We start from the raw sequence: 57,671 nt of genomic DNA, 5'->3' as shown, positions 1-57,671 counted from the left end.
GACATCTCAGTTTTATCGCCAAAATGTCGTGTTAAAGTGAGCAATGCTGACAACACAGGCAAAGAAAACAACAAACTACACAACATCCCTGTGGCAATAATAACAGCCAAACCGCGATATATTTCTACACCAGTTCCAGGCAGTAAGGCCAGCGGCAACATACCAAATATACTGGTTAAAGAGCTCATCAATATCGCACGACTACGGCTTTTTACTGCTGATTCAATAGCGTTAAAGTGATCTGCATGCTCATTAAATTGAGTCCGATAAAATTCCACAAATAAGATAGCATTATTGATCACCAGCCCAATCAGTATAATAAAACCAAGCATCGTAATAATATCCATTGGTTGAAACACAAATAAATTAGTTAGCTGAAGTGACAAAGCACCACCAAAAATAGCAATAGGGAGAGAAAGCAGGCATAACACACCATATTTAACTGACTGAAACAATGCAATAACCAGTAGTAAAAGAAGTAATGTGGCAAATAAAAACTGACTCTGCATCTCGCCTAACAGCTGTTGCAAGCGACTTGCACTGCCGCGATAACTAAAGAACTCATTGTTGCTAAGTAAAGGGGTAATTTGGGGCCCTACTTGCTCTTTTAGCTGCGCAATAAAATCTTGTAATGCAACACCATCTGGAGTTGTCACTTTAACAGATAATGTACGATGACCATTTAGGCGAAACAATTCTTGAGCACTGACACTTAGTTGATAGTCAAGCATTGATCGTAATGGAACAGACCCTTTTTCCGGGTAGAAAAACGGCGCATCTAACAACTGATCAACACTTTGCCACTCATGCGCTTGTAAGAATAATGGTAACGTTTCATTACCATCAAAGTACTCTGTCACATATGAACCATAGTTCATCGCCGCAAGCTTAGTGGATAAGCCCTGTTGATTCTCTCCTAAGCTAAAAATACGCTCGTTAATAGGAGTGAATACATAAGTCGGATTTGCCAACTCTAATGGAATATTAGTTCTGACGCGTACATCAGGAAATGCCTCTCGTACGAGTGCTTTAACTTGCTTTCCCACGTCTTGTAGATGCTCAAAGTTTATACCACCAATATCAATCGATACTTCTCGGCTGTTAGATAAACTGGTCCTTAAAATAGACTCCACACCTGAATAAACCCTGAAAAGAGAGTCATTCATCGCCAGCTCGCTGCGTAGCCAGCTTTTGATCTCTGACGCTTTGGTATCTTCATTCGCTTTGACTAAAATAGTGGCACTTTTATCACTATCTGAATAGATCAAATAGTCATGGATATTGGGGGCTTCACCAGACGCGATATGCTGCTCTATGCGTGTAATAACAGGTTGAATAATTTCACTTTTCACAGCTTCATCATTGAGCGACTGGTTGAAACTAAAATAACCCCAAGCAATATTACCTTTTACTTGCGGTAACACTTCTGCATGCGGCATTGCCCATTTTAAACCAATCACAGGCACCACAAAAAGCAATACGGTGATGGTTAACGCTATTTTCTTATTTCGAAGCGAACGACTAATTAAGCGAGCTGACTTATCAATGATGGGGTGGTTACTGTCATTTAACGACGTGTTATTTAAAAAATACTTAAGCAACAGCGGGATCACACTCATAGATACCAATAATGAACTCACCAATGCAACAGAAATAGTTATCGCTAAATCATGAAATAACTGACCTTCAGCACTTTCCATCAGTGCAATTGGAATAAATACCACCACACTAGAGACCACGGATGTGATCAGTGCGCCTGATACTTTTCCTGCCCCCTCACGCACCGCATCAAGCGTTGACATGCCTTGCTCTTTACGTCGTACGATACTATCAACTATCACAATGGCTGCATCGAGTATCATACCTGTAGATAATGCGACTCCTGCAATCGAGATAATATTAAAACTGCGATCCAATAAAGATAAAACAATAAAAGTGCACAAGATTGATAGTGGCAGACTGGAGAAAATAATTAAGATAGTGGTTTTACTGCGTATAAACGCAAACAATACAATTGTTGCAAGCACGATGCCCAACAACAGGTTGCCTTTTAACATATCCATCGCATTAACGATATTTTTTGAATCGTCACTGCTGTTTTCAAGTATCATTCCCCTCGCACCCAATACATCTCGATTGAGGATCTGTAAATGGATATTAATTGACTCTATTAAACTGAGCGTGTTTGCATTACTGGCTGGGAAAATAGAGATATAAAACGCATTTTTACCATTCCAAAAGACGGGGTTAGAATCATTCACATAATCAAAGCTAACTTGAGCTAATTCACCTAAACGGATATCTCTTTGCGCCTTCTGTTTAACAACAATCTGGTATAAGTCATCAACTTCAACTCGGCCTTTAAAACGAACAGTGAACTCTCTCCCTCCTTGCTCAACCTGACCACCACTTGAATTCAGCGAGTTATTCAGCGCCTTTTTTATCTCTTCTAACGTTACCTCATACATAGCTAAACGATGAGGGTCAAAACGTACCGAAATTCTTTTTTCTGTTGGGTTTAACGCAACAGAAATACCTTTAACACCCTCGATACTCAGTAAGCTATTTTTTATCTGTTGCTCATAAATACGCGTAAAGTCATCTCTATCGAGCACGATCTCTTTGTTTTTTGGAGACAATAATAAGGTTGCAACAGAGCCTCTATTGTTAATGGCTAAATTTTGTATCTTTGGCTCAAGTGCGGTTTTGGGTAACGTCTTAATTTGATTCACCCGGTCAATCACATCAATATATGCCTGATTCATGTCTGTGCCAGATGCAAAACGTAACCGTGTTTTGCTTCTACCTAAGGAAATATCAGACTTGTACTCAATCACCCCATTTATTTTCGAGAGTAGCTCTTCCATAGGCTCAGTAATTTCACGCTCAACTTCTTCAGGAGACGCCTGTGGCCAACTATTGGTCACTACAATTTCATTTTTACTGATCTCAGGCAATAATTGCACAGGCAAATTAAGCGCAGATATGATACCTAGTACTAACAATACAATGGCGCAAGCCACAACATAATAGGGTCGATTAAGGCTAAAGGTTGTCATTTTACTGCTCCCGTACAACACGCTTTATAACACTGTCACCATCTCGCAAACTGCGCATTCCACGTGTTACAAGCTCATCACCCGGTGCGACTTCACCTGTCACAATGTACCTATCTTCTTTACTTGCCAGTACATTAATAAGTGTTTTCTCAACCGTATTATTAGTGCCAAGTTTAAATACATAAGCACCATTTTTTTCTGGTATAACTGCATCCAAAGGCACCGAGAAAGTACCTTTGCCAACCAAACTTGCCGTTAAACTAATTTGACTTCCCATCACCAATTTATTTGCCAGCGCGGTACTGGGTGTGATGTAAACTTGAATAGACTGGGTATCACTATTAGCCACTTCTAAAACACGCGCAACTTTTACCGTATAACGTCCCAGATGACTTTCAATATCAATTGGCATACCTGGAGCAAACTCAGAGTTGTATTCTATTGGCAGCTGGGCAATTAATTCGACACCATTAAAAGGAATTAATTTAACAATTTTAGTGCCCACACTGACATAATCACCTCGGTTGATATATCGTTCACTCACAACAGCATCAACATCAGTAACCATGACCGCTTTTTTAAGCTTTAAGTCTAAGTCTTGCAACGTTAGCTGAGCGCGTGCCAACGCACTTTTAGCCACTGATAATTCTTGTTGTAATGTTTCTAGCATTTCTTCAGAAATACTATTTGTTACCTTAAGTGCCTTACTACGATTAAGTTTTTTATTAAGATAGGCAATTTGGTCCTTGGCTTTACTCACCTCTACTTGGGCAAGCGCTCGCTCGATTTCAAGAAATTGAGTATCTAGCTTAGCAACAACATCACCCGCCTTAACTGTGGTACCGGGCTTCTTTACAGATTCGAGGTGTGCATTGATATAACCTGCTAAGGTAATTTCATCATAACTGGCTACCTTACCAAGCATTTTAAACTCAATCCCTCTGTCGTTAGATGTCACTGGCAACGTATCCACGATAGTTTCGGCCACCGCGGATTGTCCTAGTAACATAGCCAACATAATAACCACTACTCTTCTCATCGTTATTTCCTCCGGCTTATTACAGCACTGTAATTGCTATTTGCGCTCACTGGCATACGCTTGCATCATCTTCATTAACCCTTGTGGAGTCGCAAGCTCATTAAGCTGGGAACAGCAAGCCTGAAATTCTTGCAATCCCGATGTGAATAACTTATCGGGTGATAATGATTGACTTGGTTTACGCCACTCTTCGCCATAAAACATCGGCACATTGTTGAGTAAATAACCAAAGACATCTCGCCAATTTAGTAAGTTAACTTGCAAAACAAGGTGCATACTCTCATCAATATTTTCGGTTCTATGCCAGTAACCTCTAGGTAAAAACATCACTGAACCAGGCTCTAAATCAATCGTTTCAAATTCGCTTGGTTCTTCGATTGGCTGTTCAGGATTGGTTAATTGCATAGCCACTTCAGGTGGATAATCACTACCCGCTCGCCCCCCCTTTGTTGGCCACTTAACCGCCTCATTTGCTGCAACATGCCAACGCTTTTTGCCACTAACTTGCACAATAAAAATCTCTTGTGCATCCCAATGCCAAGGCAGTCCTGGACCCGCTTGTGATGCAAATGCATTTATCTGAGCCGTTCCTGGCACTAAACCAAACGTTTTATCTAATTCTTTACACCACTTTACAGACACATCATTTAGCAGCCTTCGAGCATAAATAGTGCAACCTTCGTGGTATAAATCGATGGCTTGCTGGGGTGTTATGCCGAACTGACTGGGTAAATTAGTACGCGTATAATCTGCACGTAAATCATTTTCACTACGAGCATTAACTAAACGCTCTATTGATGTAAAATCAGGGTCATTAATTAACTCAGTAAGCAACGCATTATTGCCATGTGTCACATTAAATTGCTCTGGCCACTTTTGAGTCATAAACTCAATATTTGATAGAGGGTAAAATAACGCATCTATTGGGCTGGCCAATGCGCTATCGGATTTTGTGCTCGCGTTCATATTGTCTCCAAATTTTTTATTTTCGCGGCTATTACTAGCCGCTCTTTTATATTCATTAACTGGCAGCAAGCAACGCTTCATCTTGGCGATAACGAGAAAAATCAGGATGCGCATCATCTGTCAGTAAGTGTGATACACCAGAATCAAACACCACTCGAGTATCGGCTTGAGCAAAATACTTATCATCATGCGACACAGCTACAACGGTTTTACCTTGCTCTTTAAGCCACGGTAATATTTGCTGATAAAAGACGGCTCTAAAATGTGGGTCTTGATCTGCGGCCCACTCGTCCAAGACAAATACATCACACTGCTCAACAATTGAGTTAATTAACGCTAAACGCTTTCTTTGGCCTTGTGATAAGTTGGTAGAGACAAAGCGGTTGTCTTTAACACTGACCTTGCTTTGCATCTCAAATTTTTCCAATAATGGGTCTATTTTATCTTTCCCCGCGACGCTGCCGTCATGGCGCAACACATCATTAAACAGGTAAAAATTGGCTAAAATTGGCGTGAATAAAGCCTGATAAGAGCCCATACTATTAATATCTAACTCTTTACCATCAATAATTACTTGTCCTGATGAGGCTTGTGTAAAACCAAGTAGCAACTTAATAAAGGTTGATTTTCCACTGCCATTACCACCGGTAATAAATAGCGTTTCACCCTTATTGATAGTGACGTTAATCGGCCCAAGTGAAAATGGCACTTCTGAACCCTTTTGAGGATATTCAAAGTGGATATCTTTGAACTCTATTTTTTGCCACTCTAACGTGGGTTGTTGATCAAATAGCTGCTCTGTTGGTTTTTCTTGCGCAATAGCAAAGCCAGATATTTTGTCTAAGGCTATTTTTGCTTTTGCAAACTGTTGCACTAAGTTCATCACTGCTGCAAATGGGCTGGCGCTGAAAGTAATGATCAACACATAACTGAGCAACACACCCGGTTTGTTTAAATATTGACTGGATGCGATAATAATCCCTAAGAGCATAAAAACCAGCATGCTGGTAAAGCCGCGATTGATGTCCCAGTTAAAGCGCACTTGTCGCTCTCTATCACACATTTGATCAATACTAGGTAACAACTCATTATTGTAATGATGCTTGCTGCGCTGTTTAGAAATACTCAGCTGAGAAAACCCTTCCAGCAGCCCTTTATAACTTTCCATCAAAGAGTCTTCACTTTGGCGTAGTAAACGTGATTTTGCTGATAAACGACGAATTAATGCACGCGAAATAAGCCCTGACACCACAATGCCACATGCTAATATGCCGAACATTTCAGGTGACAAATAGGCTAAATAACTCAGACATATCGTTAACAGTAACGCGTTATACATAAAAGTTGGCATTTCAGACAAAGCAGCTGAGATTGAATTAACGTCGTTAATCAAAACATTGTAGAGCTTTTCTGTACCTACATTTTCGTAGTCTGCATAACTGGTAGACATCACTCGCTTAATTAAGGTCATCCTGACAGAGCGCGTTGCTCTTGAACTAAGCCGTGATAAAAACGCAGCTGAGCACATAGACAAAGCAACAAAGCCAACTAAGGCCAATACGAAGGTATCAAGACGGAAACTAGCAGCGCCAGTCTCCCCCACTTTACCTATTGTCGCAAATAGCCACAGTGCAATAACCGCTGTCGCACCGCTAATAGCACATGCCATGGCAAGCAATAGTTTGTGCTGTTTAAAAAAATAGCTAAACATAAAACCTCTGTAATTATGCCTTTAAGCTCAAGGCTGAGTTGCTGGCGTTCACATCAGTGAGTTCACTCTGCTGCGACACTAAGTTATATATATATCCGGCAATACTTAACGCCCCCATGTCTTTGAGCATGGAAAAGTGATCACCCGTTGCTATACATGTATCGTACTTACCTTGTGTAATATCCGAGCTGTTTCTAGTGAACTCAAACACTCGCTCTTTATGTGCCTGTGCAATCACATGTAGTACATCACCTTGAATTGGCGTGTCATAACGGTATTCACTGAATAACCTTGATTGCTGATGATACAGCTCACTAAGTCGACTGGCCGTTTGTGGGTCTGCGTTGTTAGTAATTGCTCTAAGCAAAGCATTATCTTGAGATGCCTCACTTGCTGGTTGGTTAAACAGAGTATCAATCAGTACTAAGCTAACTTTGAATCCATGGCGCTCTAGCTCATGGCACATTTCTAATGCAACGGCACCACCGTATGAATGTCCCGCGATATAAACCGTTAAATCCTTTGGGTGATGCGTTAAAATTGCTTGGGCAAATTCGCATCCATTTTGTTTCACACTAGTATGTGCGAGGTTACTGTCCATCACTGCATGGTGATTGAACGCCATCACATTCAGTGCCCCTTCCAACGCATTAGAAATTGCATTAAAGCTCGTCGACAAGCCTAAAGTACCCGGCACACAGTACAATGTAGGCTGTTCGTTACCCACACTATGTAGTACGCTTAAACTGCCGTTTTGCTCCGGTTCGCTTCCCCTATCAATAAACGCTGCCAACGTTCGAATTGTCGGATAATTAAACAAGCATTTAACGTTCAGTGACTCTGTGGTTAGTTGTTGTTGGTTAATTTCATTCATTACCGTCAAACCTAATAAAGAATGTCCACCGATACTAAAAAAGTTTGCACTCACACTGAGTGAGTCATAAGGCACCACCAACTTATCACTCCATATGCGCGCTAACTTTTGCTCTAACAAACTACTAGGTGCAACGAACTCACCTTGCGATAAGCGAATATCTACCTTTGGCAAAGCGCGCTTATCTATTTTTCCATTACTGGTCAATGGCCAACGCTCAACTACGGCAAAACCACTCGGCACCATGTAATCAGGCAGATTTTGTGCAAGCTGCAACGGCAATGCTCTTACTAAACTACCCGCATCCGTGTTCGCATCAGCTGCTCGTACATAAGCAATCAGCTCTTGTGTAGCTTGGCGTTCATTGACTACGACTAACGCTGAGTCAACCTCAGGAATATCCATGATTCGCGCTTCAATTTCACCCAACTCTATGCGGTAACCTCTGACTTTAACTTGGTCATCACAGCGGCCAACGTATTCAATTCGTCCATCAGACAAATACCGAACGAGATCTCCCGTGCGATACATTAACGTGCCGATATCACTTACAAACGGATTAGCAATAAATCGCTGCTTGGTCAGCTCAGGTCGATTCAAATAACCGTTAGAAACTCCATCACCACTAATGTAAAGCTCACCAACAACTCCCATAGGAAGTACTCTAGCAGCCTCATCTAATATATATAGCTGTGAGTTCTTACAGGGGTGACCAATATGGCTAACCTGTTCATTAATCACACCATAACTGCTGTTAACAGTTGTTTCGGTTGGTCCATACGCATTGATCAATGCTTTCTGATGCTGCTCTTTATAAGCGTATAACTGTTCAAACACTTGTCCTTGTAACCAGTCACCACTGGAGATCAGGTGTACTGGGGGCAGTGCAGGGTGCATCACCAACTGGCTCAGAAACTGAGGGGTTGAATTCACAATAGAGACATCATGGCGTGCAACCAACTGCGCTATTTTATCTGGAGATTTCGCGTCACTGGAGCAAACAATCACAGTGCTAACACCTCGGCACAGCATTAATAAGCTTTTCGTAGCCGCATCAAATGCAAATGAAGGTAACCAAAGCCAGCTTTGAGGTATGCCACCACAATGAGATAACTGCTCAGTAAATGCACTATCAAAAGCCATCACCGCCCGGTGACACGTTAATACACCTTTTGGTTGGCCTGAAGTACCTGAAGTATAAATAACATAAGCTAAACTTTTTGCATTAAACGTGCTTTGAGTATGAGCAATATTATCAGTACTATATTGTGCAAAGTTCAGCTCAGATGGGTCATTCAAGCTAACAAGTTGCGCATCTAGGTTAACCAAATCGGGTTTTAATTGAGATTGCGTTAAAATTAATGATAACGAGGCATCTTGTGCAATAAATTGCAAACGCTGCTCAGGTAAACTTGGGTCTAACGGCACATAGGCTGCACCGGCTTTTAAAATGCCGAGCATGCCAACAACCATGTCTTCAGAGCGCTCAACACACAACCCAATCAAGGTATCTTCTACGCCTGCACCTTGCGCTTGCAAGTAATGGGCAACTTGATTAGCACGCTCATTAAGTGTCTGGTAACTCATTGCGAGTCCATCAACCCATAAAGCTGTTTGCGACGAATTGGCAGCAGTCTGCGCTTCAAATAAATGATGAATGCCTTTATTTACCATGTAATGACCTGCATTATCATTGAGCTCTGTCAGCTGATAATGCAGTTCCTGATCTGACAATATAGAGAGCGCAGTGAGATCACTTTGTGGCTTGTTTGTCATCTTGCTCAGCGCCACAAGTACGTTATCTAGGTGCCCTGATAATTGTGCAATATGTTCAGCAGTAAATAATCCCTCATCGAAGCTCCAATGAACTTGAACCCCTGACTCATCAAAACCAAGCTCGATATTTAAATCAAATTTAATTTGAGTGGTATCTCCCGATATGGCTTCCATTTGCACATTAGGTAGGCGAAAAGACTGCTCCTCTTGTTCACTGCTAATGCCAAACCCTGTAAAGGTGGTCAGCATGATTTGAAAAACTGGCGAATAGGCAGCACTACGTTGAACTTGTAGTTTCTCAACCAATTGATCGAACGGAATATCTTGGTTTGATTGTGCATCAAGATGCGTCAAACGCACATGAGCAAGATATTCTTCAAGTGTTTGATGTTCCGTTTTAACGCGCAATGCCAAAGTATTTGCGAAGTAACCAATCAAAGATTCCAACTCAGTTTGCATACGGTTTGCCACAGGAGTACCAACCACAATATCTGAACTATTACTATGTCGGCTGAGCACTAATGCAACGGCGCTATGTAGTAACATGAACGAGGTTAATTTATGTTCTTTTGCCAACTCATTAAGTGAATTGGCCACATCAGCATTTAAATAGCTAGAATACATATCACCACGTCTGGCGCGCTGTTCACTTCTTGGGTAATCCAACGACAAACCATGTACAGGTGGCAAATCTGCTAATTGCGTTTGCCAGTATTCAAGCTGTTTATCACTGCCACTTTCTTGCAACTCGCGACGCTGCCACTGTGCATAATCCGCATACTGTAATGTTAACGGTGTTAGGGGGCTTGACTGACCTTGAACGTAGGCATGATAGAGGGCGAAAAATTCCTTCTTCATAATTTGCATTGACCAACCATCCGCTGCGATATGATGCAAATTAAAGGCTAGAATGCCTTTATTTTCAGCTAAATTGATATAGCAGGCCTTTAACATTAGGTCTTTGCTTAAATCAAATGCCTTAGTCATAAACGCCTTCGTCAATTGAGATACCAAATAGTCCTGCTTTAGGTGTGGTACATCACTTAAATCAACCTGCTCAATCTCGAACTGAACCTGCTCTGTAGGTATAATTTTTTGTGTCGCAAAGTCATCATGATCAACATATACCGTTCTTAGCACTTCATGGCGCGCAATAATGGTTGCTAAAACATCCTGTACAGTTTGCAGGTTTAATTCGCCTTGAACTCGATAGGCACTAGGCATATTGTATTCAGGAGTTTTTCCTTGCAGTTTATTGATAAACCATAACCTTTGCTGTGAAAATGACACTGGTATCGCCGCGTTGCTTCTGTTCATTACGACCAATGGATTATATAAATGTAACTGCGTGCTAGAGGCCAGAGCTTTACTCATTTCTACAATGCTCGGGGCATCAAAAATAGTTTGTACTTTTAGCTCAAGCTCTAACTGAGCACGAATCTCCGAAGATAACCTAACAGCCAGTAATGAATGGCCCCCAAGCTCAAAAAAGTTATCTGTCATACAAATACTGCTAGGCTTTAAGTGTAATAACTCAGCAAAGATGCCCAGTAAGCTTTGCTCTAATTGAGTGGTAGGTAAAATAACCTCTTTGTTCGTGCTATACGTAGGTTCAGGCAATGATTTTTTGTCTACTTTACCATTTGGATTGATAGGCCAATGGTCAATGACCACCCAATGATTTGGCTGCATATAACTTGGTAATTTGTCTACCAGCTCAGCTTTAACAAAGGCTATAAGCTCATCCACTCCACCTAAGACCGAGTCTTTAAACTTAACGTAGGCAACAAGTTGCTTATGAGCACTGAGTGTTTTAACGAGTACCACCGATGAATCCACACGACTAAGCTCGGTAATTTCACTTTCTATTTCACCCGGCTCAATTCTAAAGCCACGAATTTTAACCTGATCATCGGCTCTACCAACGTATTGTAAATTACCCTGCTGATCGTATTTTACCAAGTCACCACTACGGTATAGGTGACTGCTAGTGCGTGCTAACTTACCCAAAAAAGGATTTTTGACAAACCGCTCGGCACTCATCTTTGGTAAATTTAAGTACCCTTTGGCTAACCCATCACCACCTACATAAAGCTCACCAACACAGCCTTTTGGTAATAACTCTTGGCTTGGGCCGAGAATAAATACCTGATCCCCACTGATGGCTGTGCCAATGGGAATATCGCCTGAACAGCCTTCTCTTGGCACTGGATAACACGTACTAAAAGTAGTGTTTTCTGTTGGACCATAGCCATTGATCACTTGCACTTGAGGGTGATTTTTTTGTGCTCTACTGACCGCTTCTGGTTGTAAAACATCACCACCAGCAAGCACATATTGTAAGGAAGGTAATAACGCGTCGTAACGGCTCCATTCGGTAAACAAACCCGAGGTTAGCCATAAGGCCGTCACTTGGTGGTCGTCAATCGCTTGATTTACATACTCAGGCTCAACTACTTTTTGGGGATAAAGTGCGCAGCACCCACCATTTAACAACGGTCCCCAGATCTCTAGTGTTGCAGCATCAAAGGATGTATTCGCCGCTTGCAAGAATACAGTGTGTTCATTCAAGGTCATAAAGTTAGGGTTTTTTACCAGCCTTATAACGCCGGAATGTGGTACTAATACCCCTTTGGGATTGCCAGTAGAGCCAGAGGTATAAATCAAATAGGCTAAATTTTCAGAACTATGCGCTCTGGTTAAGTGTAAGTTTTCGCAACTAAAATGAGACCACTCATTATCCAGTTGCAATGAGTTACCCACCTTCACCTGCGTCCCCGAAAAATTTTGTAAATCCTCAGGTAGCCCTTGCGCCGTGATAATGCATTGCAGCTGAGCATCCTTAATCATGTAATTCAATCGTTCACTAGGATAGTTCATGTCCAATGGCACATATACACCACCGGCTTTTAAAATCGCTAACATCGCAATCAAGGTTTGCGCCGAACGCGCTAGATGAATACCAATAAATGTGGGCTGAGAAGGTGATATAAACGTTGCTAAATAATGCGCCAAACGATTCGCGTGCTCATTCACTTGTGTATAAGTTAACTGTGTATCTTTGTGCACAATAGCAATATTGTCACCAAAACACGCAACCTGACGTTCAAAGCATGTATGGATTGTTAACGAGGCATCATAACTTACCGGGCTATTATTCAACTGAACGAGCAAGTGTGCCTCTTCTTGCCGTGACAGCATAGATAAATTAGATAATGGCGTAGCTGCTTCTACTGGTAACTCGGCCATCTCCTCTAGCAGCGACTCCACATGACGGTTAATTTGCTCTATGTGTGAGGCCTTGAACAAGCTCACATCATAGTTCCACTGCATACTTAGCCCCTGCTCACTAATGCTAAAATTAACCCCTAACTCAAACTTAGCTTGATCTAGCTCAGGTCGCATTGGCGTTAATGTCATATCACAGAGTGTGACTTTTTGCGCTTGCGGTGTCTGCGCTGCACGGTAATCGCCATCTGCGGATACCATAATTTGAAACAAAGGCGAATGACTACTACGTGAAATTTTAAGTCGCTCAACAAGTTGGTCAAAAGGTAAGTCTTGATTGGCCTGTGCTTGCAAGTGCACATCACGAATTCGATTAAAATACTCATTTAACGGCGCATCACTCACGTCACTTCGCAATACAATAGTATTAACAAAAAACCCAATTAATGGTTCTACTTCAGCACGTAAACGATTTGCGGTAGGCGTCCCTAAAACTATATCTGTACTCCCACTGTGCCTTGCTAACACTATATTTAAAGCACCATGTAAAAGCATAAATGGCGTAAGCTGATGGTGCTTGGCTAGCTTGAGTAGGCTCTTTGACACCTCACTTGAGAGCTCACCTGATACCCATGCGCCACGCCCCTTCCTGACATCTGGACGTGGAAAATCCAGCGGAATTGAGTGAACTGCAGGGGCATCAGCCAGTTGTTTTTGCCAATAATTTACTTGTTTTTCTAACACATTATCGGCCAGCTGAGCATTTTGCCATGCAGCATAATCATGATATTGAATACTCAGTGGTGGCAGCTCAACCTGCTGCTGTTGCACCAGAGCGTTATAATATAGGCAAAACTCTTTGGTCAAAATATCCATCGACCAGCCATCTGATGCAATGTGATGCATATTGAACAGCAAAACCCCTTCCTCTACTTGGGACTCTGTTGCGTGCTCAGTACAGATATAACTCCCTTTGATCATAAGCTCATTGCTTAAATCAAATGGCTGAGAAAACACTTTTTTCACCAATTGGGCCACTGCTTGCGCTTTATCGGCACTGATTAAGTGGCTCATATCATGACACTCTAATTTAAACTTTAGATCGGAGCGGAGGCACTGTAGAGGCTCTCCCTGAACCTCTTGATAAACAGTACGTAATACCAAATGACGGTCAATCACACGATTCATTGCTTGCTCTACATACGCAACGCTTACCACGCCTTCTGTCTGAAATGCGATGGGCATATTGTAATCACTGTTTTGAGCATCTAATTGGCTAACGAACCAAAGTCTTTTTTGCGCAAATGACAGCGGCACTTGGGCATAATCTACCATTGGCTTAATACGGCCAGCACTGGCTGATTTTTGTGCTAGCAGCGCCATTATTTGCGTTTTGTTATTGCGAATTAAGCTCCCAAGTTCTGGACTGATTGCACCGCTGGCTGAGCGAGATTTTAACTTGCCAGATTCGAGGTATAAGTAAATTTTATGACTCGCCAAGCGCTTAAGTATTTCTTTTGCATTCATGATCACCACTCCATCTCTTGAACTAACTCATCGTTATTTTTGAGTTCAGACAGATTGTTAAGTGATAAATCATCACTGATAAGCTTCGCCATAGCTTGTAATGAACCATGTTGAAGTAGCTCATTTAGCTGCAGTTCACAACCCAATTTGCTCTGAATTTGCGTTAACAAACGTGTCATCAATAAGGAGTGCCCACCTAAATCAAAGAAATTACTCGCCGGTGAGATTGACCCTGTATCTATTTCTAACAGCGCCCCCCATATATCAGCAAGCGATTGCTCCATCTCATTTTTTTCAATATCAGTAGCGCCATTTGCATTGATTGGCAAAGCGTCTGGCAGGGCCTTAGTATCAATTTTACCGTTTAGCGTCAGTGGCCATTGCTCAATATTGGCCCATAACGTTGGTACCATATATTCCGGCAATTTAGCTGCAAGCTTGACCTTAATATCAGTCAGTTGCACGTTGCTATCCCCTTTAACAAACGCCTGCAACTGATTGTTATTGTCTCGTTTTGCGACATTGATAAGAGCTGATTCAACACCATCAATGCTTTGCACACATTGTTGAATTTCTTGTGGCTCTACTCTGTAGCCTCGGATCTTCACTTGGTCATCGCTTCGTCCAGCAAAAATTAGTTCTCCATGCTCATTGATATAAGCAAAATCCCCCGTTTTAAAGGCGGGATAAGACACCCCGTCAACCTCAATATTTACAAATGCCTTGGCAGTTAAGTCGTCACGTTGCCAGTAACCTTTCGCAACAGAGGGCCCGTAGATATAAATTTCCCCCACAACATGACTAGGCACTGGATTACCAAACGCGTCGTATACCATCACCCCTGTATTATCCAAAGCCTTACCCAGCGGCACAGCTTGCTCCATGCAATCAAGCTGTGATACTTCTTTCGCTGTCGCAATGACTGTTGCTTCTGTAGGCCCATAGGTATTGAATAATTGCACTTCTTTATTCATATGTTGTTGCCAGCGCGCTAAGCGTTGCTCTGACATTTTTTCGCCACCGGTGATCAATAAACGTAAATTAGAATTTGGCGTATGCTCAAGTTGATCAACCAGTAAATGCCAAAATGCGGTGGGCAATGACGCGATAGTGATCTTCTGTGTAGCCATGAAGTGCCAAAACTTCTTATCCGCATCCATGATGTCATTGTCTCTAAAGATGAGGTTGGCGCCTTGGCTTAAGGCACAGAAAAACTCTTCAACAAAAATATCAAAGCCAAAAGTCGAGAACTGCAATACTCGGTCGGTATACGTCACACTATAAAGGGATTGCGCCGAGTCCAGGTATGCAGCAAGATTACCATGACTGACCATGACAGCTTTTGGTGTACCAGTAGAGCCCGACGTGTACATTAGGTAGGCTAAGTCTTGCTCTGACACACAGCATGACACGGATGTTGTCGGCGTCAGAGCTAACTCACTCTCCAAGGTATCCATAACTAGGCTGTTGATATTTTGTGCCAGTGCACTTGATTCAAATTGCGATTGCGTCAGCAGTATTGCTAAGCCAGCATCTTGCATTATCATTAGGTTGCGTTCTTGCGGTGCCTGAGGGTCAATAGGCACATAAGCCGCACCAGCTTTCATTACGGCTAAAATAGCCACAGCCATATCTAAAGAGCGTGATAGTAATAACCCCACTCTGTCGCCAACTTTAATATTTCGTTGTTGAATTAAGTAATGTGCTAACTGATTGGCTTTTTTCTCAAGCACTTCATAGCTAATATGCTCATCACCATCGGTTATCGCGTTCAGTTGTCCATAACTAAGTACCGCACGTTCAAACAAAGCTAAGAATACAGGTGTGTTAGGTTGTGTAATTTCCTCCCCTTGCAGCTGAGCTATTATAGCGTCATCTTGAGTACTCAAAATCGTAGCTAATTGCTGACAATCTTCAGCCATTGCTTGTAATGATAGTAATAAATACTGTTGGATCTGTTGCGCAAACATTGAGTTATAAAGGTCAGGGTTGAAGCTCACACCTAACTCGCAGACATTGTCTTGCAGACTTTTTACAATAAAGCCTACCGATAAAGGAAAGTCATCGATTTCTTGCGCTTTTCTATCTCGAGTGCCCTTTAAGTCTAGCTCCTGTGCTTCATCAACAATATTGAAGTTGTTGAATGTAAAACTCGTATCAAAAATGGTCTGATTATCTCGCCCTTGCATCATCTCTGATAGAGGGTAATGACGCTGCTGCCAAACACGCATCTCTTGTGCGTGAACATCCTTTATCAGTGATTGCCAACTTTGTTGCTCTATTTTCATTCGCAGAGGAAGTGTCGTTACATACAAACCCAATAAATAGCGGCTATCTAAATTGTCGGGGCGACCATGGCTAGTTAAACCAAAAGTAATATCTTGTTCATTTGCAAAGGTACTGAGCGTTTTACTATATGCAGCAAGAAACAGCGATTTAAGCGGCACATTCATGGTGGCTGCCAGCGCTTTAAGCTCAGCAAATAGTTTACTTGGGACCATAGTTTTAAGTGGTCCTCTGGCGCTTTCATGGTTAGGCCTAAGAGGTAACTGAGTTAATTTGCTATCTGCTAAATATGCGTCCCAAAACTGTTGGCTTTTTGGATTACTGAGCGCTTTTTGCTCCATATTAATAAACTGGCGATAGTAGCCTTCTGGCACCTCTATTTGATAGCTTTTACCCGCTAAAATTGCACTATATTCATTGGTAATTTGCGTCATGAAGCTGGCAACTGACCAACCATCTAATATGGCATGATGCTCAACCCAAATAAGCTCCCATTTGTTTTCATCAAGCTGCAAAATTTCACATCTAAAAAGTGGTGCCAGTGATAAATCAAAACGTTGTTGCTGTTGTTCCTTAAGCGCTTGCGCAATTGTCTGTTGTTGCTCATGTTCTGCCAAGTCACTAATATCACGCATCACAATAGGCACGTCAACGTTGTCGTAGACCAACTGTAATGGTTGCTCAAATTGCTCTAAGTCAAATGCGGTACGAAGTATATCGTGGCGAGCCATTACGCGTGCGAATGCTTCTTTCATCGCAACAAAATCAATACTTCCTTCAAATGTTTGATTCAATATATTATGGAAAACACTATTATCAACACTCGCTTGGTTGTGGTAAACCATACCATGTTGTAAACGAGACATCGGATAAGCTGTCACAACATTACTCGGTAGCTGTTCACGATCCGCTTCTGAGATCAGCTCAAATGGACCAACAAATTGCTCATTTTCTTGGTTTTTATGAGTCTTGGTCCGTTTAGCTAACGCTGCGACTGTAGGGGCTTCAAAAATATCCGCCACATCAAAATACAATCCATATTCAGCGGCGCTGGCAACAAGGTTAACCGTTTTTAACGAGTCGCCACCTAAGGCAAAAAAGTTATCCTCGATACCCACTTGCTCCAACTTAAACAAGTTAGCCAACACGCGGCACAACTTTGACTCCACCTCATTAGTCGGTGAAACAAACTGCTTTTGCCAATAATCATCGGGTTGTGGTACTGGCAACTGAGCGTGATCGATTTTGCCATTTATATTGGTTGGAAGTGCCAAGCAGCTAACAACTGCTGCGGGCACCATGTACTCTGGCAAAACATGCAATAAATGACTATGCAAAGTTTGCTTCCACTGAGATGAATGCCCTTCAGCCAATATCACATAACTCACTAATTGTTTGTCATCCGTGTTGCTTTTTAGCACCGTGATCACATCTGATATATCATCTAAGTCCGCTATTTTGCTGTTAATCTCACCGAGCTCAATGCGAAAGCCTCTGAGCTTTACTTGGTTATCAGCACGCCCAACATATTCCAGCTCCCCATTCGCTAACTGCTTAACTAGGTCACCACTACGATACAATTTCCCCTGTATCGTGCTAAAAGAAGGGGTAATGAAGCGCTCATCGGTTAATTGCGAACGATTTAAATAGCCTCTGGTCACCCCAGGGCCACCCACATAAAGCTCACCCACCGTGCCGGTAGGCACTTTGCGCTGTTTATCATCCAAAATATAATGACTTAAATCTGGAATGGGCTTACCGATATTACTTACCTTGCCATCAATATCAGCTTGAGAAATCTCTTTGTATGTCACATGAACAGTGGTTTCTGTAATGCCATACATATTAATCAGTTTAGTGCTCTGTCCATACTGCTCAAACCAGGCCTGTAAACTTTTTGGCTCAAGTGCCTCACCACCAAAAATGACGTAACGTAACTGGTGAGTCTGGCTCTTGCTGAGCATAACTTTTTGCACACTTGAAAAAGCAGTGGGGGTTTGATTAAGTACTGTTACTCCCTTTTCAATCAATAAATCAGAGAATGCTTCTGGGGAACGACTAGTAACATAAGGCACCACCACTAATTCACCACCAAACAGTAATGCCCCCCAAATTTCCCATACCGAGAAGTCAAATGCATAAGAATGGAATAACGTCCACACATCCTCTTGTTTAAAGTTAAAAAGTGGCTGTGATGTACTCATTAATCGCGCGACATTACCATGCTCAACCATTACCCCCTTTGGTGTACCCGTTGAGCCTGATGTATAAATTACATAAGCAAGATCACTAGACTTAGGCTTAATCGCCAAATTTGCGTGACACATTTCGGCTAAATAACTTTGCACATACCCAGTGTCTAAAACACATACATCACTGCTTGAGTCTGAAAACATCTGCTCATAATTATGCTGAGTTAATACAAAGGGCGCTTGCGCATCATCAATGATGGTAGTGAGTCGCTCTTTCGGTGAATGGGGGTCAAGCGGTAAATACGCAGCTCCTGACTTTAGTACCGCCAAAATAGCAACCAGAAGATCACAGCTTCTTTCCATGCATATTGCAACGCATTGTTCAGCTTGCACACCTTTTAGCACCAGATAGTTGGCGAGGCGATTTGCCTGCTGATTAAGCTGCTGATAGCTCAAAGTCTGCTCATTGCAGCTAATCGCAGTCCGCTGTGCAGAGTTATCAGCTTGGCTATGAAACCAAGATACCAGATCTTGAAATTCTGCTTCTTTGTTTTGCTTCACTTGCATTTTCGCCAATAGCGCCGCTTTTTGCTCTGGCGATAAATTTGCCAACTTCGACTTAATGTTTACAGTGTTGTTCGTTAACGCATTCATGTTAAAGATTCCTAATTATTCAATTTCATTTAAAAGTGATTGCAATTGCGCATCTGACAGTTCGCCAAGCATTTGTTCTACTTCTTGTTCGTCTTGTGCTTGCTCAAGCAAGTCTGCGGTTGCCAAAACTTGCGCTGATGACTCAGCCAAGTTGCTCAAAATGCTCACCAATGCCTGTGCTAATTCAGCCATCTTGGATGCTGAAAATAAGCCGCTTTGATAAACGAAATGTAATTTCAATTGTGTTCCAGGTAGTACCATCAAAGTAATATCAAAATTAGTACTTTCATCTGCATGAGTTTTCTCTACTCGTAACTGTGACGCCTGCTCTTTACTCTTTTTAAGCTCATCTAGTGGGTAATTTTCTACTACCACTAAAGTATTAAACATCGCGTCTAACCGGGTTATAGGCGTCATTTTCTTAAGTGCAGGTAAATCAAGAAAACCAAAGTGCTCGCGCTGCGCCGCGCCAGTGTGTAACGCCAACAGCCAATCTGAGATTGTTTGCTCAGTACTACAGTCCACACTGACAGGGATCGTGTTGATAAGCGGCCCAATGATTTGTCCCGAACCACTTAGGTCTGCTGGGCGACCAGAGATAGTAGTACCAAATACCACGTTATCTTGACCGGTATAGCGGTGTAATAGATAAGCCCATGCACCTTGCACCAAGGTAGACAATGTAACGCCTTGTTGTTTACAACAGCGTTCCAATGACTGCAATTGCTGTGTATCCATGACATACTCAAACTTATCAGCGGCGCTTGGCTGTTCACTATATAAGTCGCCCACTAACGTCGTTGGCTGCTCAACATGTTGCAGTTCAGTCTGCCAAAACGCCTCTGCTGCTGCCGATTCTTGGCGCATCAACCACTGGATATATGACTTAAATGTGGGTCGACTGGATATCTCGCCCTGATAATAAGCTTTCATAACATCGCCAATGCATGACGGTAAACTCCAACCATCAATGATGGCGTGATGCATAGTGATCAGTACACGGAAACGATCAGCGGCAAATTGCCAAACCTGCACTCTGGCCATACATGGCTGGTCAAGTGCAAATCCTCTTTGCTTATCTTCATGGCGTAATTGCAGATAAGCATTTTCGCTCTGCTGGGCACCAAGTGCTTGACCATCGTGTAAAGTAACTGGCAGCTCAACACCATCAAATACGGCTTGCACATATCCTTGTTCCGCTAGTTGAAAAAATGCTGTGCTAAATACCGCATTGTGTTTACCAACTTGTTGCCATGCAAAAGCAAAGCGCGAAAAGTCAAGATTACCGACTAAGTCCAGCTCTAATTGATTACAATACGCCGTATCTTGTGTTGTGTTCATTAACTGCGTATGTAGTAGCATGCCGCGTTGACTAGGCGTACAAGGATACACATCAATTAAATTTGGATGTAAATCACAAATTTGCTCAAGTTCTGATGGCGTTAACGTCACTAACTCAAAATCTGCGACGTCTCGATGACTCTGTTTTTGCGCCTTACAGTGTTGCGCAAATTCAATCACCGCGTTTTGAAAGTGCTCAGCGAGCAATGCCATTGACTGCGCATCAAAGATCTGTGAGCCATAGCGCAGTGTAAATTTCAAACAACCACCACTGATCATGCCATCTAAACAAAGTAACGCATCTCTAGGGCGTGACAATGAAATCATATCGCCTACTTTTTCAGTTGCTACCGTAAAGGCACTATTAGCATTAACGCTTTGATCAAACTGACCAAGATAGTTGAATACGAGAGATTCTTTTGTGTCTGGCAATGACTCCTTTAGTAAACTTGATGATAAATACTGTAGTAGACTAAAGTGCGCCCCTTTCGCTGGGACTGCACGACATTGCTTTTTAGTCGCCAATAGATGTGTACGAATATCGCCATAATGTTCAAGATGCAGCGGATACATGGCAGTGAACCAACCAACAGTATCGCTTACATCTGCGTCTTTAATGGCAATGTCTCGACCATGGTTCTCTAAAATAATGCGAGTAGCAGACATACCTTGCCAGCGGTTCATTGCTTCACTAATCGCCGCTAGCAGCAACTCCTCAATCCCCATGCCGTAGCTACTTTGACCTTGAGTCAGCAATGCGTTAGTGATCGCTTCGTCAAATGGCACGCTTACCACCTGTTCGTCAGCAACGAGGTCTTGCTCAATATGCTGATGCTCGATTACAGTGAACGGCTTTGCTAACTCACTTTGCCAGTAGCTTAGTTCCTGCTGTACAACCTCTGATTTTGCTAGTGCTTGCAATCCCTTTGACCAGCTTTGTAAGGAGGTGGTTTTAGCAGATAATGTAATTTTTCCATTCTCAGTTAACTGCTCATAGCCTTTCATTAAATCAGCAAGCAAAATACGCCATGAGACTCCATCGACAACTAAATGGTTTGCAACAAGTAATAATCGGCAACTACCATCCTCAAGCCCCATATATACCGCTTTAAATAACGGCCCTTCTAAACTTAAAGCAGCTTGCGCTTGGGCAGCAAGTGGTTCAATGTCTGCATGAGAGATTGTTTGGTAATACTCAACCATCTGAGCAACGCCCCCTTGCAAAGACAAGTAATTGGCTTGATAGCCATTGTCGTCTTGCTTGAAACTCAATCGTAATGCATCATGGCGTGTAACTAAGGCACTAACGATGGTGCTAATAGTAGTATGGTCAAGGTGTACTTGGCCCTTTAACATTAATGCTTGATTGAAGTGATGGACATCAACTGCATCAGGCTGTAGTAACCAATGTTGAGCTGGCATTAACAGCTGCGCGCCAGTGATTGTTTTTTGTTCACTTAACTGCGTTTTGTTCGCTAAGATACGAGCCAGTTGTGCAATGGTTGGCGCTGCGTAAAATTGAGGCACATCAAAGGTCCAACCTAAGCCGCCTAAATGCGATTTAAGTTTTAAAATTAAAATAGAGTCGCCACCTAACTTAAAGAAGCTGTCATGAATACTTATCTCATCTAGATTAAGCAATTGACTCCATATGCCATGTAATAGACATTCAAGCTCGGTACTGGCCTTATCTTGCTCACTCACTTGTTTGTTAAAGTCAGGTTCAGGTAATTGCTTTAAATCAATTTTACCCACTGGCGTTAACGGAAAGTGCGCCATAAAAACCCAACATTGAGGCACCATGTAATCAGGTAATTGACTACTACATACTTGCTCTAGTTGACCTTCAGTCACACCGTCCGATGCATGCACATAGCCAATAAGCTTATCTTGTTTGACTTGCACAACGGCTTGCTCAACGCCCTCTACTGCAGTGATCACAGACTCAATTTCAGATTGTTCGATGCGATAGCCACGCAGTTTTATCTGCTGGTCAATACGGCCAATGAACTCAAGTTCTTGGTCTTGGTTCCAATAAACTAGATCTCCAGTTCGATATACTCGCTCAGGTTGTATTGAAAAAGCGTGGCACTGCACAAACTTTTGCTCAGTTAAATCTGGTCGCTGCCAATATCCTTGTGCCAACGATGGCCCAAAAATACATAGTTCACCTACGCACCCTTTTGGTACTAGAGCACCAGCATCATTGAGAACCGCTACTCCAACATGCTTCCAAGCCTTACCAATCGGTGTACTCTGAGCTTGGTTAGTAGGGTCGCAGCGAAAATAAGTAGATGATATAGTGGCTTCCGTGGGACCATATTCATTATGTAACTGCGCTTGTTTTGACCACGCACAATTAAAGTGCAAGCGACGCAAGTCATGAGTCAGAGCTTCACCGCCAAGAATAACCAGTTTTAGCGAAGAAGCATGCTCAAAATGGGTGCTTAAATCGAGTACCGCACGATATATAGAAGGCACGGTAATAACTGACTCGATAAAATGTTCATCAATTGCGTTGGTTAGTGCTTCAGGGTCTTTTACTTGAGCATCAGACGCAATGACCAGCTTGCCTCCTGTTGCAAGCGACCAGAAGATACTTAGTATTGATGCATCAAATGAAATTGAATTGAGTAGTAACACACTACCTAAGCTACCCAGCTCTTCAATGCGTGATGTCATCGCCGTTAACAAAGCACCATGACTCACCGCAACACCTTTAGGTAAACCTGAAGTGCCAGACGTGTAAATAATATAGGCTGTGTCTTGTGCTGTGGCATGACACTGATAGTCAAGCAATTGGGCTTGAGATGGATCAAACTGAGCAAGGTCCAATACCTCTGTGGTGCTAGGGTAAGCAACAATCCGACTATCACTGACTACCACTTTAGCACCACTATCATCTAGCATATGTTGAACGCGGCTCTGCGGATAACTTGGGTCAATGGGTATATAAGCGGCACCCGCTTTTTGTATTCCCAATAGTGCAACAATCATATCTTTACCACGAGGTAACATAATCGCCACGCTATCACCTTGGCCAATACCTTGCCCCTGTAACTGTGCTGCGACTGCATCAGTATCATGTTGAAGCTGAGCGTAAGTCATGCGCTGCTCTTCAAATACCATGGCGATCGCAGAGGGGGTTTGAGTTGCTTGCAAATCAAACATCTGGTGGATCAACGTATGCTTGCTGGCAACAACTTCAGTTTGTGCTAAAGGCAACATCCACTGATACTCGTCCGCTGTGACCATCGGCAACTCATTGATGTTGGCAAAGTCACCATTTACCTCACACAAACCGGCAATTGCCAACTCAAAGTGATCCGCCATTTTGGTGATGGTTTGTGCGTCAAACAAGTCCGTATTAAAATACCAATCAGCGAGCAGGCCATCTTCAACTTCAGCCGTTAATAACGAAAGATCACATTTAGCCGACACTTTTTGTTCTACTTTTTCAAATTCAAGTTCACCTAAAGAGAGTGTGGTGCGCTCATAGTTCTGCAACGCAAACAGAATTTGAAATAGTGGAGAGTGACTATTGCCCACTTGTGGGCATACACGCTCAACGACCATATCAAAAGGTACATGGGGGTGTGCAAATGCATCTAGAGCAACTTCTCTAGTTCGCCCTAATAACTCTTTGAAACTGGGGTTGCCACTTAAGTTATTGCGTAACACTAAGGTATTAACAAAAAAGCCTAAGAGCGGCTCTAAACGCTTGTCATTTCGCCCTGCGATGGGCGTTCCTATCATAATATCTTGTTGACCACTCCAACGACCCACAACCAGAGATAGAATAGTCTCTAGCATCATAAATAAAGTCACACCTTCTTGGCGTGCAATATCCTTTAAAACATGCAAATGCGCTTGCGTGATTTTGCGCTGAAATTTATCACCATTAAACGTTTGACGCGTGGCTCTTGGTCTATCAAGTGGCAAATTATGTACCACTGGCGCACCCGTTAAGCGCGACTCCCAATGCGATAGCTCTGCTTCAAGCTGCTCACCCTGAAGCCAATTGCGTTGCCAGTAAGCGTAGTCAATATACTGTAAATCAAGTTCTGGCAAAGCCACTGTTTGTGCTTTGGCAAAGCCCAAGTAAAACGCTTGAAAATCTCGTACCAAGATCATCTCTGACCAACCATCTGATACAATATGATGTACGTTAAACGCTAACATGTGAGAGTCAGCTTTAAGGCGCAAAACTGATAAACGGATCATCGGGTCCTGTGCTAAGTCAAATGGCTTTATCGCATCTGAGTCGGCAATTTCACGCACTGACAACGCTTGTTGCTGCTTATCTAAATGGCTGAGATCTTTAAAGTCTATGGGTATATCACAGACAGGGTTCACTTTTAAGAAAGCTTCTCCATCTACTTCTTCAAAGTTTGTGCGAAGCACCTCATGACGTACCACTAAGGCATTAATTGATTGCTGTAAAGCCTCCCTATCAAGTGCCCCATGCAAGATAAAGGATGCAGGCATATTATATTGACTACTGGAGCCTTCTAATTGATCGATTAACCATAGACGGCGTTGCTGAAAGCTTGCTGGTACCAACTGATTGCGGTCAATAACTTGAATGCGATGAGCATTATCTGTTGATTTTTCTTGTGTCTGCGCTTTTTCAACTAGTCCCGCAATAGTGGGGGTTTCAAACACATCAGCTATTTGTAAATCAGCATCAAATGCTTCACTGATAAAATTAAGTACCCGCGTTGCCAACAGAGAGTGACCACCTAGTTCAAAAAAGTTATCGTTAACGCCCACTTCTGACAGCGTAAATATGCTTTTCCAGAACTGCGCCATCGCTTGTTCTTGCTCATTTCTTGGGGCAAGCATGGCACTGCTTAAATTTGGACGAGCGTGTTCAATACTTGCTTTCGCGCTTTTCTTTTGTGCAACTTCAGTATTTGAAGTTTGCCCCATAACCTGCGCATATTTGGTAGGCTGAAATTGATATGCAGGCACTGCAACCATTTTCGGTTGACGGTGCTGGTTATACTTTGACCAATCTAGGTTCACACCTGAACAATACAAACGAGACAATACTTGATGCAATACTAAGTCATCATCAATAGGCTCTTTAGGGTGGCGCAGCGTATTCATTACGAGGGCATTGTTGGCGTGTTCATGACTACGAACAAAGGTACTCAATGCGTTACCAGGCCCAACTTCAACAAAGTGGCTCACACCCGCCGCAAACAGGTTCCCCACGGCGCTTGCAAAGTTAACCGCACCACGCAAGTGAGTGACCCAATACTCTGGGTCAGTTGCTTCATCTTGACGAATCAACTCTCCACTCAAATTGGAAAAAAACGGTAACTGCGGAGCATGCAACGTCATTTGCTCAACCTGAGTTCGAAACTTAGGTAGTACTTCATTCATCAAGTAACAGTGGTACGCTTTGCTTGTGTGTAAGCGCGTAGATTTAATACCCATTTGTTCACATTTAGCTTGGGCATCAACAATTGCTTCCTCACTACCTGCAACAACATAAAGTGATGCGCTATTACTCGCTGCCAACTCTAATTCGTCATGCAACAATGGTTTAACGTGTGTAAACTCACTGGCAATACTCAACATCGCGCCAGCAGGCGCTTGTGCCATCAGCTGCCCCCGAGCGATAACCAGAGTCAGTGCATCTTCTAAAGAGAATACCCCTGCTAGGCAGGCTGCAACATACTCACCCAAACTGTGGCCAATTAAATAATCTGGCTTCACTCCTAAGTCCATTAAGTAGCGAGCAAGTGAATATTCAATAATAAACAGCACAGGCTGAGCGTTATCAGTACTGGTAAGCAACTCGCTATCTGTTGGATCTTGGCTAAATAACAATGTTTTCCAATAGCTTGACTGCTCAACTGTCAACAATGAGAAGCAGGCATCCACAATGTCTTTAAAACTTTGCTCATACTGGTACAAATCGGCGGCCATGTTCAGATACTGACCACCTTGACCTGGAAACATAAAAGCTAGTTTATTTAACTTTTGACCATCACCATTAAAACTCCAACCTGGTTGAACAGAGCATGTTGCTTGTTTTAGTTGATCTAAGCTTTGCGCAATGAACGAGCGTCTGTATGTAAACTGGCTATCACGTACCTGCACGCTGTATGCAAGATCGGCTAGACGCTCAGAGTGCGGTTGCCAATTAGCCAATGCATCATAGTTAGCTTGCGCCGAGTAGTCCGTTTTTGCAGAAATAGGGAACATTTCATAACGGCGTGCATCATAGTTGAAGCTACGCTGCTCAATATATTCTTCAACAATAACGTGTGCGTTGGTACCTCCGATACCAAAAGAACTCACCGCACCACGCAAAGGTCGGTGTTCATTATCGAGCTGACGTAGTGTGTCATTCACAGCAAACTTACTATCAGAAAAATTAATATTCTCATTCAACTGGGTAAAATGCAGTGATGCTGGTAGTGACTTGTGATGCACTGACATGATGGCCTTAATAAAACCAATTACACCTGCAGCGGCATCCAAGTGACCAACATTCGATTTCACTGAACCAATCAGACATTGATCACCCTTATCACCATATGCTTGCTGTAATGCCTGCACTTCAATCGGGTCGCCAATTTTAGTTGCCGTACCATGACATTCTATAAAGTCGATACTATCCGGGTCCACCTCAGCATTATCTGTGGCTAAATTAATAACCTGCTTTTGCCCTTTTACTGATGGCGCGGTATAGCCGGGTTTTGCTGAGCCGTCATTATTAATTGCCGAGCCCTTCAGTACTCCGTAAATATGATTACCATCAGCAATCGCATCTTCGAGACGTTTTAATGCAACCAAGCCAATGCCATTACCTGGTACCGTGCCATTTGCTTGTGCATCAAAAGTACGACAGTGACCATCAGCAGATTGGATCATTCCTTTGTGGTAGCTATAACCCTTAGTCAAAGGACTAACACAAACACCTCCCGCAAGCGCAACATCACAATCGCCACTCAATAAACCTTGGGCAGCAAGGTGAATGGCTACCAAGGAAGTTGAGCAGGTACTATCAATGGTTAAAGATGGCCCATTGAAGTTTAAATTATACGCCACTCGAGTATTGAAAAACTCTCTTTGATACAACATTTTAAGATCATAAACTTCACCGACACCATCACCAACATGGTTAGATACCTGACGTAACCAGTTAATATTTTGTGCTGAGCCACAATACATACCCACGGCTTGATCGGTCGTATGCGGATTACACCCAGCATCTTGTAATGCCTGCCAACTGCATTCGTGCAATAACCGTAATTGCGGGTCCATAAACTCAGCTTCACGTGGTACGTAATTAAAAAACTCCGCATCAAACTGAAAAGGCTCATCAAGAAAAGCACCTGCTTTTACGTAGTTTTCTTGCTGCAATAGCGACTCGCTCACACCATATGAACGCAGCTGTTCTTCACTAAAGAACTTAATCAGCTCATTACCTTCACTTAAGTTCTGCCAAAAAGTGGCAGCATCAACGCACGCAGGCAAGCGCAAAGAAAGGCCAACAACCGCGACTTCTAAGCCGTTTTCAATAATATTTTTAGACATGATAAATTCCTCTACAATTAAGCTCGTTGCTTTCTTTTTTGTGCAAGCTTATTGGTGCGCTTCGGTGTTTTACGTGCGTGATTTGATGACACTGGTTCGTTACTACTTTGTTGCCCCATTTCAAGGTCAACAAAGCGTGCCATTTCCTTGACAGTTGAATGCTCAAAGAAAGAAACCACATTGAAGGTGCCATTCATTTTTGCGTTGATTTTGCTGGCAACTTGAATTAAATGAACCGAACTTCCACCTAATTCAAAAAAGTTGGTCTCGATACCAATTTCGTTGTGCGATAACACATCTGTCCAAATATCCAACACAATTTGTTCAGTGGGCGTGCTCGGGGGCACCACTTTATGCTGGCTTTGCCAGTTAGGCGCAGGAAGCTGCTTTCTATCCACCTTGCCATTGGCACTTAAAGGAAGTTGTTTGAGTACCATAAACTTGCTCGGAACCATGTAGTTAGGCAATTTAGTAGCCAAATAACGGCGTACTGCCTGCTCATCAATGTGTGCAATTTTCAACTCACTATCGAGTACTAAATAAGCAACCAGTTGCTTAACTTGATTGATATCATCTTGCACAGTGACTATCGCATCGCTAACATGCTCGTGAGCGTTCAACACTGACTCTATTTCCCCGAGTTCAATTCGAAAGCCACGTATTTTCACTTGATGATCGATTCGTCCGATAAACTCAATATTGCCATCAGCCAGATACCGACCCATATCGCCAGTCTTATAAAGCTTTTCCTGTAACTGAGGGTGATAGATATAGCTCGCAGCACTTCTTTGCTCATCGTTGTAATAACAACGCGCGACCCCAACACCTCCGATGTGTAATTCACCCATTACGCCCACAGGGCATGGTTCTAAATCTTTACTCAGCACAAAGAATTTTTGGTTGGTCATCGGCTTGCCATACGGCACGCTCTTACGATCACTGGTGTCTGAAAGAATTGGATAAGAAATAGACCAAATAGACCCTTCGGTTGCGCCACCTAAGCTAAATACCTTGGCATTAGAGAATGTCTGCCATAAGCGCTTTGGTAGTGTTGGTGGGATCCAGTCCCCACTCATCATAACAACACGTAATTGGCTAGACCCTGTCATCTCACGCTGTTCATACTCACTTACTAACAGCTCTGCTGATGCAGGAACAGTATCCCAAATGGTTACACCGTGTTGTTCCACCATATTTGCCCAATGACTTGGATCTTTAAGATGCAACTGATGCGGAAAGACCACGGTTCCACCAACTGCGAGTAAACCAAATAAGTCATAAACAGATAGATCAAAGCTCAGTGCTGAAATGGCCAGTACACCATCTTGTGCTGTTACATTGTAAGTCTGGTTCACATCAATCAAGGTATTCACCACCGAGCGGTGCTCAATTGCTACCCCTTTGGGTTTCCCTGTTGAACCTGAGGTAAATATGACATAAGCCAAGTCAGTCACTTTTTGACGATAAATGAACTCATAAATGTGCTGCTCAAGGGTCTGCGTATGTTGCTGCGTTTGTTCTGCTGATAGCTGTGGCACGTGCGACGTCAAATCATCTTGTGGTTGCTCACCTACAATCACCATAACCGCATTTGCATGCGACAGTATTTGATCGCAACGCTGTGCAGGCCAAGTCACATCTAGCGGTAGATAGGCCGAACCAGACATCATAATGGCTAACGTTGCCACTAGCTGCCAACGCCCTTTAGGCAATCGAACAGCAATCAAGCTTTCTGTTTCGAATGCGTGTTCAGCGATATGCTGCTGCAATGCAACCGCTGCCCAGTACAACGCTTCATAAGTCATCGTGCCATGTTCATCAACCACGGCGATTGCATCGGGTGTTATACTCACTTGCTCAATAAAGAGTTGATGCATCAACTTATCATCTGGGAACGACCGTGTCGTATTGTTCCAATCGTACAACATGGTTTGTCGCTGCGCTTGAGGCAGCAGGTTTAGCCCTTCGATAGTCTGCTCTGGCGCCTTTAAAATATGCTCTAATAAGCATATAAAGCCGTCTGCCATGCGCTCTACCGTCTGCGCATAGAACAAATCAATGTTGTAATCCCATGACAATGCTAATGCACCATCAACTTCAACCGCATTAAGCAACAAGTCAAACTTTGATACGATTTCCTCTCGCTCAGCGGGAATAAAGTCAATGCCAGGCAGGCTCAGCGTTTCTTGCCCTTGGTTTTGTAACACAAACATGATCTGAAACAGCGGTAGGTGGCTTGCACTACGCTCTGGCTTTAACTCTTCTACCAACAATTCAAATGGGCAGTCTTGATGTTTAAATGCATTTAAAACCATGTCTTTCGTCGCGGCTAAGAAATCAACGAATTTAGGGTTATCTTGCAAATTATTTCGTAATGTTAATGTATTAAGAAAGAATCCAATCATTGGCTCTAAAGCCTGCTCAGTCCGCCCCGCAACCGGTGTGCCAATGACAATATCTTGCTCATGACTCCAACGTGCTAGTAACACCGCCAAGGTCGCTTGCAACGTCATAAATAACGTCACACCGTGCTTATCTGAAAATGCTTTTAAGTTTGCCAGCACATTACTATCTAGATGTCGCTCCACAATAGCACCTTGGTAACTTTGCCTTGCAGGGCGAGTTTTATCCAATGGTAAACTGTGAACCTGAGGTAGCGTCTTTAAGTGCTCAAGCCAATAAGCTTTATCATCAGCAATTTTTGCTTGTGAAGCGACTGATAGCTGCCAATGCGTATAATCTCTGTATGACACAGGCAGCGTAGGTAGTATTGCATTGCGCGCATTTACATGTGCATCATATAACTCTGTCAGTTCGCGAATTAAGACACTGATAGACCAACCGTCGGAGGCAATATGATGCATGTTAAACATCATTATATGATGGCTATCACTGAGTTTAATTAGCCCCGCACGTAACATTAGATCGCGGGTTAGATTAAATGGCTTAAGTGCATCTTCTTTGACTAATTCACGTACTTTTTGCTGTGCTCTTTGCTCATCTTGGTGACTTAAATCAGTGATACTCACTGGCACATAGCTCACCTCATTAACATGCTGGTAAGCGCCGTCATCATCGACAGCAATCACGGTTCGCAATGAAGCATGACGCGTCACAACTTCCTGTAGTGCATGCTGCAACGCAGCAACATCGAGCTGACCTTGAAGGTGGAAAACGGATGGAATATTATAGTGCACACTGCCTTCATCCATTTGTTCAATCAACCACATACGTTGTTGCGCATAAGACAGCGGTACACGCAATGAATCATCAACCGCTTGCACTCCTTGCTCATCACTTTGCACCAAGTGCACTGCCAATTGCTTAATCGAGGGGTATTCAAATAGCGTTTGCAGTGCAAAGCGTTTTTGCATCCGCTCTTTCACAGCACTATTCATTCGTATTGCCAGCAGTGAGTGACCCCCTAACGTAAAGAAGTTATCTTCACAACTAACGGTGTCGCGTTTTAATAATTCACACCAGATCTCTTGCAGTAATGACTCATCGGCATTCGTTGGCTCAACATAGTGCGTTACCTTACTTGCTTGCACATCAGGCAGTGCTCGGTAATTTACTTTGCCATTCGCTGTTACCGGCAATGCTTCTAGATATACAAAGTGTGATGGGATCATGTAATCCGCAAGTGTTTCACGTAAATGCAGGCTCACAACATCATCAGATAATGTTGTAGTATGTGTAGGAACTACATATGCAATCAGGCACTGTTCTTTAACTACTAATGCAGCATGTGACACAGCATCCATAGTGACCAATGCGGCTTCGATTTCTGCCAGCTCAATTCGATAACCACGTAGCTTAACCTGATTATCAATACGACCCAGATAAGCTAAGTTGCCATCTGCTCGCCAACGTACCAAATCACCGGTTCTATATACATCTGTTGTGCGACCATCAGCGCCTTCAATTTCGACATATTGACGCGCGGTGAGCTCTGCTTGGTTAAGATAGCCTTGGCTTACGCCAGCACCTTCAATACAGCACTCGCCAACCATGCCTGGTGGCACAACCTGTTGCTGCTCGTCAACAATGTGAATGTGTGTATTGCTCAGTGGTCGGCCAATATGGCTATCCAACTGTGTTGTGATCACGGCGTAGGTTGCGTCTATAGTCGCTTCTGTCGGCCCGTATGCATTAATGGCAAACTGTCCACCTTGCTGCATATGTTGGCCAATTCTTTGCCATAGTTGTGCACTCACCGCTTCGCCGCCTACAATAAGCGATGGTAATTGTGCATTGGCTATATGCGTTTCATTAAGTAATAACTCCGCAAAAGCCGGTGTACAATCAAAAATATCTATCTGTTTTTGTGTTAACAATGAAACAAAAGCACTCGGCTCCATCCGAGTATCTTCATCGATTAACACTAAACTTGCACCTAAGCCCAATTGGCTCACTGCCTGCAAAGAAGCATCAAACATCAAAGGGGCATTCCATGCCCAACGGTATTCTCCTGCAATACCTTGCGCTTGCAGCAACTCATGCAAACTATAAGTTAGACTTGCTAAATTACCGTGGCTTACCTTTACGCCTTTTGGCTGACCGGTGGTCCCAGAAGTGTAAAGTATATAGGCAAGTTGGGTTGCTAATGGGAATTGGCAATCATCAAGCTCTGAGCCTGCTAACCATGACTCATCACTGGCAGCCCCATCTAGCATAATGATATCTAGCCCCAGCGTATCAAACTGTGTAGCATCATTGCCCACGGCAAGAATAGTTTGAATATCACTGTCTTCACATATATAGGCTAAACGCTTACTGGGAGCTTTAGAGTCCAAGGGGACAAACACGGCCCCTAAACGCATCGTAGCCACTACCGCGATAAGTAGTTCTGCACTTCTGCTAGTTGCAATTCCTACCCTATCTCCCACTTCAACGCCAGACTCATTCAGTAATGCTGCCAACCTATTTGCTCGTTCCATTAGCTGTGAAAAACTCAATTGTTGCTGCTGGTACTCAATGGCTAACGCATTTGGTTTACGCTCTGCATAAGACGCAATTTGCTCAACCACACTCACTGGCGCCGTTATTTGAGCAACTTCAGGCTTTTTCTGAAAATTTATAAGCTGTTGTTTTTGATCATCATTAATGATTTTCAACGCGCCTATAGACACCTCTGGTTCAGCTAATACTGCATCAACTAATGTCATGAAACTCGCCGCCATAGCTTCTATAGTGGCGGTATTAAACAAATCACTGTTGTATACCCAGTGCAGGGCAATCTCTTTATTTTTCTCCGTTGCACTGAGCATGATGTCAAACTTCGCCCGAGTTGTTGCCAGCTCAATTGGTGTCATCTCAACACCTGACCAATCAAACGTCTCTGATGGCATATTTTGCAGCACAAACCACAACTGAAAAATAGGTAAATGGCTGGTGCTTCTTGGTGGGTTTAACGCTTCAACTAACGTATCAAAAGGCAGCTCTTGGTGCGCCAAATCCGATAAAATATCAGCGCGTGTTTGCTCAAAATATGTATCAAAGCTTTGCTCAAAGTCGACGTGGTTGCGAATTGCAATGGTATTAACAAAACAGCCAACTAAATCTGCCACGGCGCTATTTGAGCGCCCAGCAACAGGCGATCCAATTACCACATCTGTTGTTCGGCTCCAACGAGCAATAGTCAGTGCATATAGCGACTGCAATACCATAAATAACGTGGCTTCTCGCTGTTGTGCAAAACTATTGAGCCGTGCCGTGGTTTGCTCATCTAGCTTTAACCATAGCTGTTGCGCATGGGTGCTCATGCGTGCCGGTCTTGGTTTATCTAACGGCACACCATGCACCACAGGAATATCAACCAATCTATCCAACCAGTATTGTTTACGCTGCTCGACAAACTGACCCTGATAATGCGTTGTTTGCCACTGGGCATAATCACTAAATTGAATTGGCAACTTTTTTAATACCGCCTCAGTGCCATTGACATAACTGGTGTATAGCGCATTAAGCTCTTTAACGATAATACCTATCGACCACCCGTCACATGCAATATGATGAATATTGATCAATAAGTGATGTAACGAGTCGTGCTCACGAACTTGCGTAACACGCAGCATGGGTGAACCAGATAGCTCAAAAGGCATTTGTGCTGCCATTTCAAACAACGTAGTTATTTGCGCCCTTCTATCTTTTTCTGCAAGCGAACTCACATCATGTTGCTCAATTGCAAACTCACAAATGGTACTTACAATCTGCCAAGCTTGACCCTGTTGTTCGTGATAAGACGTTCGTAGGATCTCATGCCTTGCAACCAATTGCTCAAACGCATATTCAAGTGCCTGTTGATTAAGTTTGCCGCGTAATGTAAAGGCCACAGGCATATTGTATTGCGCACTTTCGCCTTCTACATTGTCAATAAACCACAGGCGATGTTGCTCAAAAGACAACGGTGCTTTATCACTATTTTGTGTGGGCACAATAGCGGGTAAGGTTGCTGTATCACCTTGCTCAGTAATCCATTTAGCCAACGATGCTAGCTTAGGGTGGGTAAAAATAGCTTTAATCGGTAAGTTAATCGATAAACGCGCCTGCACTTCACCTGCTAATCGGGTTGCTAAGAGTGAATGCCCTCCTAACTTAAAGAAATCACTATTACGCCCTACTTTAGATATATTCAACAAGTCTTGGAAAATCTCAGCTAAGGTTAACTCCAACGCCCCTTTTGCAGGTACAAGCGTCTCGTTTGAAGACGAATCCAAATGTGGCGCAGGCAGTGCCGCTCTATCCAATTTTCCATTATCGTTCAATGGTAACGCAGCAAGTAGTACAAACTCACTGGGTACCATGTAATCAGGTAAAGCCTCTTGTAATTTGGCTTTTAACGTTTGTGCACTTAGCGAAGTTGTGTTGTCGCTTACAGTGAAATAGGCAATTAAGCGCTTCGTTCCAACGGAGTCTAGCATCACGTTCACACAGCTATCTTTAACACCATTTAGCTTTGCAAGTGCCGATTCAATGTCACCAAGTTCAATTCTAAAACCTCTCACTTTAACTTGGTGATCGCCGCGTCCTATATAATCCAAAACACCATCCGCACGCCAGCGAACCAAATCACCCGTTCTATACAATTTAGGCTCTTCGATATGCGCTAATGTGACAAAACTACTTTGCGTTTGTTCTGGCTGACCAACATACTCTATTGCAACGCCATCACCTGCCACATACAACTCGCCAATCGCACCTTGCGGCAAGAGCGCTTGTTGCTCAGACAATACATAGCAACGTGTACCTGCAATGCTCGGCCCAATTGGAACCGCTCTATTGGCCTTTTCTTGCACATCATACACAGCAGTAAACGTAGTATTTTCCGTTGGTCCATAGCCATTCAATAAATGTTTAGGCTTGCCACCAGCAATCACCTTGTTAACACTTTCAACACTTAATGCCTCGCCGCCAACAACAACATACTTCATGCCCGCAAAGGTATCAGGCTTAGTATTTGCGAGTTGATTAAACAGTGAGGTGGTCACAAACATCGTACTTATCTTATGCTCACCAATCGCCTGCTTTAGCTGCTGTGCACTCAACAACGTTTCTTTATCTACAAAGTGTAAACGGGCACCATTTGCAAGCGCTCCCCAGACCTCAAGCGTAGTGGCATCAAAAGAGGGATTTGCCGCTTGTGCTACACAGTCTTGCTGATCAAAAGTAATAAAGTTGGCATCTACCACAAGCCTGACAATACCACTGTGAGGCACTAATACACCCTTGGGTCGTCCAGTAGAACCTGAGGTAAAGTTGATGTAAGCACCCTTTTTACTATCAACCTGCTGATCTAAATTGTATGTAGAGCATTGCTGTAAGCTTTGTATTGTTGATGCTGCATCCATCGCAATACACTCAACAGGTAATGCTGAAACACGTAATAATGTGTTTGTCGTACATAGCACCACATTAATATCTGTGTCGTTGAGCATCGTAGTTAAGCGCTCAGCCGGATAGCTCAAATCTAAAGGTACATAACTGGCACCCACTTTTAGTGTTGCCAGCATTGCAATAACCATATCTGGGCCTTGCTCACACCCTATACCAACAAAATCGCCAGATTGAACATTATAACTTTGCAACAATCGTGCTAACCGATTAGCACGATTATTAAGATCTTCATAGTTGATTGCTTGTTGTTGATATGTCATTGCCACATTACTTGGTGTTGACGCAGCAACAGACTCTACATATTGATGAATGCAAGGGAATGGATGTTGTTGTGGTTGATGCGCGTTAAATTGCGCTAACTGTGCACGCTCACGGGTGCTAAGCAACATTAAGTCAGAGATTGAACTCGCACGATTACCTGCCAGTGCGCCAATAAAGTTTTGCAAACGTGTACAAAAACTCTGCATGGTGCCTGTACTAAACAAGGCTGTGTCATATTGCAGTGTCAGCTTCATTTGCTCACCGTTTTGTCTAGCATTCAGCAGCAGGTCAAATTTTGAGTTCGCGTTATCAAACTCTATCGGCGACAATTTTTTTCCATCAATACTAAGCGCTGGTAACGTGTAATTACTCATGCTGAACATAATTTGGCACAGTGGTGCATGAGCACGGCTTCGCTCTGGATTAAGTTGCTCCACTAAATAGTCAAACGGCATATTTTGATGTGCTAGCGCATCGAGGTGCGTTTGTTTTACTCTGGCTAATAAATCCGTAAATGATTCATTCGTTTTATGCGTCACTCGCAGCACAATGGTATTGATAAAGAAACCAATCAGAGACTCTAAACGTGTATCTTCACGGTTCGCTACAGGCATACCAATCACAATGTCCTGCTCATTAGCATATTCACTGATCATCAATGAATAACAAGCATGTAACACCGTTGATAATGTACATTGTTGTGCCAACGCAATGTCCTGCAAATCATCTAGTATCGCTTTCGATAAGGTGAAGCTCTCTTTTGCACCTTGGAACGACGGTTCGCTAGGGCGAGTGTAATCTAGAGGAAAACTATGGACTGCAGGCAATTGCGCCAGCTGATTGCGCCAATATTCAAGATCATTGCTACCTGCTTCACATTGCATGTACTGCTGCTGCCAAGCCGCATAATCACTATATTGAATTACCAATGGTGTAAGCGATACATTGGTATTTGCCGTATATTGCTCATAAAAAGCACTAAACTCATGCATTAAGTTCGTCATAGACCAACCATCACTGGCAATATGATGAACATTGATTAGCAACACACCTTGAGTATCGCTCAGATATACGTAGCCCACTTTAATCAGTAAGTCACAGCTCAAATCAAATTGGTGTTGGTGCTGCGCTTTAATTAATTGACTGAGCACATGTTGCGCATCTGAGTGGCCAACTAGATTGTGCTCAGCAATCTCAATATGAGGTGTTACCTGTAGTTGCGTGCTCGGGTGTCCATTACTGCTGGTAAAGTTCGTACGTAATGCATGGTGGCGCTCAATAATATTCGCCACTGCATAACGAATTGCGGCTATTTCAAGATGCCCCTCTACCGTTAATGCCACTGGCATATTGTAATGGCTACTGCCGCCTTCAAATTGATCGATAAACCATAAACGTTGCTGTGCATATGACAAAGGCGCTTCATTGGCATTAACCAGCGCTGGCATTTTCAACACATCTCGGCCTTGAGCACTGTCAATTAAATGAGCGAGTTCACTGAGCACCGGCGTATCAAAAATATCACGAATATGTAAATCAACCGCAAATACCTGACGGACGCGTGCCAATAATCGAGTCGTTAGCAGTGAATGTCCACCCAGCTCAAAAAAATGTGCATTGGCACTGATGTTATCGCTTCCTAATAGCTCTTGATAAAGCGCTTGTAACGATAGTTCAGTATCAGTACTTGGAGCTATGAATTGGTAACTCGCGGCCTCATAAGGCATGGGGAGAGCCTTGCGGTCTAGTTTGCCATTTTCAGTCAGCGGAAGTTGCTCTAAAGCAATAATATGATCTGGTACCATATGCGTTGGTAGTTGATCTTTTAGGTAGTTAGTTATCTTTTGCGTTGTTGCATCTGCCACAACATAGGCTATCAGTTGGGCTTTAGCATCTATTTCTTTGATAACAACACAAGCTTGTGTAATATCATTACAGGCCAATAAAGTGTGTTCAATCTCACCCAATTCTATGCGGTAACCCCGTACTTTGATCTGATCATCAGAACGACCTAAGTAGCTGATATCACCATTTAAGTCTTGAACAACTAGATCTCCAGTACGATAACCTTTGAGTGTTTTTTGACCAATAGTTAACTCAACGAAACGACCTTCATCGGCCGTACTTTGCAAATATCCTTGAGTGACGGACGCACCAAAAATAACCAACTCACCTTTTACACCATTGGGTACAGGTTGCTCACCTTGCATGACTAAACCGAGCAAGTTATCAAAAGGTTTACCAATAGGCACTGACCGTTGCGTTTCAGTACCCATTACTTCGTAAGTCAAACACCCAATTGTTGCTTCAGTTGGACCATAGTGATTGATCACACTACATGGCTGTAATTGCTGCGTGCGTAGCTTTAATATGGTATCTCGTAGTGCAATAGAAAAGTTCTCACCACCGAGTAATAAATAGCGCTTTGGCAACACTTTTGCGTCGACTGCACCATCTAATAAAGCAGCAAAATGACTCGGCGTAAATTTAGCAACGTCAATATGGTGCGTAGCGAAGTAATCAGCAATGGCGGCACCATCAATCACACATTCTTTGCTAAGCACATGTAAAGTACCTTGCCCAAGCAAAGCGCCAAACAGCATTGTATTACCTAAATCGGTTGCTAAGGTAGCCGTTTGCGCAAATTGCCAGCCCGCATCAAATGGATAACGAGCCGTTAATTGGTCAATATAATTGAGTAAGTTTTTATGACTAACAGGCACCCCTTTAGGCAAGCCCGTTGAACCTGAAGTGAAAATAACATACACCGCAGCCTCAGCATCTACCTTAATCGGAAACAGCTCAATATCTTGATAATCCTCAAGCCAATCTGCTTGTTCAGCTCCACTAAGGCTGACCATTTCTAACTCTGTTAATGGAAAGTCATTACTTGCTGAAGTAGACACAAGTACAAATTCAAGCTGACTTTGTTCAGCAATATGCGTTAATCGTGCCTCGGGATACTCTGGGTCCATAGGCACATAAGCCGCGCCAACTTTGATAATAGCAAGTAACGCAATGGTCGCTTCAAGCGAGCGCTCAGCGCATACACCTACACAATCGCCGGCTTCTATGCCTTGCTCCTGTAAAAATGCGGCGAGTTTGTGGCTTTGTCTATCAAGTTCGCCATAGCTTAACTGTGCACCACCTTCAATAACACCAACGCGCTCAGGTGAAGCAATTACACTTGCTGCAAAACGCTCACTTAATAATGTTAAATCCCCCGCGGTGTGCTTAACATGATCGGCGTCAATCTCATCATCATCTAATTTCAACTGCCATACCGATGTATCAGGCTGGGCCATAATTTGCTTAGCTAAAGATATAAACTGCTCAGCAAATACGGCTACTTTTTTTGCTAGAAATAAATCACTATTGTATTCCCAAACCAGTTCACATGACTCATCCGACACGTTCGCTTCAAATTTCAGATCATAGCGGGCTTGCTGCTGCTCAATTCGCTCTAATTGTACCTCTTGACCATTGAGCTCAATGCCATTTTGACGATTTTGATGTACAGAAAACCACAATTGAAACAATGGATTAATCGCTTTTGAACGTTGTACATTTAAACGTTCAACCAACATATCAAAAGGTACATCTTGATGTGAAAAAGCTTGATTTAACTGAGCTTTATTTGCCTGTAATAAGCTATCAAAATCAGCATCAAAGTCGATGTGGTTTCTCAATACCAATGTATTTGAGAAAAACCCGGTTATCTGTTGTGTATTATGATGACTGCGATTCGCCGCAGGCGTGCCCATCACAACATCAGATTGACCGCTGACTCGAGCAACCCAAACAGCATAAAGTGCTTGCATCACCACATAAACCGTAGTGCCAGCTTGTAATGCTTTGCTTTTGAGCCACTGGCTTAGCTGTGGGTCTAATACCTGTGAAATACGCTCACCATTGAACTGCTGCTCAGCAGGGCGTGCTTTATCCAAAGGAATTTCATGTACACCCGGTGCATCTTGTAAAGTCGCCTGCCAATACGCCAACTTCTGCTCCAACAAGTGGCCCTGCAAAGTTTTTTGTTCCCATACTGCGTAGTCAACGTATTGCAGTGCTAGAGGCCCTAGTTGCACGGTTTCATTGTTCGCAAGAGATTGATAAATTTCGCTAAGGTCTCGTACTAGAATATTTTGCGACCATGCATCTGAGACAATATGATGCACCACAAGTACCAAACAATGTTCCTCTTCATTGAGCTTAATCAAGACAGCTCTTAACAGCAGATCACTATCTAGTTTAAAGGGCGTCTGTGCTGCAACTTGTTTTACTTGTTGCAAAGCCTCTTTTTGCTGATCAGCGGCTAAGGTACTTAAGTCTTCATACTGTAATGGGAAGTTAGGGACTGCCTGCAGCTTTTGCCAAGGCTCCCCATTGGTTTGCCCGAAGACAGTACGCAAGCTTGAATGGCGCTGCACCAATTCAGTCAGGGCATTTGCTACGATACCGTCATTGATCTCCCCTTCAATACGTAACGCACATGCTCCGTTGTACGCTGAGCTTTCATCAGCTAGCTGTGCAACAAACCACAAACGTCTTTGATTATAAGACAGAGGTAAAGGCTCATAACGCTGCGTGTCAGACAATGGGGTTATATCGCTATCTAGCGCCTCTGATTGTTTCAAGTATGTAACCAAGTCAGCTTTATTGATTTTAATACTTTTAATTAAAGAGTCTGTTAACGCTGATTTGTTGCCAGACACTTTTAGGTTTTCACCATTCAATGACAAAGTGACACCCAGCGCCGTTAGTTCTTGCAGTAAATCAAGCACACTCATTTTGCTCACCTCTTTGTGCTTGCGCAGCTAATGTGTTTGCTTCTACCATCGAAACTAAGATACGGCGATTGCCTTTGTATGGTTGGCGACCATGACAGTACAACATGTTATCAATGATCATCAGGTCGCCGCGCTGCCAAGTAAACTTAACCTTCTGGGCCAAGAAAGCTTGGCGGATCACCGCTAGGTACTCCTCCTCAATTGGCTCACCATCACCATAGAATGAATGGCGCGGTAAAGACTCTGTTGAGAATGTTTCCTCTAACGCTTTGCGATTCGCTTCATCATGATTTGATACATGAAATAAATGGGCTTGATTAAACCAAATTTTTTCACCCGTAATTGGGTGTGTTTGTACCGCAGGACAGATTTGGCGAGTTCTTAAGCCATCATCATCTAACCATTCAAATTGAATGTCGTTTTTAATGCAATATGCTTCAGCCTCTGCTTTCGTTTCGACCTGAAACACTTCACGCCAAGGCAGTCCAACTGCATCATAATTGCGCAGATACATAACACCTTTTTGCTCAAACTTTTCACGTATATGTGCTGGTATTTGATCATAAATTTTACGGCTATCAGCAATCGGCGTTTCGCCTTCTTCACTAGGCGCGACCAAACACAAAAAGGCAAGCTTCATCGGCCATTCATGGGAGTAAGCATTTTCATTGTGCAGTGGAATTGACTCTTCCGGAGGATATTCCGTTGACGTATACACATTACCTTTTAGCTCTTTACGTGGTGTTGAGCGATTGGTATAGCTCAGTAACTCTTCTGAGAACATATGCGAGATAATTTTACCAAACTGAGCACTACTTATAATGTTTAAGCCTCTGAGCAAAATGGCACCATGGGTTTCAATCTGCTGTCTAATCGCATCTTGATGTTGCTCAATCCAAGTCATCAGACTTAAGCCGTTTAATTCTACTGGGTATTCAATACTAGTTAGTTGCTGATTCATAATTCTGTTCCTATATCTCAAATTCTATTTTTTCTTCATTGTTATCAATAGATTGATTATCTTTCTTGGTGTCTTCCAACAGCCAAGCTAAGTCGGTAATAGTGGGGTTATCCATTAACGTGCGCAGGGGCACTTTGACACCAGTTAATATCTTGATTTCATTACTTAAGCGAGTAGCTAGCAGTGAGTTACCGCCTACTTCAAAAAAGCCTTTATCAATTGAAATACGATCGTTATTGAGTAAATCGCACCATAGGTCATGCACTAGCTGTTGCTGTACCGTTGTGGCAGCGACTAACTGTTCGTCAGACTCTCCTTGCGCTAAGATTTTGATGGCTTTTATATCGAGTTTGCCGTTAGCCAGTAATGGCATACACGCTACAAATGAAATAACGCTAGGCAGCATATGTGCAGGTAAAATATTGGCCATTTCTTGGCGAACTTGCTGAACCGATAAAGATGCCTCACCAGCTGTGCATTCAATCACACAGTAGAGTTGCTCCTGACCCGCTTCACCTCGAATGAACGTGGTTGCATTGCTGGCGTGACAAATCGCTTTTGCCACTTCTGTTATCTCTTGGGTTTCAACACGGAACCCTCTTATTTTTACTTGATCATCATTTCGACCAGCAAACTCAATTAGTCCTAGCGTATTGATACGAACTCGGTCACCACTGCGATATCCGCGCACTAACAGTCCATTTTCATCCGTCCATTCAATAAAGCGTTCTGCTGTAAGTTGCGGCTGATTTAAGTACCCCTGAGCGATAGCTGGGCCACAGATAATCAGTTCGCCCCATGCACCTTTTACCACGGCTTTTAATTGCTCATTAACAACATAAACAGACGTTCCAGGCAGAGGTAAACCAAGTGGCATTACCACATTGTCAGCAAGACTTTGAACTTCATGAGTTAAACAGCCAATGCAGGCCTCTGTTGGTCCATAGTGGTTAATAACGCGTATCTGAGGATGGTCATTTTTTACTAACGCAGCCGTTGATGCTGGCAGCTTCTCACCCCCAAAAATCATTGTGTGCTGCGCTATTGGGTGATGTTCAGATGAACTCAAAGCACTGAAATGACTTGGTGTTAGTTTAGCCACATCAATACCGTATTTATCGAAGTACTGGCATACTAAATCACTACTTAGCACAGCTTGTTCACCTAACAAGTGCATGGTGCCAGCACTTGCCAAACTTAAAAATAAGGTAGTGTTTCCTAAGTCAGTGGCGATAGATGACATCACGGCATAACTAAGCTTCGATTCAAATTGATACTGACAAATCAAGCCACTTAAGTAGTGCGATAAATTAGCATGGGTAACCACCACCCCTTTTGGCTGCCCTGTTGTGCCTGATGTGTAAATCACATAAACAGGGTCATGTGGATTTATTACAGGAGCGTCGAGTATTGGTTCAATATCAGCCAGCCAATCAGGTTCATCGACAGCTTCAATTAAACAGCTATCAACCGCACAATTATCAAAATCATGTAAATATTGGCTGGTGGTTAGAATCAGCGCAGGCTGTGCATCATTAATCACAAACTCAATACGCTCAGCAGGTAATGCTAAATCCAGAGGTAAATAGGCAGCGCCCAATTTTAGTGTCGCTAACATACTCACAATGGCTTCCAAGCCTCGCTCAAACTTCAAAGCCACATAGCTACCTTGCTCAACACCCATGTCAGCCATGAGTCCTGCGAGCCTGTCGACGCGTTGCGCCAACGCTTGATAAGTTAGTGAGCGGGTACCATCAACCACTGCCACACGATTTGGTTCATGCATTAACCAATGCTGGAAAGCTTGACAAACATTCTCTAGATATTGCGGTGTAGTAAGTGGCTGCGCCTCAACCACTGATAGGTTCTGTTTTTGAGCTATCTCAAGTTCACTAATAGCAAGGTGAGGGCTTGCCAATGCTTGAGCTAATATGCTTTCCATTAATCGAGCAAATGCTTGAATTGTCTCAGCCTTGAAAAGTGAACGGTTAAACTGCCATTCCAAATGCAGTTCATCACCTGACTCACTGGCCGCCAGCATTAGATCAAACTTAACCAATCTGGTGTTCGCCTCATCTTGCACTATGTGCGTATCTGCCAGAGAAAAATTGCTACCTGGGGTCGCTTGAGTATTTAACACAAACCACAATTGAAATAATGGGTGGGCCCCTTGTACTCGTTGTGGATTCAAATGCGACATCAATTGCTCAAATGGCACAGATTGATTGGCGATATTATTCAACCAATGCTTATGGCTTTGTGTTACATGATTGGTAAATGATGCATGATTATCAAATTGGCTGCGTAATACCAAAGTATTGGTAAAGCAACCAAGTAAATCGTGTGTTTCTTTTCGCTCACGCCCCGCAATAGGAGTGCCCATTAATATGTCAGTTTGACCACTAAACATACTCATCGTCAAAGCATATGCTTGCTGTAGAGCAGTAAACATGGTCACTTTCTGCATTTTTGCAAATTGTTTGAGCTTAGCTGTCAACTCGGCACCCAGTTGAGTACGTACAATACTCCCCGTCGGCTGCCATTGTTTAGGCCTTGTATAATCGAGAGGTAGCTGGTGGCACTGTGGCGCATCATTAAGGTGAGACTGCCAATAACCCAACTCTTCGGCAAAGTCGCCATTACTAATACGCGCTTGTTGCCAATCAGCAAAGTTAGCATATTGCAGTTTTAATGGGGTAAATGATGGCTCTCGGTCACAATTAAAACTCTGATAAGCTTGTTCTAGTTCTTCAAAGAATAGATTTAACGACCAGCCATCTAAGGCAATATGATGTAGCGTGATACAGCAATAATGCTCTTCACTAGCCAATTTAATTATTTGCACACGCACCATTAAGTCGGTTGCTAAATTAAACGGCTTACTTATCTCATTTTCAAAAAGTTCCTTACAAAGCTGTTGCGTTAAGGTACTTGGAATATCACTAAAATCATGTTTATTAAGTATATTATCAAACTGCAACTGAGCAAATTGAACAACCTCATCAGCCTCAGTTTTATAGTTGGTACGTAAAATTTGATGTCTTTGTACAAGACACTGGAGTGCATCCTCGAGAGCTTCAACATTTAATGGCCCTTTGATGTGAAAAGCACCCGGAATATTATATTTAGCATTAACACCATTGAGCTGTTGGTCTTGCCAAATTTGCTGCTGTGCAAGCGATAGCACACCTGATGCCTGCAGCCCTTCAAAACTGTCTAAAGTAACCTCATTTGAGCTGACTTGTGTCTCAATCACCTTAGCTAAAGATTCAATCGTATGATGCCTAAAGATACAATCTAGAGACAACTCAACTCCTAACTCTTGGCTTATTTTTGCAACTAATTGCATCGCAATGAGTGAATGACCACCCAGTTCAAAGAAGCTATCTTGTATGCCAATAGGCCCATTAAGTAATGTGACCCAGATATCATGTAAATGCTGTTCTAATTGGTTTCTGGGTGCCACATGAACTTTGCTGTGATCCTTGCCTATTTGCTGCAAAATGGCTTTACGATCCAATTTGCCATTTGATGTCACAGGCAAAGACTCAAGGACCACGATGCGGTTTGGCAACATAAAGTGTGGTAGCTGAGCGCTTAAATAGTCTTTTAGCTGCGCATCTAAACCCTCTTGAGATATTGTTGCGTTAGATAACCGTATAGCAGCAATAATTTGTTTATCTTCACTGCATACCACCGCACACTCAGATACATATTCATGACCTGTCAGCGACGCCGCAATTTCTGACAGTTCAATTCGGAACCCTCTAATTTTAACCTGCTGATCTTGGCGTCCCATGTAAGCCAAAGTGCCATCCATATGCCAATGCGCCATATCACCGGTACGATAGACTCTTTGCGTTTGTCCGCCGATGAGCACATCGATAAACTTATCGTTAGTTGCTTCTTCATTGTTTAAGTACCCCAGCGCTAATCCTTCGCCAGCAACACATAGCTCTCCAACACACCCCAGCGGCAACATTTGCTGGTTCTCATCTAAGATAAAACAAAGTGAATTATCTATTGGCTTACCAATGGGCAAACGCGAACCTATTAGGTCTGTGCCGTAGACACTATGGCAAGTACTGAATGTAGTGTTTTCTGTCGGCCCATAGCCATTAATAAAGCGAACACTAGGCGCCTTAGCGAATAAGCTTTTGACCGACTCAGCCGATACAACATCTCCACCAGCCAACACTTGCGTTAAACAGCTTGGTACTATCTCAATATCATGCACCCATCGGTCAAATAAAGCCGAAGTTAACCACATGCTGTTCACTTGGTGTGTGATGATTGTGTCGTGCAAACGCGTAAACGATAAATCCGCTTGAGGGTAAAGTACCAACTTTCCGCCATTGAGAAGCGGTGCCCAAATCTCTAATGTTGCAACATCAAATGACACATTAGATAGTTGCAACATACAAAGTGATGAGTCGATAGCCATGAAGTTGCTATCAATGACCAATCGCGTGATGCCTTGATGTGGGATCATCACTCCTTTAGGTTTGCCTGTAGAGCCCGATGTGAACATCAAATAAGCAAGCTCATGATTTATTTCAACATCAACATTGTTAGTAGGCTGGCTTGCAATCAAAGAACACCATTGCTGCGAACCTATATCTATACGCTCACAAACCAGTTCCGATGCCATTAAGCTCGCACTATCGGTGAGCAATAATGGACACTCGCTAACTTCAAGCATTTGCTCTTGACGCTCAATTGGGTAGCTGGCATCAATAGGCATATACGCTTTGCCCGCTTTTAAAATACCCAAAACAATGGCTATCATTTCAATTGAGCGCTGACTCGATATCCCTATCACTTGAGCTTGAGGCGCACACTCAAGTAATGCATGTGCAATTTGATTCGCTTGCTGATTAAGCTCCCGGTAAGTAATGCTCTGTTCACTTTGCTCTATTGCCACAGCATCGGCAAACTGTACTGCCGTTGCTGCAAATCGAGTTTCAATTCGTTGCGTTTGAGCTTGGCTTTGCCCAGCCCATGCGATCAACTGAGACTGTTCAGCAGGTGTGACTATCTCTAATTCAGAAAGAGGTAACTCTGGGTTCTCAGCCAGTTGTTCTAGCATGAATAACATACGATCTAGATGTAGTGCGCCTTCTTGTGTATCAAAATAAGCGTTATTTGTATCTGTTTGAATTTGCGTATCTTGATGTTCACCATATTCACAAATAGTAAAGGTAAAAGGGACTCGTTCGCTGTTTGAAGTTAAAAAGTAAGACTCTGTTGCACAATCTTCATTACCTACCACGTAATCCAGCAGCTGATAGTTAAACTGAATATCAAACAATCGTGCCGGTATTGCCTTGTTGCTTTCTTCAATCGCTTTATGAATCGGAAAGCGCAAGTGCCTTGCACTTTTAGCCATGGTTCCTTTAATGTTTTGGATTAGTCCGCAAAGGGTGTCACAAGGCGCTTTTTCAAAACGCATAGGACTGACGCTTACATATGACCCAACCACCTGCTTATCAGCCGAAGAGCGATTATGAGATGGCATACCAAAAGCAAGTACATTTTCTGATGTAACACGATTGAAGTAGCAATATAGTAATGCCAAAAATAAATGGTGAACCTGCCCACCATGGCTTTTTGCAAGTGCTTGCCATTGTGCATATTTGGACTGCGAAATAGCCCTTGTTTCACGGTGACTACACTGTGCCACTTGCTGACACAATATAGGCTCCTTCGCTTCAAATACTAAGCTTGGCATTTGCTGCAATTCAGCGAGCCAATACGCCAAAGAACGCTGATATTGCTTGCTATTTACATAGTCAGAGCGAGACTCAACACTGTCAATAAAAGAGAAAACCTCAGGTTCAGGTTCTGCACCCTCAATCCCAGCCATACGCATATACTGATTGATCAGGTTCTTTATCCATAGACTGTATCCCCATCCATCCATAGCAAGATGATGAGATACGGTATAAAACCAGTAGCAAGTATCTGATAACTTAACTAAACCAGCTCGTTGAGGCGATTCAACTATCAACTTAAATGGTGATGCATAGGTTTTTTTAATAAGCGCTAGTGCATCTTCTCTAGGGTGTGTATGTGCAGTAAAATCGTGCAGAAGAAGCTTAGGCCCGACAGTTTGCAAATATTGGTACGGCTTCCCATCATGAGAATCGAACCTTAAATAGAAGGCATCATGCCTTGTCGCAGCAACATCAAATGCCCGTTCGAATAGTGCCATATCAATTTGAGACATCAATTCAACATATCCGCCGATATTATAAATTGGCGATTGTGGGTGCTTTTGCTGATCCAAAAATATATCCAGCTGCGATAAACTCAGTGCGTGGTGTTTACAATCCATAACTATTCTCTTTAAGTAAGACGACCTAATTTTTATTATTATTTATTTGGTTTTAGCGTTAGTTTGTACTTACCGTCACCCGGAAGTAGAGGCATGGGTTGTCCTGATAACCACTCTTGATGGCCAACGCCATAATATGGAGTAAATGGATTACCCGCTTGACCAACCGGCAGTGTTAAAATGGCTTTATCTTCTTTACCAGGAGAGACCACCATTCTCATTGAAGCACCAAAGTTACCTAATTGAGCGACCACTACGTTTTGGTCACCACTAACACTTTGTGCATCAAAGTTAAGTAACCAGCCTAGTGGTAAAATGCGCGTTAAAGGGTGCTCAAGCTTTAAGGTATTGATTTGTCCCCACTTTGCTGCAGTAACATCACCATCGTATCGCTGTGCATAAAATTGATACGTTTTGTTAACTAAAGCGTCGGATAAAAAAGACTCCCAACTATCAAAGCCACTAGGAATGAATTGCTCTGGTTGTTGAGTTAAGGTATCCCATACAGGTGCTTCCCACTGGTTGGTTAATTGCCACCACTTTAGTTTTGGGTTCTGCTCCAGTACATCAGCTGCTAATGTCAGCATAATGCCCTCTGCAACTTCATCCCTGAACTTGCGTAAAACACGGTACACGGCAGAGTTTTTATCAGCTTCGCCATGCCACTGAGATAGAAATCCTTCTAATTCAACACGTTGCGATTTTTCATCTAGTTGTGCAGCTAAATCAACTGCGAGTGCATGCCAGCGATCCATAAGTAATGCACGATCGTCAAGCTGTAGCGCATGCATTGACACCTCATCAAACTGTATTTGCTCATGTAGCAACTGACTAATTCTCGAAGCTCGAACACCCAATGCATAATTGGCAGCTACACCAAGTAATTTGGCATCTTCACCACCCACAACTCGGTTATTTGCAGTCCAAATTGCGCCTACTTGTTGAGAGTCAATTTGCGGGTAATCTTGTGGTGCCACCCAACCATTCCAGCCAGCATGAGTCGCATTTGAAAGTTGCGCCATGGTGCCATTGCTATCTTGTCTTTTTGGTATACGCCCCATCAAGGTCCAATTTAAATTGCCTTGTGTGTCTGCAAAAGTAATGTTTAAGTGAGTGATACCAGATTGCTGCGCCAACCGCGTTGCCGACTCTAAATCTGATTGCAATGCAATAAACCATGCTGTCAAGTTGTTACCTTGTGGGTAATGTGCAACCCAATTCAATGCATATAAGTCATCACCTTGCTCAATGACAGGTCCCCATAAAGTCTCTTTTACCAATAGAGAAACTGCCTCAGCACCTCGCACAGAAATTATTTCTTCAAATTGACTAAATGCTTGGGGACCTGTTGCCGTTTGATAATGGTCATCATCAACCAATGACAACTTGACTAAATCACTCCAGTCTCCATTTGAGTTAGTCAAACCCCAAGAGATTTTTGTATTACTGCCCGCTGCAATAATAGGTAACCCCGGTACTGTGACACCAGAAATAGCATGTTCAGTACCTTGATATGGAAATGACATTGATGCAGCAAACCATGTATTTGGAATACCCAGAGGTAAATGCATATCATTGGCGAGTAAAGCTTTATCATTTTGTTTGAAGTCTTTGGCAACCGCCCAGCTGTTAGAACCTGGCGTTGAGCCACCATAACTATTCGCTTCTTCCTGCTCCTTTTCATCAGTACCTATATGCGCCGTTCTTTTTATAGTCGATTGGGAAAAATCAAAACGAGCATGCAAGTCTGCGCTACCGTCAATTGGGCTATCCCATGAAGAGTTCCTAGCTTGCAAAAATGCCATGAAACTGCTGTCATAAACATCGGCTAATTGTGCAGTAACAAAGTCAGGATGTGGGTCTTTAGGCGCTTGTAATAACGAATACATTGCCATGTTAACCAAAATAGAATCTTCTTCTTTCCACAACTCAGGTGCTGTAAGTAATAAGTTATACTCGTATGGGTCTGCGGATAACTGAGACAATCCCGCATTAACGCCTTTTGTGTAGCTTTTCAACAACGCTTGCTGCTCTTTAGGCAACTGTGCAACTGCTTGCTGTGCTCTTACTCTAAAGCGATGTACTCTTACTTTGATATCTTCTTTGAGCATTGCATCGCCAAACAACTCAGACAATTCACCCGCAGCACTTCTGCGATAGATATCCATTTGGAAATAGCGTTCTTGGGCATGTAAAAAACCCAAAGAAAACACCGCATCATCACTATTTTTTGCATCGATTTGCACAAAGCCGCGGTGATCTCGGTCAATACTCACTACATCTTTTACTTCATCTAGCTTTGCATCTCCCGATAACATAGGCTGACCAAGCCAAATAACCGCGTAAACATAGGCTATTAGCAAACAGATCAAACCTGTTAATACAAGAAGTGCTTTCTTGAATGTACTCATGTTCCTAACCTTCAATAAAATGACCTGTTCAGGTCCAATGATTAATTTCTTTGGCGCAAGTCGACGATAACCAGCTATCACGAGAGATAGCTGACCTGACGATGTCCAAAACTTGAGATTGATGTGTATCTATAAAGAAATGTCCACCTTCAAAAGCATGGAGTTCATGACTGTCAAAATAACGGGCCCAGCTTTTTACCCTATCTAATTCAATGTCATCTTCCATGCCGTACAAAATAGACACTGGTGATATTATTTTTTCTGAACCGAGGTATTTATATTGCTCAGATATTTTAAAATCAGCTCTTAACAAAGGTTCAAGCATGATCATTAGTTCTTTGTTTTCTAGAATTTGCTTTGGTGTACCCGCCATGCTCTTAATTTCATCAAAGAATTCAGCTTGTGGTAGCGCATGAATTGGCTTTTTAAAACATCCTTGATCGGGCCCACCTGAACCCGATGCAAAAAAATGGATCGGAGCAGGTAGACCAAGCGATATCGCTTTTCGCGCCACTTCAAAGCCAACTCGACTACCTAAACTATGACCAAAAATTAAATATGGCCCTTCAAGCAGCGTGCTAATGTGAATAAAAAGCTCATCAATCAACTTCTCCATATTTGCAAGTGGTGCAGCTGCGAAGTGAGAGCCTCTCCCTGGTGCCTGAATAATATTGACTTCTACATCACTTAAACTTTGAGCCCATCCATTAAATATAGAGACGCCCCCGCCAGCATAAGGAAAACATAGTAATTTCGGCTTTCCATTTAATGCTCCTGATGGCTTAACAATCCATTTTTCCGACACTTTAAACTCCAGAACCACTTAAATAATATAAATAAAATAATGTCACATTAATCAACAATCAAACACTGTCAGATTTGACAATAAACAAAATAAGTTAATAAAAAACAATCATTTAAAAAAGGCACAACTGAACATTCCGAACTTTAATTCAGAAAAAAGGGACACTAATATTAATTAAATTAAATAAGTTGAAGTGATGTTATATAAATTTATATAACATCATTTAAAATGCACTTAACAATGGCTTGTTGGCGATTACTGCTACCCGTTTTATTAATACAGTTGGCGAGGTGAAAGTTGACAGTCCTTTCTGATATTCCTAATATTTGACTAATTTCCCATGATGTTTTGCCTTCCGAAGCCCATAACAAGCAGTCTTTTTCTCGGTTTGTAATATTGAGGTGACTGTCACGACATCGCATCGCCGCATTAAGCAAATAAGGTGACAAAATTGTCCAGAACCAATCAATTAGGTCAATACTCTTAAGCTCGATAAAGTCTTTAGGAATATTAAATACCAAAGCACCGACAATACCGGATACGCCTCGCAGCGGTAAAACGTAAAGATGTGCAATATCGGTACGTTCAATTAATAATGATTCTAGTGATGTCAGTCGAAAGGCATTTTTACAATATTTATATATTTCTTCACTATCGAGGTAGCCCTCAACTTCAGTGCAGTACTTACCATATAGATGCCTTTGATAGGTTTTAGTCGACAATGGCGCATAGTCAATAAATGCTAAACACTCATATCCAGAACTCAAGGCTATATCGCTTAATGTTGTTGTTAGTTGCTTACCTTGTTCTACGTTCTCAAACTTAGTCATAGAGTCATTCAACACTGAGCGACTATTAAACGGGTCATAAAATTCACTTTCAATTTGCTTTTGCATAATTAACTCCGTGCATAATGTATTTAATAAAATGACACAAAGTAACTTGTGTTCGTTACCTATTGTGAGTGTACAAAATGCATTCGTCAAAATCGCAAAAACAAAAAACAAACACTAAAAATCAATTAGTTATCAAAGAACATTATAAAAAAAATGATCTCAATATTGATTGATAATGCCATAGTTCTCTCGCAATATTCGCTCACTTTTACTGCAAGGTCCATTCGACCTAAATAACCTCAGATCTCAATAATCGAACTTGTCCTCTATCAAGGCGATTTCATTTGTAATATAACAAGTGAAATCGCCTTGATATTGAAAAAATATCATTGTTATGTGATTTATAATGTGAGTAATTGCATATTTACTATTTCAAAACCCTTATCCAAACCTGAAGTTAAATATAATGTACGCAGCACTTGTTCATTCATAGCTCTGGTAAATATTGCAAAGTTAATATCGACAGAAACTCTCGTCCTAAAAAACGACAGCCTTAATGACCAGACAGTTTAAAGGGAATGACAAACGACAATGAGTAACAATAAAGGTATTTTGTTGAGGAGTTTTCGCTGCCAGTAAGACATTTAATAGCTATAGGCCCATGTTTTAAGACCTGCAGATAACACAAGGCAGCAGTACTTAACAAATAGAGTACTGCAAATATGGGAGGTTTTATATAAAAATGAAAAGCCCTAAAATGTGAGCTAACATAGAGGTTAAACAGAGAAGAAAACGACCATAAACACAATAAAGTGAATCTATACTGATACTACAATATAGCGTCTAAACAAGCTTGCTTGCTCGGATACATGGTCAAATCTGGTTTGAGGCTTAACTGGTATAACGCGCTATAATCAGATGAGGCAAGCGTTAGAGAAACTAGTAGCTTTTTAGGTTTAACAACATCAATATTGAACTGCCAATAGCCACTTTCGCTGCAAGCCCAAAGTTGGGCACTTTGCTGCAGCTTTTTTTTATATATATCGTCAATAAAGTACCACCCTAATACCAAATCAGACTGAACTTTGTACAACATTTCACCCGTTGAGAAACTAGCCCCAACTGAGAGCTGATTATTAATATACTCTAAATAACCCGCAGTTCTTGACGTTATATTTCGACTTTTTTTATCTTCCCCTTTGGAGTAAGTCAAAAGGACTTGCCCTTTAACTACTTTGTCTCCCTGCCTCAAATCGTATCCGTACTCAACAGTCCCTGATTCCCTAGAATAGTAGTACTCGTGCGCAGGCTCCTGTAGTTGAAGAGCACCAACTACAGGCTCAACTGCAAATGACAGTACAAACATGGAATAAGTAAAGCCCAAATGATTCTCCTTATAGAAACTTGCAACTATTAATGTATAAATAACACCTCTAAAATGATGCTTAATGTGGAGGCTTATTTGTAAATGTTTCAGTTTCTGATGAAAGACCACCTACAATGTGCTTTGTTTGTTTTGTATCTAATACAGGAGTACCTGAGAGCAATTTAACTTTCTTTGTTTTTAGCTTTAGTTTGAAATTAGATAACATAATGTATTTCCTTTGTTGTTATTGTTGAGAACGACTATTACTTTAAACAAACTCAGTGTTTTTATGTAATTATTAATCCTTACACTTACCTTCATAAGGTTTAACTTAAACCACTGATAAAAAAGCTTATTTTTATTTAAAATCAAACATTATCTAAACCTTAGTGAAAATACTGGATAAACACTATAATTTCAGACCAATAAAAGTCTTAAAACGCGTTTCTCAAAGAGATGCAAGTAACTTTTAACGCGTTTTTATCACTAAAGCAGTTTTTAGTGGCGTAGTTAAATCGTCTGAGATTTAAATAAGCTCACTATTTTAACTATGCTGTTTTTGCTCACTCTTTGCGGTGCTTTCATTTAGCCATTACTGCATTAAGTAGCCTTAATGTTGAACTAAATATCACCATTTTATGATGAGTAAGTTGATTTCTTAATTAGTTACTATTTGAAATTCCTTACCCAAACCAGAAGTTAAACAATAAAAACAACCTCACTAGTAGAGCATGTAAAACAATTTTATAGGTAATTATGAATAGCAAAAAGTGAGCGTAAGATATAGTTCTAAACAATAGTTTAAACTTTGACGAGAGGTTGGCATCATCATAACCCACATGATTACTAGGGCGTGTTGATCTTTGAGGTATGAATTTTTTAAATCAAAGGCTTTCAATGCTAGGAATGGGCTATGTTGCATTAAAAGCCCATGACAACGCAGTGTAAGTCTTTGGTTGAACCCTTTGGGCAGGGGGCATTTTTCTAGGTTATCACCTGATTTACATAGCAGAACTATGCGGCGTAGGTTCTGCATTGGGAAAACACCCAAATGACTGCTGCAAAAAAGATCAATACGCCCTAACCAGCTATAAATTGAATACAGCCCAGTATTAAACTTATACGTATCTAATGAATATCAATACTGATAATGAAAAATATAGATTATTTAGCTTACCTAGCACCACTTTTCATTGTTTTTAACTATCTCAATGACGTTCACCATTCAATTCACGCTAGAAAGCGGCAATCACTGATTTAAACTTACCACCGCTTGATGTAGGCATGCTTTTTTGACGTACGAGTAATACTTATTCAAACCTGATATAGCTCATTAATGGATAAGTTTTACTATTTTAACCTCAGTTCTGAAAAGGCGAACTTGCCCAAGGCAACTATTTTACTTCATCAGTAATTTTAATATCTAAAAGCTGATTCTCATTTACTTCAATTACATTCATCCATAATGCATCATTATGTACCGTGTAACTAATATCCTTAATCACATATTTAGCTGTATCTATCGAATATATTTCTTCTGCATTGCCTTTTTTACTTGGGTCTATACGATACACTCGAGCACCATCAGAATGATAAATATAACTATCTCCAACTGCAATTGAATGTCTATATCGCGCTTTAGGCAAGTCAAATTCTTGTAACGTTTTTCCGGTATTCATTTCATATAGTAAAATAGTGTCATTTGAAGATAACGAAATCAATGTATTGTCATCAAGACCACCTATCCACAATGTATTTAACGTGGGTATAGGAACATTTTTCTTAGATTTTAATGAATATTTATAGGAGCTACTATTAACCTTATGTTCATCCAAAACCACGTAACCCACTTCACTATGGTTCAAAAACTCTGCTGATATAATTCCACTACTTACCTCAATACTATCAACGAGCGACAGATCAGAGTATCGATATATTTCAATGCTACGACGATAGTGAACCAGTAATAAATCATCTTTTTCATGGTACCTAATACTACGAATGTCACCAGGTGGTATTTCTAAAACATGACTATTACCGTTATTATCTACCTGAGTAACAACCCGATCACTACCTTGCGTAGTCAATACCATATAACCTTGTTTAAACTTGATTGGGCTTATGCTGCCGGCACTCAACTGTATATCTGCACTCATCGCGCCTTTATCTGGGTCTAGCGTGTATATATAAGATACAAACGGATAGCTCACCATCAATATTTCATTTTGACTTAAAAACTGAAAAATCGCGTAACTCTGAGAGGTATTTAGCTTCTCTTTTTTGACTAGCTTTCTTTTACTTAAACTGTAACCGAAAACGATATTCTTTACATTGTCGAACCACAATAGAAGATCTGATTCAACATCATAATTTACCGACCAAATTCGACTCGATGACTCAAGTAGTTTAATCTGATTACCGCCATCAGGGTCTGTCATATACAACTCATTGGTATCATACTGACGGCGCTCAAATAGCAGCACTTCTTTTTCCGGAATGTAAGTTAAGAACTGGTCACCGTAAGAGTTTAAGTTAGGCGAGCTTATTTGAAACTCTTGTCCAGTTTTTAAATCTCTGCTTGTTAATGCAGCAAGCTCATCTCGATTTCGATAGCCTGATTTGGAGTAAATAATACGATCTTTACCAACACCACTACCACTAACAAGACCCCTCATATTGCACTCAAAGAGCATTCGATTGCCTTCACTAAAGTCGGCCTTAATTTGCCATATCTGGCATGTTACATCAGTTTTAGCTCGGTAATATAGTATACTTGAATCTGTTGACCACCCTAATGGATAGTAATTTACACCTTCTTCTCCTAAACGCCGTTCATACCCACCACCAAGCTCCTTAACGACTAATGAGTAATATTTAGTGCCTTGTGGTGCAAAAGAAAAAGCCAATAATTTCTTATTAAATGAAAGGCGCAAATTCGTATAACGACCAGGTACCCATGATAGGACTTTCTCTTCTATATTCTTTGTTTTAATTGGCAACTGACTTTCTTGTACTGAGTAATGTGAGGTGAAAAAATAGCCGACTACAATAATTGTTAAAACACTGGCTAAGAGTACAAACCCTTTTGAGCGCATAGTCTTCGTTTTTTTAGAAGGTAAAGGGTCTTTCATTTTTGGCTGCTTAGCTGCAACCTGAAGTGGCTCTTCACTTAAATCAGGATGGTAAATAATCTCAGGCTCAAGAAAAAAACTATACCCTTTCCTATAGTGAGTTTTAACAACAATGCCTTTTTGCATATCTGATTTTAAAATTTTCCGTAATTCAGACATAGCACGATTAATGGCATTATCATCAACATATTTTTGACACCACACATCATCAACCAGATCCTGACGGGTAATGATCTGTTCGTTATTAATGATAAAATAGCAAAGGAGTCTAAATAGAAGTGGTTCAAGTTCTCTTTCTATCGAACCATCATAAATACACTGTTTCTTTGGGTCTAAGCTCCAAGTCCCAAACTTCACTTCCTTAACCTGCCGTGAAAATCTTACTTCATTCATTATGAGTAATGTAGTGTCCTTATATTCTATTGAGAATTGTACCGACTAATGATCTAAACTCAATAAAAATATTTATAAAGTGCTAATTATTTGCAAATTAATAGTACAAATAAACACCTCTAACTCGTCACATTTTGTACTATTAATTTAACATAAAATAAGGAAAGTAGTAGTCTCTTCTTAAGAGTTCATCTTAGGTTTAGATAAGGGTTTTGAAATAGAAGATACTTTGTAATTCACATTACTTGCTATCCAATGACCTTTTGCCCAATAT

The 57,671-nt window shown here is 42.0% G+C and carries 15 protein-coding genes (1 of these 15 only partly in view); all 15 read right to left on the bottom strand.

Translation table 11 applies throughout. The features are described from left to right. On the bottom strand, nucleotides 1–3,059 hold the 5' portion of the coding sequence (locus OCI93_RS12730; protein WP_261626539.1) for an efflux RND transporter permease subunit. It extends 100 nt beyond the left edge of the window; the window shows 3,059 of its 3,159 coding nt (coding positions 1–3,059); the start codon lies at nucleotides 3,057–3,059; its stop codon lies beyond the left edge, outside the window. Nucleotide 3,060: 1 nt separating this feature from the next. Next, nucleotides 3,061–4,098 (bottom strand): efflux RND transporter periplasmic adaptor subunit, encoded by a 1,038-nt coding sequence (locus tag OCI93_RS12725; RefSeq protein WP_261594197.1) that lies wholly within the window; start codon nucleotides 4,096–4,098, stop codon nucleotides 3,061–3,063. Between the two features lie 36 nt (nucleotides 4,099–4,134). Then, nucleotides 4,135–5,064: a cupin domain-containing protein gene (locus tag OCI93_RS12720; protein WP_261594196.1), complete on the bottom strand. Its 930-nt coding sequence runs from the start codon at nucleotides 5,062–5,064 to the stop codon at nucleotides 4,135–4,137. Nucleotides 5,065–5,119: 55 nt separating this feature from the next. Beyond that, on the bottom strand, nucleotides 5,120–6,775 hold the full coding sequence (locus tag OCI93_RS12715; protein WP_261594195.1) for a cyclic peptide export ABC transporter: 1,656 nt from the start codon (nucleotides 6,773–6,775) through the stop codon (nucleotides 5,120–5,122). Nucleotides 6,776–6,788: 13 nt separating this feature from the next. Then, nucleotides 6,789–14,180: a non-ribosomal peptide synthetase gene (locus OCI93_RS12710; RefSeq protein WP_261626538.1), complete on the bottom strand. Its 7,392-nt coding sequence runs from the start codon at nucleotides 14,178–14,180 to the stop codon at nucleotides 6,789–6,791. Between the two features lie 2 nt (nucleotides 14,181–14,182). Next, nucleotides 14,183–19,312, bottom strand: a complete 5,130-nt coding sequence (locus tag OCI93_RS12705) for a non-ribosomal peptide synthetase (protein ID WP_261626537.1) — start codon at nucleotides 19,310–19,312, stop codon at nucleotides 14,183–14,185. 15 nt (nucleotides 19,313–19,327) lie between these two features. Then, complete coding sequence (locus OCI93_RS12700; RefSeq protein WP_261626536.1) at nucleotides 19,328–28,210, bottom strand: non-ribosomal peptide synthetase/type I polyketide synthase; 8,883 nt, start codon at nucleotides 28,208–28,210, stop codon at nucleotides 19,328–19,330. 17 nt (nucleotides 28,211–28,227) lie between these two features. Next, a complete protein-coding gene (locus tag OCI93_RS12695) occupies nucleotides 28,228–41,157 on the bottom strand; it encodes a non-ribosomal peptide synthetase (RefSeq protein WP_261626535.1) in 12,930 nt (4,309 codons plus the stop codon). Further along, nucleotides 41,144–42,118: a TauD/TfdA family dioxygenase gene (locus tag OCI93_RS12690; protein WP_261594190.1), complete on the bottom strand. Its 975-nt coding sequence runs from the start codon at nucleotides 42,116–42,118 to the stop codon at nucleotides 41,144–41,146. The genes OCI93_RS12695 and OCI93_RS12690 overlap by 14 nt, the downstream gene beginning before the upstream one ends. Nucleotides 42,119–42,128: 10 nt before the next feature. After that, complete coding sequence (locus tag OCI93_RS12685; RefSeq protein ID WP_261626534.1) at nucleotides 42,129–48,455, bottom strand: non-ribosomal peptide synthetase; 6,327 nt, start codon at nucleotides 48,453–48,455, stop codon at nucleotides 42,129–42,131. Between the two features lie 38 nt (nucleotides 48,456–48,493). Beyond that, entirely contained in the window at nucleotides 48,494–50,866 is a 2,373-nt protein-coding gene (locus OCI93_RS12680; RefSeq protein WP_261594188.1) for a penicillin acylase family protein, read from the bottom strand. Nucleotides 50,867–50,894: 28 nt separating this feature from the next. Then, nucleotides 50,895–51,671, bottom strand: a complete 777-nt coding sequence (locus OCI93_RS12675; RefSeq protein ID WP_261594187.1) for a thioesterase II family protein — start codon at nucleotides 51,669–51,671, stop codon at nucleotides 50,895–50,897. Between the two features lie 209 nt (nucleotides 51,672–51,880). Next, entirely contained in the window at nucleotides 51,881–52,567 is a 687-nt protein-coding gene (locus tag OCI93_RS21085; RefSeq protein ID WP_315942818.1) for a helix-turn-helix transcriptional regulator, read from the bottom strand. Nucleotides 52,568–53,336: 769 nt separating this feature from the next. Next, nucleotides 53,337–53,891, bottom strand: coding sequence for a hypothetical protein (locus OCI93_RS12665; protein ID WP_261594186.1), 555 nt, complete (start codon nucleotides 53,889–53,891; stop codon nucleotides 53,337–53,339). Between the two features lie 1,376 nt (nucleotides 53,892–55,267). Next, complete coding sequence (locus OCI93_RS12660) at nucleotides 55,268–57,361, bottom strand: winged helix-turn-helix domain-containing protein (RefSeq protein ID WP_261594185.1); 2,094 nt, start codon at nucleotides 57,359–57,361, stop codon at nucleotides 55,268–55,270. Nucleotides 57,362–57,671 lie beyond the last annotated feature (310 nt).

It is taken from the genome of Pseudoalteromonas holothuriae, from assembly GCF_945859825.1.
Classification (GTDB): domain Bacteria; phylum Pseudomonadota; class Gammaproteobacteria; order Enterobacterales; family Alteromonadaceae; genus Pseudoalteromonas; species Pseudoalteromonas holothuriae.
This window is presented reverse-complemented; position numbering and strand designations above follow the sequence as displayed.

Excerpts from the sequence above, each read along its gene's own strand:
- OCI93_RS12695 (WP_261626535.1), bottom strand. The coding sequence starts at position 41,157 with ATGAGTGTGCTTGATTTACTGCAAGAACTAACGGCGCTGGGTGTCACT.
- OCI93_RS12685 (WP_261626534.1), bottom strand. The coding sequence starts at position 48,455 with ATGGATTGTAAACACCACGCACTGAGTTTATCGCAGCTGGATATATTT.
- OCI93_RS12725 (WP_261594197.1), bottom strand. The coding sequence starts at position 4,098 with ATGAGAAGAGTAGTGGTTATTATGTTGGCTATGTTACTAGGACAATCC.
- OCI93_RS21085 (WP_315942818.1), bottom strand. The coding sequence starts at position 52,567 with ATGCAAAAGCAAATTGAAAGTGAATTTTATGACCCGTTTAATAGTCGC.
- OCI93_RS12710 (WP_261626538.1), bottom strand. The coding sequence starts at position 14,180 with ATGAATGCAAAAGAAATACTTAAGCGCTTGGCGAGTCATAAAATTTAC.
- OCI93_RS12680 (WP_261594188.1), bottom strand. The coding sequence starts at position 50,866 with ATGAGTACATTCAAGAAAGCACTTCTTGTATTAACAGGTTTGATCTGT.
- OCI93_RS12700 (WP_261626536.1), bottom strand. The coding sequence starts at position 28,210 with ATGTCTAAAAATATTATTGAAAACGGCTTAGAAGTCGCGGTTGTTGGC.
- OCI93_RS12720 (WP_261594196.1), bottom strand. The coding sequence starts at position 5,064 with ATGAACGCGAGCACAAAATCCGATAGCGCATTGGCCAGCCCAATAGAT.
- OCI93_RS12705 (WP_261626537.1), bottom strand. The coding sequence starts at position 19,312 with ATGAATGCGTTAACGAACAACACTGTAAACATTAAGTCGAAGTTGGCA.
- OCI93_RS12690 (WP_261594190.1), bottom strand. The coding sequence starts at position 42,118 with ATGAATCAGCAACTAACTAGTATTGAATACCCAGTAGAATTAAACGGC.
- OCI93_RS12715 (WP_261594195.1), bottom strand. The coding sequence starts at position 6,775 with ATGTTTAGCTATTTTTTTAAACAGCACAAACTATTGCTTGCCATGGCA.